General features: G+C 35.8%; 36 protein-coding genes (1 of these 36 only partly in view). 24 read left to right on the forward strand and 12 right to left on the reverse strand.

Translation table 11 applies throughout. From position 1 onward, the window contains the following. The 4 genes from PKC55_RS11190 to PKC55_RS11205 form a co-directional block, all read right to left on the reverse strand. Positions 1 to 5,314 carry the 5' portion of an SDR family NAD(P)-dependent oxidoreductase gene (locus PKC55_RS11190; RefSeq protein WP_324373052.1) on the reverse strand. The gene continues 1,784 nt to the left of window position 1, outside the view, so 5,314 of the gene's 7,098 nt are visible here — the first part of the coding sequence; its start codon is at positions 5,312 to 5,314; its stop codon lies off the left edge, out of view. Between the two features lie 47 nt (positions 5,315 to 5,361). Further along, the gene (locus PKC55_RS11195; RefSeq protein ID WP_291130774.1) at positions 5,362 to 6,726 is read right to left on the reverse strand and encodes an MATE family efflux transporter; all 1,365 of its coding nucleotides are present in this window, start codon (positions 6,724 to 6,726) and stop codon (positions 5,362 to 5,364) included. 339 nt (positions 6,727 to 7,065) lie between these two features. After that, positions 7,066 to 9,522, reverse strand: a complete 2,457-nt coding sequence (locus tag PKC55_RS11200; protein WP_324373056.1) for a DsrE/DsrF/DrsH-like family protein — start codon at positions 9,520 to 9,522, stop codon at positions 7,066 to 7,068. Between the two features lie 47 nt (positions 9,523 to 9,569). Beyond that, positions 9,570 to 9,929 (reverse strand): MarR family winged helix-turn-helix transcriptional regulator, encoded by a 360-nt coding sequence (locus tag PKC55_RS11205; RefSeq protein ID WP_135106387.1) that lies wholly within the window; start codon positions 9,927 to 9,929, stop codon positions 9,570 to 9,572. Positions 9,930 to 10,385: 456 nt separating this feature from the next. Between PKC55_RS11205 and PKC55_RS11210 the strand changes: the two genes are divergently transcribed. From PKC55_RS11210 to PKC55_RS11240, 7 genes are all read left to right on the forward strand, one after another. Further along, on the forward strand, positions 10,386 to 11,081 hold the full coding sequence (locus tag PKC55_RS11210) for an ABC transporter ATP-binding protein (protein WP_135106389.1): 696 nt from the start codon (positions 10,386 to 10,388) through the stop codon (positions 11,079 to 11,081). 13 nt (positions 11,082 to 11,094) lie between these two features. Continuing rightward, positions 11,095 to 12,348 carry an ABC transporter permease gene (locus PKC55_RS11215; RefSeq protein WP_252637332.1) on the forward strand — a complete coding sequence of 418 codons (1,254 nt, stop codon included), beginning with the start codon at positions 11,095 to 11,097 and terminating at the stop codon, positions 12,346 to 12,348. Between the two features lie 15 nt (positions 12,349 to 12,363). Continuing rightward, positions 12,364 to 13,620, forward strand: coding sequence for an ABC transporter permease (locus PKC55_RS11220; RefSeq protein WP_135106393.1), 1,257 nt, complete (start codon positions 12,364 to 12,366; stop codon positions 13,618 to 13,620). 37 nt (positions 13,621 to 13,657) lie between these two features. Next, positions 13,658 to 14,773 carry an efflux RND transporter periplasmic adaptor subunit gene (locus PKC55_RS11225; protein WP_291128977.1) on the forward strand — a complete coding sequence of 372 codons (1,116 nt, stop codon included), beginning with the start codon at positions 13,658 to 13,660 and terminating at the stop codon, positions 14,771 to 14,773. Between the two features lie 24 nt (positions 14,774 to 14,797). Continuing rightward, positions 14,798 to 16,279, forward strand: a complete 1,482-nt coding sequence (locus tag PKC55_RS11230) for a TolC family protein (protein ID WP_291128980.1) — start codon at positions 14,798 to 14,800, stop codon at positions 16,277 to 16,279. A 164-nt stretch (positions 16,280 to 16,443) separates the two neighbouring features. Further along, positions 16,444 to 17,019, forward strand: coding sequence for an NfeD family protein (locus tag PKC55_RS11235; RefSeq protein WP_135106399.1), 576 nt, complete (start codon positions 16,444 to 16,446; stop codon positions 17,017 to 17,019). Positions 17,020 to 17,072: 53 nt separating this feature from the next. Further along, positions 17,073 to 18,635, forward strand: coding sequence for a flotillin family protein (locus tag PKC55_RS11240; RefSeq protein ID WP_291128983.1), 1,563 nt, complete (start codon positions 17,073 to 17,075; stop codon positions 18,633 to 18,635). 131 nt (positions 18,636 to 18,766) lie between these two features. Here the strand turns inward: PKC55_RS11240 and PKC55_RS11245 are convergent, their stop codons facing one another. After that, positions 18,767 to 19,825, reverse strand: a complete 1,059-nt coding sequence (locus PKC55_RS11245) for a class I fructose-bisphosphate aldolase (RefSeq protein ID WP_283687317.1) — start codon at positions 19,823 to 19,825, stop codon at positions 18,767 to 18,769. 244 nt (positions 19,826 to 20,069) lie between these two features. On the opposite strand from PKC55_RS11245, the gene PKC55_RS11250 reads away from it, so the two are divergent. Both PKC55_RS11250 and PKC55_RS11255 read left to right on the forward strand, forming a co-directional pair. After that, complete coding sequence (locus tag PKC55_RS11250) at positions 20,070 to 21,803, forward strand: phosphoenolpyruvate carboxykinase (RefSeq protein WP_291128987.1); 1,734 nt, start codon at positions 20,070 to 20,072, stop codon at positions 21,801 to 21,803. An 81-nt stretch (positions 21,804 to 21,884) separates the two neighbouring features. Continuing rightward, positions 21,885 to 24,098: a glycoside hydrolase family 3 C-terminal domain-containing protein gene (locus tag PKC55_RS11255; protein ID WP_291128989.1), complete on the forward strand. Its 2,214-nt coding sequence runs from the start codon at positions 21,885 to 21,887 to the stop codon at positions 24,096 to 24,098. An 82-nt stretch (positions 24,099 to 24,180) separates the two neighbouring features. Here PKC55_RS11255 and PKC55_RS11260 read toward each other — a convergent pair whose 3' ends face one another. Further along, positions 24,181 to 25,848, reverse strand: coding sequence for a formate--tetrahydrofolate ligase (locus tag PKC55_RS11260; RefSeq protein ID WP_291128991.1), 1,668 nt, complete (start codon positions 25,846 to 25,848; stop codon positions 24,181 to 24,183). A 499-nt stretch (positions 25,849 to 26,347) separates the two neighbouring features. On the opposite strand from PKC55_RS11260, the gene rho reads away from it, so the two are divergent. Further along, positions 26,348 to 28,189, forward strand: coding sequence for a transcription termination factor Rho (gene rho / locus PKC55_RS11265; RefSeq protein WP_291128993.1), 1,842 nt, complete (start codon positions 26,348 to 26,350; stop codon positions 28,187 to 28,189). 95 nt (positions 28,190 to 28,284) lie between these two features. Continuing rightward, positions 28,285 to 29,217, forward strand: a complete 933-nt coding sequence (locus PKC55_RS11270; protein ID WP_291128996.1) for a cation diffusion facilitator family transporter — start codon at positions 28,285 to 28,287, stop codon at positions 29,215 to 29,217. 99 nt (positions 29,218 to 29,316) lie between these two features. Here PKC55_RS11270 and pfkA read toward each other — a convergent pair whose 3' ends face one another. The 3 genes from pfkA to cmk all read right to left on the reverse strand — a co-directional run bounded on the left by pfkA (position 29,317) and on the right by cmk (position 31,965). Next, positions 29,317 to 30,297 (reverse strand): 6-phosphofructokinase, encoded by a 981-nt coding sequence (gene pfkA / locus PKC55_RS11275; RefSeq protein ID WP_252637317.1) that lies wholly within the window; start codon positions 30,295 to 30,297, stop codon positions 29,317 to 29,319. A gap of 99 nt (positions 30,298 to 30,396) precedes the next feature. Further along, positions 30,397 to 31,272, reverse strand: coding sequence for a 4-hydroxy-3-methylbut-2-enyl diphosphate reductase (locus tag PKC55_RS11280; protein WP_006844467.1), 876 nt, complete (start codon positions 31,270 to 31,272; stop codon positions 30,397 to 30,399). Beyond that, the gene (gene cmk, locus PKC55_RS11285) at positions 31,273 to 31,965 is read right to left on the reverse strand and encodes a (d)CMP kinase (RefSeq protein WP_291128998.1); all 693 of its coding nucleotides are present in this window, start codon (positions 31,963 to 31,965) and stop codon (positions 31,273 to 31,275) included. It abuts the gene before it with no gap. 207 nt (positions 31,966 to 32,172) lie between these two features. On the opposite strand from cmk, the gene nusB reads away from it, so the two are divergent. The 12 genes from nusB to speA all read left to right on the forward strand — a co-directional run bounded on the left by nusB (position 32,173) and on the right by speA (position 42,953). Further along, a complete protein-coding gene (gene nusB, locus PKC55_RS11290; RefSeq protein ID WP_135106419.1) occupies positions 32,173 to 33,099 on the forward strand; it encodes a transcription antitermination factor NusB in 927 nt (308 codons plus the stop codon). Positions 33,100 to 33,218: 119 nt separating this feature from the next. Next, positions 33,219 to 33,557 (forward strand): preprotein translocase subunit YajC, encoded by a 339-nt coding sequence (gene yajC / locus PKC55_RS11295; RefSeq protein WP_006844470.1) that lies wholly within the window; start codon positions 33,219 to 33,221, stop codon positions 33,555 to 33,557. Between the two features lie 34 nt (positions 33,558 to 33,591). Then, entirely contained in the window at positions 33,592 to 34,578 is a 987-nt protein-coding gene (locus tag PKC55_RS11300) for a YbbR-like domain-containing protein (protein WP_252637313.1), read from the forward strand. Positions 34,579 to 34,589: 11 nt separating this feature from the next. After that, positions 34,590 to 35,180, forward strand: coding sequence for a dephospho-CoA kinase (gene coaE / locus PKC55_RS11305; RefSeq protein ID WP_291129001.1), 591 nt, complete (start codon positions 34,590 to 34,592; stop codon positions 35,178 to 35,180). Beyond that, complete coding sequence (locus PKC55_RS11310; protein ID WP_283687331.1) at positions 35,181 to 35,831, forward strand: carbonic anhydrase; 651 nt, start codon at positions 35,181 to 35,183, stop codon at positions 35,829 to 35,831. A 19-nt stretch (positions 35,832 to 35,850) separates the two neighbouring features. Beyond that, the gene (locus PKC55_RS11315) at positions 35,851 to 36,747 is read left to right on the forward strand and encodes a metal ABC transporter solute-binding protein, Zn/Mn family (RefSeq protein ID WP_291129003.1); all 897 of its coding nucleotides are present in this window, start codon (positions 35,851 to 35,853) and stop codon (positions 36,745 to 36,747) included. Positions 36,748 to 36,750: 3 nt separating this feature from the next. Next, on the forward strand, positions 36,751 to 37,536 hold the full coding sequence (locus PKC55_RS11320) for a metal ABC transporter ATP-binding protein (protein WP_291129005.1): 786 nt from the start codon (positions 36,751 to 36,753) through the stop codon (positions 37,534 to 37,536). Positions 37,537 to 37,644: 108 nt separating this feature from the next. Beyond that, entirely contained in the window at positions 37,645 to 37,905 is a 261-nt protein-coding gene (locus PKC55_RS11325; protein ID WP_291129007.1) for a hypothetical protein, read from the forward strand. Between the two features lie 243 nt (positions 37,906 to 38,148). After that, positions 38,149 to 39,936: a translation elongation factor 4 gene (gene lepA / locus PKC55_RS11330; RefSeq protein ID WP_283687338.1), complete on the forward strand. Its 1,788-nt coding sequence runs from the start codon at positions 38,149 to 38,151 to the stop codon at positions 39,934 to 39,936. 121 nt (positions 39,937 to 40,057) lie between these two features. Next, entirely contained in the window at positions 40,058 to 40,567 is a 510-nt protein-coding gene (locus PKC55_RS11335; RefSeq protein WP_291027540.1) for a flavin reductase, read from the forward strand. Positions 40,568 to 40,569: 2 nt separating this feature from the next. Further along, the gene (locus PKC55_RS11340; protein WP_135106436.1) at positions 40,570 to 41,037 is read left to right on the forward strand and encodes a GyrI-like domain-containing protein; all 468 of its coding nucleotides are present in this window, start codon (positions 40,570 to 40,572) and stop codon (positions 41,035 to 41,037) included. A 23-nt stretch (positions 41,038 to 41,060) separates the two neighbouring features. Then, a complete protein-coding gene (speA, locus tag PKC55_RS11345; protein ID WP_135106438.1) occupies positions 41,061 to 42,953 on the forward strand; it encodes a biosynthetic arginine decarboxylase in 1,893 nt (630 codons plus the stop codon). 75 nt (positions 42,954 to 43,028) lie between these two features. Here the strand turns inward: speA and PKC55_RS11350 are convergent, their stop codons facing one another. Further along, a complete protein-coding gene (locus PKC55_RS11350) occupies positions 43,029 to 44,291 on the reverse strand; it encodes a type IX secretion system plug protein (protein WP_291129010.1) in 1,263 nt (420 codons plus the stop codon). 156 nt (positions 44,292 to 44,447) lie between these two features. Beyond that, on the reverse strand, positions 44,448 to 45,716 hold the full coding sequence (locus PKC55_RS11355; RefSeq protein ID WP_291129011.1) for a replication-associated recombination protein A: 1,269 nt from the start codon (positions 45,714 to 45,716) through the stop codon (positions 44,448 to 44,450). Positions 45,717 to 46,118: 402 nt separating this feature from the next. Between PKC55_RS11355 and dnaK the strand changes: the two genes are divergently transcribed. Beyond that, the gene (gene dnaK / locus PKC55_RS11360) at positions 46,119 to 48,023 is read left to right on the forward strand and encodes a molecular chaperone DnaK (RefSeq protein WP_252637303.1); all 1,905 of its coding nucleotides are present in this window, start codon (positions 46,119 to 46,121) and stop codon (positions 48,021 to 48,023) included. 96 nt (positions 48,024 to 48,119) lie between these two features. Here the strand turns inward: dnaK and PKC55_RS11365 are convergent, their stop codons facing one another. Continuing rightward, on the reverse strand, positions 48,120 to 49,154 hold the full coding sequence (locus PKC55_RS11365) for a hypothetical protein (RefSeq protein ID WP_291127093.1): 1,035 nt from the start codon (positions 49,152 to 49,154) through the stop codon (positions 48,120 to 48,122). Between the last annotated feature and the right edge of the window lie 698 nt (positions 49,155 to 49,852).

Consider the following 49,852-nt stretch of genomic DNA (forward strand, 5'->3'; position numbering starts at 1 on the left):
GAATAGGAACAACAGAATCAACTACATCTGGCATAATTGCACCTTGTGTCTGATTTATACTTGAATTGGCTAATTCCTTAATCCAATCGATCAAACCATTAAGAGTTTTTACAGAGGCAAGCTTTTCTACTGTATCTTCAGCATCTTCCATGCTCCCTGATATATTAAGTTTTTCTCTCAATGATCCAATAATTTCCATTCGTTTGATAGAGTCTATACTGAGATCGGCCTCCAAATCTAGGTCGAGACCTAACATTTCGATGGGATAGCCCGTTTTTTCGCTAACGGTCTCGAGCAATAAACCTTTAATATCATCTATAGATAAGGCTTGTGTTGATATTTCAGCCGATTTAGAAGAAGAAGTATTTATGTCCACAAATTCTTGTCTCTGCTCTACCTGTTGTGAAGAAGTGTCCATCGGTAACACTTGTACTTGTTGTACAGAATTCGTTTGTATTGGAGTTGATATATTATTGGGAATATGACCTAAATAGCCCAGCATAACATCACGCTGGCTTTGCAGCATCATTCTCATACTATTCAGATACTCTAATATTACTTGATCAGAGGATGAAAGTCCTGAAGTGGAATTATTATTTAGATTATTCGTCATGTTTTTTAAGTTCATTATAGGTTGTATTATCGGATATGCTCCTGTTGAAGGCATTCGTCCATCAGTAGGTATAGCATTATGACCATTAATGTGCCAAACAATAGGACTCTTCTTATATTGTTCAGGCTTATCAATGTTTACTATAGATGTATTACGGTTTTCAAAGAGTTTTTCAACGTCAACAGATTTTCCTGTCGACAAATATTTTGCAAGAGTATGCAATATGAAAGTTACTCCATTGAAACTTTTATTTTCTGTTTCAAAAGCAGAGACTTTATCCCCTAAGATGGATTGTACAAGTCCAGTAAGAACTCTACCCGGTCCAACTTCAATAAATATACGTGCTCCTTCATTATACATATTTTCAACTTGCCGGGTAAAAAGTACAGGTTTTATAAGATGCTCCGCTAATCGATTTTTAATTTCTTGAGTTTTTTGAGGATAATACTCTGCTGTTGTATTAGACCATACAGGTATATTTAGAGTCTTAAAGTCAACCTTCTGTAACACATCGGCATACAACTCTCTTGATTTATGCAAAAGAGGACTATGAAATGCACATGCAACATTAAGTTCTTTATACGCAATATTTTTATTACTTAGTTTTCGCATAAAAGAATTGATTCCTTCGGTAGAACCGGCTAGGACTATTTGTTTCGGAGAATTGAAGTTCACAGCCCATACATCCTTTTCACCATCCAGTAGCGTAATTATCTCTGTTTCGGGAAGACTAACGGCTATCATCTTTCCTTTGTCTTCTTCTATTGCATCTAATATAGATAAAGCTCTTTTATGACTTAATGGTACTAGCACTTCTGCATCAAAAGCACCGGCAAAACATAAAGCCGCCAATTCTCCATAGCTATGACCTGCTACCATATCAGGAATAATACCTAGTGATTTAAGAAACTCAGCAAAAGCAAAATCTACAATACCCAATAATGGCTGGGCATTTCGTGTATCGGTGATAACTTCCTCTTGCTCTTTACGCGTTTCTTCATCGAAGACTGAGTATGGAAATAGTATCTTCTCATATTCTTTATGTTTAGTAAGTAAGCGACGCATTGCGGGAAAGACAACAAACATATCTCGAGCCATATTTACTCTTTGGCTACCTTGTCCGGAAAACATAAATGCAACCTTTCCTTCTTTCGCATTTTTTAAATAAATCCCATATTCTTCTTTTCCGGCAAGAGCTGCATTAATTCTATTGTGTAATTCTTTACAATCACTAGCAATTATAGACACTTGAACTTCTTTCTTGCTGTTTACTGCCAAACTGTAAGCGATATTTTTAATATTGATTGTATCATTGTAGCTTAGCAGTTCTTTTATTTTCTGTAATTGTTGTTTAGCTTCTATTAGTGAATCCCCGCGAAATACAAATAGTTCTGATGGCCATAGCGGTAAGCTACTATTATGCTCTTTAGCACCTTTATGATTCTCCATCACTACATGGAAATTGGTTCCGCCAAAACCAAAAGCACTAACTCCTGCAATTCTTTTTTCACTGTCCCAATATCCCGAGTGAGAATTAAACACAAAAGGACTGCTGTCCTTATCATAATAAGGATTTGGTTTATTCAGGTGCAATGTCGGCGGTTGAACTTTATAGTAGATAGACAGGGCTGCTTTGATAACGCCAGCAATACCTGCAGCACATTTAGCATGTCCTATTTGTGTCTTTACAGAACCTAGTAATGTTTGACCTTTAATGGCTCCTGATTCAAGAAACATATCTGTTAATGCTCGCAGTTCTGTTCGGTCTCCTACTACTGTTCCCGTGCCATGAGCCTCTATCATTTCTACCTGTGATGGTAAAATTCCTGCATTCTGATAAGCTCTTTGTAATGCCTTTATCTGTCCTTTTCTGTTTGGAGCGGTCATTCCCAGGCTTTTTCCATCACTACTACCTCCCATTCCTTTGATAACAGCGTATATCTTATTTCCATCACACTCAGCATCAGCTAACCGTTTCAGGACTAAAACGCCAATGCCTTCCCCCAAGGCAATACCATCCGAATCTGCATCGAATGAGGCAGAGTAACCTTTACGGGATAATGCATGCGTACATGAAAACATTAAGAAGTCGTTGATTCCGTTATGTAAGTCGGCGCCACCTAAAAGTACCATATCAGAGCGATTGGAGAATAACTCCTGACAGCCCAGATCCAATGCTGCAAGAGAAGAAGCGCAGGCTGCATCTACTGTATAGTTACGTCCCCCCAAATTTAAGCGATTGGCTATTCTACCTGATATTACATTTGATAATACTCCTGCAAAAGAATCTTCATTAAGGCGAGGTAGGGAATTTTTCAATACATCTGGTAATTCACCAAAAACCTGTTTTGCATAGCCTCTGAAACCATAACTTGCCGCTAGTTCTGTTGCTCCTTCTGCACCGAATATAACGGAAGTGTTTTCTAAATCAATTTCGGACAGGTTTTCATATCCTGCATCTGTTAATGCTTGCTTAGCCACCAAAAGGCTCAGTAATTGTGTCGGTTCTATAGACGCAAGTGATTGAGGTGTCATTCCAAACTCAAGAGGATCAAAGTCTATCGATGGAATAAATCCGCCCCATTTCGATACCACTTTATCTGTATCAGTAGAGTTTGAATCATAATATAGATCTTTATTCCAGCGACTATCGGGAACCTCTGTGATACAATTTTTGCCAAGAACGATATTTCTCCAATATTCTTCAATATTATGCGCATCGGGGAAAATACCCGAAATTCCTACAATAGCTACATCTAATGGTTTTGTATTTGATGTTGGCAAAGCAATATCGGGCAGTTGAGAAAGTAGCTCGTTATTATCTACAGCTACATGCTTATGCAATTCATCCAGAGTCATTTCTTTTTGATTGAGAGCTGCTATTTGTCCTATCATATAAAGACCTTTTTCTTTTTGCTCTTCCTCGTTCAATTTTACAAGATCAGTTCCTATGCGTTCAATACCTTTTGTTGCAATTCTTGAACGACCAAGATTAAGTTCCTCTAATCTGATCCAAATTTCTTTACTATCTAGGTTTTGCCGTTGTAGTTTTTCTTTTTCCTTACCGAAATATTCTGTAAATGGAGATTTTAGAGACTGTGTTTCTTGTCCGGGAGCTGCTTGCAGAATAACTGTATCATTTTCTTCAATCGCCAACTTTTGGAATTCAGGGAGGATGGCTTTTGTCTCTACGGCTTCTTTTGTATAAAGATATGAAGACCCCATTAACACCCCTATTTTAGCACCTTTAGCATTGAGTGTGGCAGACATTATAGATACGAACGCAGAAGAAAATGCATCATGTATCCCACCCGCAAAAAAAACACTAAATACAGACAGATTATCTTCTTTTAGTAATCTGTATATCTGTCTTTCCCATAAGATAAAGCTGGAAAGAGGGCCTATATGTCCCCCGCTTTCACGTCCTTCGAATACAAAGTTCTTCGCCCCTTCTTTAAGAAATATATCCAACAATGTTTGAGATGGAACATGAATAAAAGCTTTGATACCTTCTTTTTCAAATGGTTTTGCCAAAGCTGGGCTTCCTCCGGCGATAAGTACTACAGGAGGTCTGTACTCCAATATATATTTCGTTTGCTCTTCGCGTTGTTTTGTAGGAATAAAGCCTAGTAGCCCCACGCCCCAGACTTTATCGTTGAGTAACCGACTGGATTCTGCTATCAGGTTGCGGGCAGCATCTCCGGTCGTCATACCCATGGCTATAAAAGGTAATGCTCCCGCATCAGCTACACTACAAGCAAATTCAGGGACATCGCTTACTCTAGCCATTGGCCCTTGTGCTATTGGGTATTTTATATCTAAACTTTTTGCGAGTTTACTATCTGATTTGATTGTTTGCAGTCTTTTTGCTTGCTGTATATGACCGTATATAGCCTCATAGAAACTAGAAACGAAAGTGTTAAGGTTTTTATATTTTTGTACAAAGTCAATAGATAATGAAACATCTTGTCCCATAGGTAAGATATTCTTATTAACATCTAATCCTCCCAGTAATGGTATAATATCCGAATATTTAGTGTTGACAGGTAATTTAGGAGAATTTTTCCTCAACAATATTCTGAAATTGTCAATTACAGTAGTCTCACTCCCACTCAGTTTACTAAAAATATTTTTCTGATCTTTAGTTAATCCACATTCAGGAAATAAGGAAATCTGACTATCCAGAATAACCCCCTTCGCCCCTAAAGCTAAACAAGCGGCAGTAGTATGTATACCGACTCCTCCTTGTATATAAATATTTATTCCTTTTTTTAAATATTTATTCGCTATACTTTGGAAAAGGATGAATGAGGACTGCGCTGACACTTTTCCTGCTCCTTCATTTCCTTTTACGATAATATTACTGATACCGCTATCTATTACTCTTGCAGCTTCATCTAAAGAATGTACCTGACATAATTTTTCTATATTTTCGCTTACAGATATATCCATACCAGCAGGAAAAATCACTCTGCTTACATTCGGTGGAAGGTCTAATTTTAATGTGGTATTATCTACAAAACAAACCCCAAAAGATTCTGTTGTAGATTCACTCATGATATCTAAGGATTCTTGTGCTTTTTGCAGATTCCGACCAAGATGCAATACGGGATATGCACCGGTCTTGATCGTTTCTAAAGCTAAAGTAGTATTCGGTATCTCGAAAGGAGATACGATAAGTAGCTCTTTGTAATGTTGCATTATTAAATAGTTGTAGTTTGTTTTGTTTGTCTTTCTTGTTTTATTATCTAATCTATTGCATATGTGTATTTTTCTTTAAGTTTATGTATTTGCCCAATATAAATAATAACAGCGAATATTGTTGATGCAACATCAGCTAATGGTATTGAAAACCAGACCCCATCCAATTGAAAAAAAAGAGGTAAAATAAACAATAACGGTACTAGAAAAAGAAATTGCCGTGTTAGGCTTAGCATGATTGCTTTCGTGGGCATTCCTATAGATTGGAAAAAATTAGAAATGACCATTTGTAACCCACTAAGAGGTAATACAATCGTTATTATTTTTAAAACTCCGGAAGCTTTACTCGCCAATGCAGGAGTAGGGTTAAATGGACTGACTGCAATATCTGAAAAGAATAATCCACCTATCAAACCGAGAAATCCGATACCGACGCCGGCTTTTATGGACTGATTTACTGTAGATATAACTCTTTCTATCTTGTTAGCTCCATAATTGTACCCAACTATAGGTTGCATCCCCTGTGTCAAACCAACAATAATAAGTACAATAATAAGATTTAATCTATTGGCTATTGCATACGCTTCTATGGCAATGCTGTCTCCATAAGTACTTAATCTGTTATTTATAAAAAAGACAACAATGGAAGCTGCTACTTGCATAAGAAATGGAGAGACACCAATACTCATTATAGCCCATACAATTTTTTTATCTAGATTTAACTTATGCTTATGTAGTGTTAATGTGTTATTTCTTTCAAGAAAATGAATCATAAAGATAACGAAGGAGATAAACGCTGCTATTGAAGTGGCAATTGCAGCACCTCTCATACCCCATTCGAATATAAAAATGAAAATAGGTGCAAGGATAATATTTAGAATAACACCAAGCAGCATAATATACATTGCTTTTTGAGGATAACCCGAAGCACGCATAACACTGCTCAATACGAACCCTAAATTAAGAAAGATACAACACGGTAGATAATAGATTAAAAACTCGCGAGCAAAATGATAAGTGTCTTGTGTTGCTCCGATTATATGTAATAGTGGATCGATAAAGATATAGGTCAAAAGAACGAAGAATCCTGTTAATAGTATTATCAAAACCAGAGCATTACCTAGTGCTTTATCCATCTTATCTTTGCAATCTTCACCCATATAAATAGCAACACGAGTGGCAGCACCTGTACCGACGAATGCTCCTAATGCAGTAAAGAATGTCATTATAGGAAAAACGAGTCCTAGCCCACCAATGGCATGATCTCCTAAATTAGGACCATGTCCAATATAGATACTATCCACAATATTGTAGATGGCAACAACTAAGGAACCGATAATAGCCGAAATGGAATATTCTCTCAGTAGTTTTGTTGTTTGTTCTGATTCTAATCTATTTAGTATAGACCCCATTATTTTATCTGATTACTAAATGTTATCCAGGCAAAACATTAGTAATGTATGTAAAGTCAATGTTAAAGAAAAAATATATTTATAGTCTCAAGGCACAAACTTATATAAATATATCATACTAAACAAATAAAAATAATTATTGAACAAAGAATAAAGCCCCTGCAAATTATCTTAGAAGGAATCTAAATCTATGAAATTTATTATTTTAAATTTAAGGATATTATATCTACTTTCTTTTTGTATAGGTGCAAAAACATAAAAAGAACTCCTCTCTCACCAGAATAAATAGATCAGGTGAGAGAAGAGCATTTAGGGTTCTGTCTTATATATCTAAAAATATTAAATGAATAGATTTACATTCGCATTTTCTGCTCTATCGAGATAAGCGGCAACACCACCAATCGTAATATTATCGATTAATTCCTCTTTTTTTATACCCATTACATCCATCGACATGGAACATGCAATAAATTCGACACCATTATCTAAAGCCTGTTGCATAAGGCTTTCAAGGCTATCTACGTTTTTATTTTTCATGATACTACGCATCATTTTACTACCGATTCCTCCCATATTCATTTGAGATAGGCCTAGTTTTTTGCTGCTAGATGGCAACATCATGCCAAACATTTTTCCCATAAAGTCTTTTCTTACAGTAGGCTTTTTCTCCTTTTTTATTACATTCAGACCCCAGAAAGTAAAGAAGATACTTACTTTCTTTCCTGTAGCTGCAGCACCATTCGCTATCACAAATGAAGCTAAAGCTCTATCTAAATCGTCACTAAATACTATCAGCGTTTTATTATCTCTAGCGATAGCTGATTTGGTGCAAGAAGCATCTTCTTTTGCTATCTTTTCTACAATAGCAGTTATTACCCCACCCGAGTTATTCATACTTACTAGTTTTGCGCCAACCATACGGCACCAGCCATTTAAGTCTTCACCAAAAGCCTGATCTGTAACGCTGATTTCGAGACGGTCGCCTAGATTTATTTCATCGTAATTCTTCTTCAATTGCATGATCGGACCAGGACATTGTAATCCACAAGCATCTATTTTGATTGTTTTAATCATTGCACTTTCTTTATTCTCCATCTCTCCATCATCTTTAATAAGTGTATCACAGAGACCTTCACTCGTTATATTATCAGCAATAGCACAAGAGTAAGTTCGATATCCTCCCGATAGATTATAAACGTTGGTATAGCCAGATTGCATAAGAATCCGCGAGGCAATATACCCACGTAATCCAACAGCGCAATAAACTATAATCTTTTTATCTCTCGGCATTTCATTTAGACGACTTCTAATCTCATCGACTGGTATATTAATTGCACCTTCGATATGTCCAAAATCATATTCTTCTTTTGTACGTGAATCTATGATCATAGCTTCTGCTTTATCTACGTTGAGGATGTCACGCCATTGTATAATATTTACTTTCCTTTTTAAAATATTTTCTGCTACAAATCCGGCCATATTTACCGGGTCTTTGGCTGACGAGTATGGGGGAGCATAAGCGTGTTCTATCTCCTGAAGATCATAAATTGTACCTCCATTTTTTATTACCTGTGCAAATAGGTCAATACGTTTATCAACCCCATCATAACCGACCACTTGAGCTCCCAACAATCTGCCATCTTCAGGAGAAAAAATTATTTTGATAGATAATGGTAGTGCTTCTGGATAATAGCCAGCATGGGAACTTCCGTGCGTATATGATGATATATGCTCTATCTTCTCTCTGTTTAGTAATTTTGAAGAAGCTCCTGCTGCTGCGACAGTCAGATCAAAGACCTTAGCTATAGAAGTTCCTATAGTACCCTTATATATATACTTATTCCCTTCTAAAATATTATCGGCTACTATACGAGCTTGTTTATTTGCCGGTCCGGCTAGTGGAATTAAAGTATGTTTATTAATAATCGGATTAAACACTTCAGTAGCGTCACCTAGAGCATATACGCTACTATCTGACGTCTGCATATAGTCATCAACTTTGATGCCTCCCATAGAGCCAAGTTGCAAGCCTGCGTCTTTAGCCAATTTTACTTCGGGACGAACTCCGATGCTTAATATAACCATATCTGCAGTAACACTTCCTCCACTTTCCAATACGACGTTTATACCATCCTCAATTGATTCGAACTGTGCAACACCCTCCTCGAGCAAAAGAGATACATTTTTTTGAATAAGGTGCCGGTGTACAATAGAAGCCATAGAAAAATCGATTGGAGCCATTACTTGGTTACTCTTTTCAATCAACGTTATATCTAATCCTGCATCATGTAGATTTTCTACCATTTCCAAGCCTATAAAACCACCGCCTATTACCACAGCCCTTTGGGGCTTATGTTGGTTTATGTAGCTTTTTATTTTATCCATATCAGGCACATTCCTTAAGGAGAATATACGACTGTCTTCTATGCCCGGCATTGGAGGTTTGATAGGTTCTGCTCCTGTAGATATTATTAGTTTGTCATAACTTTCTGTATAATCTCTATTGGCGGCAATATCATGGACTTTTACTGTTTTATCTTTCAGGTCGAAACTTGTCACTTCGGATCTTACACGGATATCTATATTAAAACGATTGATAAAACCATCTACTGTTTGTACAAACAACCTGTCTCGTTCACTAATTGTACCGCCAATATAATAAGGAAGTCCACAGTTGGCATACGATACGTACTCTCCTCTTTCGAAGAGTATAATCTGAGCATTTTCGTCCATTCTTCTGAGTCGTGCAGCTGCTGTTGCACCACCTGCCACACCTCCAATTATAAGTATTTTCATAATTTATATTATAAATATTTGTTATTAGCAATTATGTGATTAAAAAATTATGCTGATATTTCTACCAGTTCTTTTATCAATGCAGATAAATTAATTTCATGTTTCATCATTTCTTTTATTTTCTTTCTCCCTTCCTCTGTCAAGGAAAAGATCATTTGTCTTTTATCTATTGAACCCATTTCTCGCAATATATACCCTTTTGTTTCTACAGTATTTATTATACGTGATACTCTGGAATTAGACAACCCCACAAATTCACAAATCTCATTTGCTGTTCTTGGCTTCTCATCCTTCATGCAACATAAAACCATCCCTTCGTTAATGGTTATATTATTCTTTTCGGCAAACTCTTTCTCAAAAGTATAAAGAGACTTATATATGTTTTTTAGTTTACAAATTGACTCCATTAAAATATTTGCTATTGGAAAATATTTGCAAAGAAAAATAATATTTTTCTATTGACAAAATGTATATGAATAATATTCTAGATTTTTCAAAAGATGAAAATACTCCAATTTTATCGCATACCATGCCTGCTATCTTTCTATTTAATATATGATTCTATGATTTATTTCAAATATGCTTTCTTCTGAAAAAAATTAGCAATACAAGGCTCCCTAAGCATATCAAAAACATAAATTTATAAGCAAAAGTTGTATTTTCTAAATTTAATTATTCATCTTTATATCATCTAATTACAGAATTATATATTTTTTTAATGTTAAAATATCAAAAAGGTGTAACCTTTTTTAATTTTTAACGACATATATAGTAAATGTTTCTAGATACAATGTCGTGAAACTTTATCAAAAGTTAATTCTGTGTGGCAGTAGGTTCTTCAAATATAATAAACAACAGCGAACGTGATAAGAATAAATAGTTTAAACAAAACTTATTGGGGAAAATCACCTTTACATGTATTGAAAGGGATTAATATGGATGTGGAAAGAGGTGAGTTAGTCTCTATAATGGGAGCTTCCGGTTCCGGGAAATCCACCTTGCTTAATATTCTCGGCATTCTAGACACCTATGATACCGGTGAATATTATTTAGATAATGTCCTAATCAAAAATTTGAGTGAAACCCAAGCAGCTGAGTTGAGAAATAAGAAGATTGGTTTTATATTCCAGTCCTTCAACCTGATTACATTCAAAAATGCTGTAGAAAACGTAGCGTTACCGCTATATTATCAGGGAGTTTCTCGAAAAAAACGTAATAGTATAGCTATGGAATATCTGGATAAGATGGGACTAGCGTCACATGCGAGCCATATGCCTAATGAACTCTCAGGAGGACAAAAACAGCGTGTCGCAATTGCCCGGGCTCTAATAGCCCAACCCCAGATAATACTGGCAGATGAACCTACAGGAGCCTTGGATAGTAAGACCTCAAGAGATGTAATGCAATTACTTCGACAGATCAATAACGACGACGGTATAACCATGCTTATTGTAACCCATGAGCAATCTGTGGCTGATGCTACAGATCGAGTTATCCATATAAAGGATGGAATTATAGGTTCGATAGAAGTAAATGAGAACCCAATAATAGCAATGTAAACCCGGATTACTTATGTTTGATTTTGATTCTATACGCGAAATATTTTCTACAATCGGCAAAAATAAGTTACGCACTTTTTTGACCAGTTTTGCTGTAGCATGGGGTATTTTTATGCTTATAATCTTATTGGCTGCAGGTAATGGGTTGAAAAATGGTGTTACTTCAAACTTTTCACGCAGGGCACAAAACTCTGTTACATTGTGGCCCGGATGGACTTCAATGGCTTACAAGGGCCTTCCGACGAATAGACAAATAAAATTTGATCAAAAAGATTATGATCTAATACGAAATAAGATACCGGAGGTAGAATATGTCTCGGTTCGGTTGAGCCAAAGAGTAACTCTATCTTATGAAAAAGAGTATGGTTCGTGGGATATAGACGGCGTGTCACAGGATGCTTCTATTATCAATAATCTGAAAGTTGCGAATGGAAATGGGCGATTTCTCAATAAAATGGATGTTGACAATCGCCGCAAAGTGATAGTTCTCAGCCCCGATATGAAAAAGGTATTATTTAAAGATAAAGATCCGATAGACCAATATGTGATTGCTGATAATAATATAGCTTATCAGGTGATTGGAGTTTATGATAATGAAGATATCTATGACAACAACCCTCCGGGCTATATTCCTTTCACAACAGCCCAGATGCTATATAACAAAGGTTATGGTTTTCGCAGGATTGATTTTACCGTAGTCGGATTGCCAACCAAAGAAGCAAACGAAAAATTTGTAGAAAGGCTCCGCCAACGAATGGGAACACTCCATAATTTTGACCCGGCCGACAGATCTGCATTGTATGTTCGCAATACGGCAGAAGACATGCTGGAAGCACAAAGTATATTCTTTATTATCACTGCTTTTATCATTGTCATCGGAATTGCTTCATTATTAGCGGGAATTGTTGGTGTAGGAAATATCATGCTTATAACGGTAAAAGAACGAACTAAAGAAATCGGTATTCGAAAGGCAATAGGAGCTACTCCTTTCTCTGTACTCAAACTCATTATCTTTGAATCTATACTGATCACTACCGTAGCCGGCTATATTGGTATAGTCATTGGGGTTGGAATAACAGAAGGGATTAGTACAATTATGGCAAACGCACCATCGGATGGTCCTTCAATATTCAAAGATCCTACAGTAGATTTATCCACTGTAATATGGGCAACAGTGGTTCTGATTGTTGCAGGAACAATTGCAGGTCTTATACCTGCCCTGAAAGCGACAAAAGTGAGTCCAATAGAAGCGATGAGAGCCGAATAATAAAAAAACCAGAACATGTTTGATTTAGACAATTTACAAGAAATATGGGTAACGATTACTCGAAATAAGCTTCGAAGTTTTCTTACTTGCATAGGCGTTTCGTGGGGTATTTTTATGCTTATTATCCTTATAGGTATCGGATATAGCTTTCAAGGAGGTATCATGAAAAACGTAAGCGGATTTGCATCCAACTCCTGCTTCTTTTGGACAGATGTTACCAGTGAACCGTATAAAGGATTCCGTAAAGGACGTTTCTGGTCGATGAACAGAAAAGATGTTACGCTGATCAGAGAGAAAGCCCAATCTGTGGAATATATTTCTCCTGTACTCTTTGGAAATAGCGGAGATAAAAATGTTGTACGTGGACGAAAATCAGGATCGTATGGAACAAGAGGTATATATCCCGATCATTTCAATATAGAACAACAGCACATACTCATGGGACGGGTATTCAACGAATTGGATATAGCGGGCACTCGCAAAGTATGCGTAATCGGACGAGAGGTTTATGAAACATTATTTCAACCGGGGGAAAATCCCGAAGGACAATATATTAGAGTAAATGGAATATACTTTCAAGTAATTGGAGTGATTCGTCCTAAGTCGAACATGTCGATCGGCGGAGATGTAGAATCAACGGTTTTTATTCCATTCTCTACAATGCAACAGGCCTTTAACCAAGGAGACAAAGTATATTTTATGGCATGTACGGCTAAACCGGGTTATCCAGCCTCTGTGGTAGAAGAAGAGGTTACAGCGATAATAAAAACAGCGCATGACATATCTCCTACCGATGAAAAAGCCGTAGGTAGCTTCAATATAGAAAAACAGTTTCAGATTTTCAACAACTTATTTTTAGGTATTGATTTCCTTATATGGTTTGTGGGAATAGGAGCTTTGTTATCCGGCATTATAGGTATCAGTAATATTATGCTGGTAACAGTACGTGAACGAACCCGCGAAATTGGAGTGCGACGTGCTATCGGAGCGAAGCCAATAACAATAGTGAAGCAAATTTTAAGTGAAAGCTTTGTTTTAACAACAATCGCCGGATTTGCAGGCTTCTTTGCAGGAATAGCACTCATAGAAATCATCAGCTACGTCATGAGCAAAAATATAAGTGATGACGTATTTCTCATACCACCGCTAGTTTCATTCTGGACAGCAATAGCTGCATTAGGAGTATTGATCGTATCGGGTATACTTTCGGGATTGATGCCTGCAATGAGAGCTCTACGCATAAAAGCAATCGATGCTATCAGAGAAGAATAATTTACTGTAAAGAATAAAAAATAGAAAATTAAATAATATGAAAGCTTTAAAAATTATTGGACTAGTACTTATCGGATTAATTTTCATTGGTACATTATATTTTCTTTTTAGAAAATCACAACCGAAGAAGATTGTTTATGAAATATCAACTGTAGAATCGGGAGATATAGAAAACACCACTGTAGCAACAGGTAAAGTATCTCCACGTGATGAAATTCTTATCAAACCTCAAATTTCCGGGATTGTATCGGAGGTGCTGAAAGAAGCCGGTGATTTTGTAAAAGAAGGGGAAATTATCGCTACGGTAAAAGTAATACCAGAGGTTTCTCAGTTGAATAGTGCAGAATCGAGAGTTAATGTTGCTCGCATCAATCTGAATCAGATAAAAGCGGAATACGACAGACAGAAACAACTTTTTGGTAAAGGAGTAATAGCCAAGGAGGAAATGGATAAATCGGAGGCAGACTACAAAAAAGCTGTAGAAGAGCTCGATAACTCTAAAGATAATCTGGATATTGTAAAAAATGGGATTTCTAAAAAAACAGCACAATACAGTAATACTCAGATCAGATCTACTATTACTGGTATGATACTAGATGTTCCTATTAAAGTCGGAAACTCTGTTATTCAGGCGAATACATTTAATGATGGTACTACTATAGCTAGTGTAGCCAACATGAACGATATGATCTTTATTGGAAAAGTAGACGAAACCGAAGTCGGACGTATACATACAGGTATGCCAATGAAACTATCTGTAGGTGCTATAGAAAACAAAAAATTTGATGCTGTTCTGGAATATATTGCACCAAAAGGAGTTGAAGAAAACGGAGCCATTTTGTTTGAAATAAAAGCTGCTGCTCGTATACCTGATACAGTACTTATTCGTGCCGGATACAGCGCAAATGCTGAAATCGTATTATCTAAGGCTGAGAAAGTATTATCTATACCGGAAAGTACAATAACATTCAGTAATGACTCTGCGTATGTCTATGTTCTAAAAGATTCTATAGAACAATTATTTGATAAAAAACTAATTACTACAGGATTATCTGACGGAATAAAAGTAGAAGTAAAATCCGGGTTGAAGAAGGGTGATAAAATCAGAGGAAACGAAATTTCAGATAAATCTAAAAAAACAGCTCAAAAATAGACCGATAGGATAATGTATACAATTATGAAAAAAACAATAACACTCTGTGTCCTATTAAGTTTCTGTTTTACAATACAAGCACAAACGGTAAGAAAAAGGACATATGTAGAAAAGGCTGATTCTCGTTCTGAAAAGACCTTAGATGAGACGGCAGATTCAACTAAAATATCAGAAGAACATTCGGCAGAACCTGTAGAAGTAAAAACTCCACTTTTTTCTCAAGGAACCGGGAAGTGGACATTGAAACAGTGTGTTGATTATGCAGTAGAGAATAATATTGACCTTCGACAACAATCTCTGAATGTAAAAAGTGCAGAAATAGATTTGAGCACATCAAAGAATAGTCGCCTTCCAAATTTAAACGGAAATATTGGACAAGATTTTAACTTTGGTCGTTCTATCAGAACCACAACAAATGCAGTAGGGACAGGAAATACAGGCTCTACCAGCTTTGGTATATCAACATCTGTTCCTCTATTTACAGGATTCCGTATTCCAAATCAAATCAAATCGGATGAATTGAATTTGCAAGCTGCTGTTGAAGGATTGAAAAAAGCAAAAGAAAATCTTGAACTACAAGTAGTATCATTATACCTAGATGTTCTTTTCAAAAAAGAGATTCTAAAGGCATATAAAGACCAAGTATCTTATAGTTCTCAGCAAGTAGAACGCACACAGTTGTTACTTGAAGCTGGAAAGGTTCCGTCATCACAATTGTATGATATCAAAGCGCAGTTAGCTAAAGATGAACTAAATGTGACTATGGCAAATAACGACCTTGATTTATCTCTGCTAAATCTGTCACAATCACTAAATTTGCCAACAACTAAAGATTTTGATATAGAAGAACCTAATTTAGGAGATGTTGTATATGATAATATTTCTAGTATAATACCACCCGATCAGGTTTACACTATGGCATTAGAAACAAAACCCCATGTTAAAGAGGCTCAATATAAGCTAGGAAGCTCTCAAAAATTATTAAAGGTTGCTCAGTCAGGATACTATCCTACTTTAGATATGACTATGCGCTATGGTACCGGATTTGATCGTATTTATAAAAAAGGGGTGGATCAGGAAAGCATATCTAAACAACTTAGTCAAAATCAGACTAAATATATAGGATTCTCACTGAATATCCCGATCTTCAATCGCTTCCAAACACGTAATCAAGTGCGTAGCGCGCGATTAAGCATAGAAAACCAAACTCTAGCTTTAGACAATGTAAAACTTGCTCTATACAAGGAAATACAACAAGCATATCAGAGTGCTGTCGCAGCTCAGGCTAAATACGGCTCTACAGATAAGGCATACGATGCAGCGGAAGAGTCTTTCAAGTATGCACAGGAAAGATACGAAATAGGAAAATCTACTGTTTTTGAATTTAATGAAGCGAAAACTAAATTATTGACAAGTAGATCAGAACAGATTCAAGCGAAGTATGATTTCCTTTTTAGAAGTAAAATATTAGATTTCTACCAAGGAAAACCTATAGATTTGGAATAATTGAGTTTAATGTAGAATCAAGTGTTATCAGATTCCGTGAAATTATCTTACGTTTCACGGAATTTTTATTTTAAAAACATGCCTTTAGTGTCAATTCTCTAGCGAAAAAATTATATATTTGTATAAAGCTTAAATATAATTAACACCATTAACTAAAACCTATAATGAAAGAGTTTTTTGCTAATATGGATGGCACTCAACAGTTTTATTGGTATATAGCCATCGGAGCGAGTGTAATATTTATTATACAAACAATAATGACCTTTGTTGGAGCCGATGCGGATACAGGTGTTGATGCAGATTTTGATGGAAATCTAGATGGCGGAGATTCTCCTTTTCAGCTTTTTTCTCTTCGAAATCTAATTAATTTTCTTCTAGGATTTGGATGGGCTGGAGTATCACTTTACAATGTTATAGAAAACAATATTCTTTTAGCTATTGTCGCGTTTCTGGTAGGAGTACTCTTCATTGCATTCTTTTTCTTTATTATGCGAGCGTTACTAAAGCTATCAGAAGATAATAGCTTTAAAATAGAAGATACAATAGGAAAAACCGCAGATGTTTATCTTTCTATTCCTGCTGCAAAAACAGGTAAAGGTAAGGTCTTTATTAGTGTTAGGGGGTCTACTCATGAACTTTCAGCTATCACCAACAGCGTTGATGAAATCAAAAACGGCTCATTAGTGAAGGTTGTAGGTATAGAAGGAGATATATTAATTGTTACTCCTTTAACACTCTAACAACTATTCTTTGATTGAACAAATACAATAAATTTTAAAATAAAACTCTTATTATGGAAGGATTATTTGAAGGAACAGGAGTTCTTTTTGTAGTGGCTATAATTGTAATATTTGTCCTCATTATGACAATGGTATCTAGGTACAAGCGTTGTCCATCGGACAAAATATTAGTTGTATATGGCAAAACAGGAGGAGCTTCAGCCAAATGTATACACGGTGGAGGTGCTTTTATCTGGCCGGTAGTACAAGATTTTGCTTATTTAGATTTGAAACCGATATCTATCGAGGCCAATCTGACTAGTGCATTGAGTAAACAGAACATTAGAGTCGATGTACCATGTCGATTTACTATTGCGATTTCTACAGAGAAGGAGAATATGAATAATGCGGCAGAGAGATTATTAGGCTTGACCACTTCGCAGATACAAGAATTGGCGAAAGATATATTATTCGGTCAGCTTCGTTTGGTTATTGCCACAATGATGATTGAAGAAATCAATTCGGATCGTGATAAATTTCTGGATAATATTTCTAAAAATGTAGATACCGAATTACGTAAAATTGGTCTTAAGTTAATCAACGTAAACGTAACTGATATCAATGATGAATCAGGGTATATAGAAGCTCTAGGGAAAGAAGCTGCTGCTAAAGCCATCAATGAGGCGAAAGTGAGTGTAGCTGAACAAGAAAAAATGGGTGAAACAGGAAAGGCTGTAGCCGATAGACTTCGTGATGTACAAATAGCCGAAACACATCGGGATAGAGATGTGCAGATAGCTATAGCTCAGAAGGACAAAGAGGTTAGCATTGCCGGAGCATTCAGAGATGAGTCGATTGGTAAAGCTGAAGCAACGAGAGATACTCGTGTAAAAACGGCTGAAGCAAATGCTGTAGCAGTAAAAGGAGAGAATATTGCAAAAATAGAAATTGCAGGCTCTGATGCTCTTCGTCGTGAAAAGGAAGCAGAAGCCTTGAGACTTGCTGTTTCGTCGGAGAAAGTACAAGAAGCAAAAGCTTTGGAAGAAGCATATCAGGCAGAACAAAGAGCTGAGTTGGCTCGTTCTGAAAGAGAACGTTCTACTCAAATAGCTAACGTTGTAATTCCTGCTGAGATAGAGAAACAAAAAATCATTATTGAAGCTCAAGCAAAAGCTGAACAGTTGAGAGAACAAGCTCGAGGTGAGGCAGATGCTATATTTGCCAAAATGGATGCAGAAGCTCGAGGATTGTATGAAATACTATCTAAACAAGCGGAAGGTTATAAAGGTGTTGTAAATGCAGCCGGAGGTGATCCTGTAGCAGCATATCAGTTGCTGCTGATAGAAAAGCTTCCTGAACTGGTGAAAACTCAGGTTGAAGCTATTAAGAATCTTAAAATTGACAAGATTACTGTTTGGGATTCGTCAGGTAACAATAGCAATGGTCAAACAACTACAGCTAATTTTGTTTCAGGTCTTATGAAGTCTGTTCCTCCACTCAATGATTTATTCAAGATGGCCGGAATGAATCTTCCTTCGTATCTGAAAGGCGATGCAGAGAAAGCCGGAATTACCATCCCTCTTGCGCATCCTATAGAAGATGAAGACAAGAACGAAAAGGAAGATACGAAGAAATAAAAATAAATAAAGACCATTCTATGTTTTAAGAATGGTCTTTATTTTTAATCTATTCTTCTAAAAAAGAAGCCCTGTGCTTTATATACACAAGGGCTGCTTAGCAACTATAATAAAAAACACTAGATTTTAGCTCACGCTAAAGTTATTTCTTTATCCAAGTATACATCTTGTATTGTATTTATCAATTCAATACCTTCTTTCATTGGACGCTGAAAAGCTTTACGACCACAAATTAAGCCCATACCCCCTGCTCGCTTATTAACTACTGCTGTATAGACTGCATCTTTAAGGTCTGACGCTCCATGCGATTCACCACCGGAGTTAATTAGACCAACGCGTCCCATGTAGCCATTTATAACTTGATAACGGCATAAATCGATAGGATGATCGCTAGACAATTCGGTATACATACGTTCGTCCCACTTCGCAAAGTTAATAGCTTTGAATCCACCGTTATTCGTTGGTAGTTTTTGCTTAACTATATCTGCTTTTATCGTAACTCCTATATGGTTAGCCTGAGAAGATAAATCTGCAGCACTGTGATAATCGACTCCATCTTTCTTGAAAGAGTTATTTCTAAGATAGCACCAAAGGATGGTTGCCATACCCAATTCGTGTGCATACTCAAAGGCTTTGGAAATATCTACTATTTGTCTGCGGCTTTCTTCCGAACCAAAGTATATTGTCGCGCCTACAGCTGTAGCTCCCATATTCCATGCTTCTTTTATAGTACCAAAAAGCACTTGGTCGTATGTATTGGGGTATGTTAGCAGTTCATTATGATTAATTTTTACCACAAACGGTATCTTATGCGCATATTTTCGGGCTACTGACCCTAATACCCCATAGGTAGAAGCCACAGCACTACATCCCGATTCTATAGCAAGTTTTACTATATTCTCTGAATCAAAATAAATAGGATTTGGAGCAAATGAAGCCCCTGCCGTATGTTCAATATCCTGATCTACCGGCAAAATAGACAAATAACCGGTATTAGCAAGCCTCCCATGACTAAATAGTCTTTGCAAACTGTTTAATGTAGGGATGTTACGATCCGAATCTATCCAAACATTATCTATCGCATTTGGACTTGGCGCATGTATAAGAGATTTGTCAACTGTCTTGCTTACATGCCCAAGAAGAAACTCACTTTGATCGCCTAAAATGTTTCTAATTTTTGAATTAGCCATAATATATAAGTTTTGTATTTAGATTATGAATAATCAATCATGTTACTTTATATAGAACAACCCGATTGAGATTATGTTTAAAAATGCGACACAGATGTATACCGTATCAAAAGATTATTTAACATACATAAACCATATCTACCTTATCATATTAACTAAAAACTTAAATTTAATCTTTATCTTTGTTTGTTTCGTATCAAGAAACACTCTCTTTTTGTATTAATTTAACCATATATAAAACATTATGCTACATGAATTTACGCTTTCCAGAGGAAGAGCAATGATCAATTTTACATTAAAATATTGCGACACAAAGCAAAAACTTCTTAATAGCTATGGTTTTCGACGAGTAGTTGATTCTTTTATAAAACAATTTCTTAAGAAAGAAGAGGTTGTGATTTTCGATTATTATATTGAACATTTTGGCTCAGAAGACAATCTTGTAGATGCTTTTATCGAAGTATTTAAACTGCTTACTGTATTTGAAATTGAAGAAGTTGTAGCTGTAGATAACAAGTATTCAAAATTCTTTGAAGATAAAGACTTATTTATAGAAGTTACAGAATTGCTTTTTGAATATTGGAAAAGACTTGAGAGATATACAATCGTAAGAAATAACAGGTTGGGTGAAGGCCTGCAAAATGTTCGTTTTATTCAGGCCAATGATATGTTTAACGATCTCATATTATCAACAGGTCGTAGAATACAAACAACAGTGGTAGGAAGGGAATCCCGTATTTTTCGTCAATCTATAGCCGGAGCTAATGCCGGTCTGACATTAAACGATGTAAACTGGAATTGTCCGATCGAATATAAAGGGTTAACATCAATACCTTTTATTAGTACAGTAGTATTCCATCCTCCATATATTTCTTATACTAAGAGAAATACACGTGATGGCATTTTCCAAGAGCATCAACAAAATCCGATTGAAAATCTTGTGTTAAACGAAGACGACTGGTTCGTATTTCCGGCTAAAGTGGGTAACATGCTAACCTTCGTTTATTTCCATAAAGATTTTATGGTACATGGTGTAGGGCTCTCTAATCTTTTTGAAATAGCGACAGAAAATGAATATATAGGAAAAAAACCAGATATGATCTACATATTCGGTTATCCTGATGGTCATGAAGAGAAACGTACCTTCTATTACAAAGATAAAAAGAATGATATATTGATTGGATATGCAAACTATTGCGACGATATAGATTATTTCGGATATATGAAGAAAATGCTTCTTACATTGCATAATGTGAAGCAAATTGAGAATGAAAGACTACCTATACACGGCGCTATGGTGAACATTGTTCTTCGTAATGGAAAAGAATCCAATATAATCATCATGGGTGATAGTGGTGCGGGTAAATCTGAAAGTCTTGAGGCTTTCAGAACTTTAAATGAAAACTATATCCGTCATATGCGTGTCATTTTTGATGATATGGGTTATCTTAAGAAAGAAGAAGATGGTACTATCAAAGCATATGGAACCGAGATTGGAGCCTTTGTAAGGGTAGATGATCTCGATCCGGCTTATGCCTTCGCTCAATTGGATAGAGGTGTTTATACCAATATGGATAGAGTAAATGCTCGTGTTACAATTCCGATATCGACATATGAAATTATATCCAGAGGATATCCGATAGATTATTTCCTATATGCCAATAATTACAATGAGGCCGAAAAGAAAATCCTCTTGTATAACGATTTGGATAAAGCTATTCCAATATTTGAAGATGGAGCACGTAAAGCAAAAGGAACGACAACAGAAAAAGGACTTGTAAAATCTTATTTTGCAAATCCATTTGGACCGGTTCAAGAACGAAAAGCGACCGAAAAGCTTGTACGCTCATATTTTAGTGATATGAAAAAAGCCGGAGTTAAAATCGGTGAAATACACACGTCTCTGGCAATTGAAGGTAAAGCAAAAGATGGCCCGCGTGAGGCAGCCGAAGAGCTTTTCTCTTTGATTAATGAATAATAAATTATATATTTACAAAGCCTCTCGACTCATTATCAGAGGCTTTGTGTATATTTTATAATTCAGAATCAAAAAGAAATCATGAAAAAACTGAAGTTAACGCTGATCCTTTCTATCTATGTTTTATCCTGTTTTTCACTGCTTGGACAAAATTACCCTTTCCAAAACACCAACCTCTCTATTGATGAACGAGTCAACGACTTAGTGTCAAAATTAACATTAGAAGAGAAGGTTGCCCAGATGTTAAATAATACACCTGCAATAGAGCGGCTCAATATTCCGGCATACAATTGGTGGAACGAATGTCTGCATGGAATAGGCAGAACAGATTATAAAGTAACAGTTTTTCCGCAGGCTATAGGTATGGCCGCAGCTTGGAATAAAGAGTTGATGAAAGAGGTTGCTTCTGCTATATCAGACGAAGGACGTGCAATATATAACGATGCCACATCAAAAGGCAATAGAGAAATATATTACGGATTAACATATTGGACTCCTAATATTAACATATTCAGAGATCCTCGTTGGGGACGTGGACAAGAGACTTATGGCGAAGACCCCTTCTTAACCGGAGTATTAGGAAAATCCTTTGTTGCCGGATTGCAAGGAGACGATACCAAATATCTAAAAGCTGCTGCTTGTGCCAAACATTATGCTGTACATAGCGGCCCCGAAAATACGCGTCATACATTCAATACATTTGTTACTGACTATGATTTATGGGATACTTACCTTCCTGCATTTCGGAATTTAGTAGTGGATGCAAAAGTTGCAGGAGTAATGTGTGCATACAATGCATATAATGGAGAACCTTGCTGTGGCAATAATTTTCTGATGCAAGAGATACTACGCGAGAAATGGAACTTCACGGGCTATGTAACATCGGATTGTGGTGCAATTGACGATTTCTATCAACATCACAAAACGCACCCTGATGCCAAATATGCAGCAGCTGATGCTGTATACAACGGAACGGATATAGATTGTGGTAACGAAGCTTATAAGGCTCTTGTAGATGCTGTAAAGACCGGTATAATTACAGAAAAGCAAATAGATATATCTCTTAAACGCTTGTTTACGATAAGATTCAGGCTAGGCATGTTTGATCCTGCCGAAAATGTTAAATACTCTCAGATATCGACATCTGTTCTTGAATCTCAGAAACATAAAGATTTAGCATTGAAAATAACAAGGGAATCTATTATACTTCTAAAAAATGAGAACAATACATTACCTCTAAGTAAAAAGCTAAAGAAAGTCGCAGTTGTAGGCCCTAACGCAAATAATGAAGTTTCTGTTTTGGGTAATTATAATGGTTTCCCAACGGAGATAGTAACGCCATACGAAGCTATAAAACAAAAATTGAAAGGGGCAGAAGTTATTTATGAAAAAGGAATAGACTTTGTTACTCCTTCAGCAAACAGTCAAGAAGAAGTTTCTGCATTATTAAAACGTCTTAAAGGTATAGATATAGTTATTTTTGTAGGTGGAATCACTCCCGAGTTAGAAGGAGAAGAAATGCCTGTTAAAATTGAAGGCTTTACCGGGGGTGACAGAACTTCTATCAAGCTACCTAAAATACAAACAGATTTTATGAAAGCTCTTGTTGCTGAAAAAATTCCTACAGTGTTTGTAATGATGACAGGTAGTGCAATTGCAACAGAATGGGAATCACAAAACATTCCAGCCATTATCAACGCATGGTATGGTGGCCAGGATGCAGGCACAGCTATTGCAGATGTACTATTTGGAGACTATAATCCTTCAGGAAAGCTTCCTGTTACATTCTATGCAAAAGATAGTGATTTGCCTGCCTTCAATTCATATGAAATGAAAAACAGGACATATAGATATTTCAACGGAGAAGTTTTGTATCCGTTTGGATATGGTTTGAGTTATACTAAATTTGAATATTCACCGATTCAAGTACCATCAACAATAGATACCGGAAACAATGCTAAAGTATCTGTCAGCATTAAGAACACAGGAAAAGTAGAAGGAGAAGAGGTCGTACAGCTCTATATATCTTACCCTGATACGAAAGGACAGAAACCTTTATATGCTTTAAAAGGCTTCAATAGGGTATCACTCAAAGCTGGAGAATCTAAAACTGTAGAATTCAACCTATCGCCAAGAGAGCTCGGTTTAGTAGATGATGCTGGCATATTAAAAGTTAGTGCGGGAAAAAGAAAGATATTCATTGGAGGAAGCTCTCCTACCCCAACCCATTCAGAAAAACTTCCACTCGTTGAGAAAGATTTTGATATAAAAGGAAGTGATTTTATTGTAGAATAAGTTTGATTAGATTGATTATAAAAAAAGCCTCTGAAGAAATATTCAGAGGCTTTTTTGTTTATTTTAAATCATGAAATACCTATCAACTAAGTCCTTCAATCATACCATTTACAATATCAATATGCTTTGCTTGCGGCTCTGCGGGTAACCCCGGCATGCGCATAATATCTCCGGCTATAGCGACAATAAATTCAGCACCATTGTTAATCACAATATCATTTATTGTAAATTCAAAATCTTTGGGAGTGCCGTATAGGCTGGCATCGTCAGAAAAAGAATATTGCGTTTTTGCGATACAAATCGGATAATGACTTATACCCATTTTCTTAATCGTATCGAGTTTTCTTTTAGCTTTATTACTAAATACGACAGAAGCTGCACCATATATTTTCTTTGCAACTTTATCTATCTTAGTGTCAATTGCATCTCCATCATCGTATGTAAAAGTTAAACTTCTGGAAGGATTTAAATCAATTTGCTCGACAACTTTCTTCGCTAATGCTATAGCACCTTCGCCACCTTTTACATAAGAATCATTCAAGGCAAATCCAACTCCCATTTTATCACAACATTTCTCTATCAATGAGATTTCTTCATCAGAGTCGAAACCATATCTATTCAAAGATACAAGAACGGTCTGTCCGAAAGATTTCATATTTTCGATATGCTTGTTCAAATTTTCAAAACCTTTCAGCAGCCCATCTATATTTTTCTTCTTAATATCTTCCAAAGCTACTCCCCCATGCATTTTCAATGCCTGAGTAGTGATCACTATTATTGTAAGCTTAGGTGTTATACCTGCCTTACGACATTTAATATTAAAGAACTTTTCAGCACCCAGATCTGCACCAAATCCGGCTTCAGTTATTACATAATCAGCATGAGACATTGCCATTTTGGTGGCAATTACAGAGTTGCAACCATGAGCTATATTTGCAAAAGGGCCACCGTGTATAATTGCCGCAGAATGTTCTGTAGTTTGTACCAAATTCGGATTTATCGCATTTTTCAATAAAACAGCAATAGCACCTGAAACACCAAGATCATTAACTGTAAAAGCATTATTTTCCACAGTATATCCCAGAATGATGTTTCCTATTCTTCGCTTTAAATCGTCAATATCTTTCGATAAACATAGAATAGCCATTATTTCTGAAGCCGGAGTAATTTCAAATCCGGACTCAGTGGGGATACCATTTGTTGTTCCATTCAATCCAGTGACGATATATCTTAAGCTCCTATCATTTACATCCAGTACCCTCTTCCATGTTATTTCCTTCAAAAAACCTTTTGTGCCCTTACTTCTATACAAATAGTTATCAAGTAAAGCGGTTATCATATTATGTGCAGATGTTATTGCATGAAAATCGCCTGTAAAATGCAGATTAATATCTTCCATAGGCAAAACCTGAGCATGACCTCCTCCGGTAGCACCTCCTTTCATTCCAAAGCAAGGTCCTAATGATGGCTCTCTTAATGCAACAACTGTTTTTTTACCTATTTTGTTTAAACCCAAAGCTAATCCAATAGAAGTTGTTGTTTTCCCTATTCCTGCTTTAGTGGGGGTTATAGCTGTAACTAATATGAGGTTACTATTAGCCACCTTCTGATCATTGATTAGAGATACAGGTATTTTGGCTATATATTTACCATAATTATATAGTTGATCTTGAGATATTCCCAGCTTCTTGGCTATAATATTTATATTTTCTAACTCTATATTTCTTGCAATCTCAATATCTGTAATCATGTTATTATTGGGTTTAATGATATTAATAATTTTACGGGGAGCAAAGATAAATCTTTAAATTAAAGAATCAATAAAGATTTTTCAACACTGTAGTCCCTAATTAACACCCGTCCTCACATATATGTTCATATTCCACTATTTAGAACCAGTTTATATGTCTTTATTATGAAGGAAATAGAAAAAACAATAACAGAATAGATGTTGTAAAATAGATTTCTTTTATTATCTTTGCACAGGTTTATTGCAAATCTATCTTTGTCTAGCAAAAAAAAAATAAAATAATTATTTTCTCTTGTAAACAAAAAAGATTAGGGGTTGAATATCATCCCGACAGATAGCCAGCCAACAAACTAACTATTTAAATCTTAGATAATAACCTTAAATTATTATCTCCCTAAAGTTAAGTTCCATTAAAGTTATTATTATAAAGTTTTACAGAAAAGGCTTTACTCTAATTTATTAAAAATTCTCAAAAATCAATATTTTAATATAGATATACATGCGTATATACAACATTCTTGAGCTTAACGAGAAGCTCACTATCGAACTTAGAACCATCGCAAAAGAGCTTGGGATACGACGTCCTGATGCTTATAAGAAAGATGAGTTAATCTATAAAATTCTTGATGAACAAGCTATCTTAGAAGCAAAAAACAAAAACTCTGAGAGCTATCAAAGCGAAGATCGGATAGAACAACAACAAAGAAAATCCCAGTCTGCAGCTAAGAACAAACAAGAAAGACCCAAGAACCAACCGCAAGCGAAAAAAACAGAAAAACAAGACTCTAAACCTGCTGATGCCTCCCCTAAAAAAGAAGAGCCAAAACCTCAGGTAAAAGTAACACCTAAAGAGGCTCCTGTTGTGGAAAAGAAAAATGAACCGAAAGTAGTCATTGAAGAAAAAGAAAAGGCCCCACAAAAAGAGGTGGTAAAGAAAGTGGAAGAAAAAGAGAAGGAAGCTAAGCCTGTCAGCAATGTAAAACAACAGCCAACAGCTGTAAAGCCGACTCAACTGGTTTTTCGCTCTAACAAAGTAAGAGAAGCTCAACCAGAAGAACCTGTTCCGGGATTACCACTTCTATCTCCATTAGAAGTTGATGCAGAGGTTCCGGCTGTAGAAATTATTACTGAAGTACCAGCTAAAACAAATAAACCGGCACAGCAACAAAACAATCAACAAAATCAAAAACAAAATAATCAGAATCAGGAAAAATCTTTTGATTTTGAAGGAATATTATCAGCTACAGGTGTTTTAGAGATTATGTCGGAAGGCTACGGATTCCTTCGTTCATCCGATTATAATTATATGTCGTCTCCTGATGATATATATATATCCCAATCTCAAATACGCCTATTCGGCTTAAAAACCGGGGATATTGTGGAAGGACCAATACGTCCACCGAAAGAGTCTGAAAAATTCTTCCCTTTAGTTAAGGTAGATAGAATCAATGGACGCACACCGGATGAAGTACGTGACCGCGTTCCGTTTGATCATTTGAAGCCGCTATTTCCAGATGAGAAATTTAAACTAACAAAAGGACGTAATGACAATCTATCATGCCGTGTTGTAGATCTATTCTCTCCGATTGGTAAAGGACAGCGTGGTTTGATTGTTGCTCAACCGAAGACCGGTAAAACAACATTGCTAAAAGATATAGCAAATGCGATTGCAGATAACCATCCTGAGGTGTACATGATCGTTCTTCTGATCGATGAACGCCCTGAGGAGGTTACCGATATGGAACGTAGTGTAAATGCTGAAGTTATAGCATCTACATTTGACGAACCGGCAGATCGCCATGTGAAGATTGCCGAAATAGTATTGAATAAAGCAAAACGTATGGTAGAGTGCGGACACGACGTAGTTATCCTATTGGATTCCATCACTCGTCTAGCTCGTGCATACAATACTGTACAACCGGCTTCAGGAAAAGTATTAACCGGAGGGGTTGACGCAAATGCATTACATAAACCAAAACGCTTCTTCGGAGCAGCGCGTAATATCGAAAATGGAGGATCTCTAACAATCATTGCAACAGCATTGACTGAGACCGGCTCTAAAATGGATGATGTTATCTTTGAAGAGTTTAAAGGTACAGGTAATATGGAGCTTCAGCTCGATCGTAAATTGTCGAACAAGCGTATATTCCCTGCAGTGGATATTATTGCGTCAAGTACTCGTAGAGATGACTTGTTACTCAGCAACGATACACTAAGCAGAATGTGGGTTCTTCGTAACTTCTTATCTGACATGAACTCTGTAGAAGCAATGCAGTTCCTTGACGGAAGATTAAGAAAAACAATAAATAATGAAGAATTCCTTATCTCAATGAATGACTAGGTAAGAAGAATTATAATTCTAGATAACAGAAGCAAGGGAAAAAAAAGTAACTTTACCCTTGCTTTTTTATTTTAAATAATTCTAAATAAGAACGTATGAAACACGATCATAATCATAACAACCACGAACATTCACATAGCGGGCATAGCCATGCACACAATGCCAATAAGAAGGCTTTAACGATTAGCTTCTTCCTGATAGCCGGATTTATGTTTGTTGAATTCATCGGAGGGTATTTAACGAATAGCTTAGCTTTAATATCTGATGCTGGGCATATGTTAAGTGATGCTGTTGCACTAGGATTAAGTTTAAGTGCTCTTATTTTCGGCTCCAGAGCAGCAACCCCATCCAAAACGTATGGATATAAACGCTTTGAAATCCTAGCTGCGTTATTAAATGGCATTGTACTTGTCCTGATTTCTGTTTTTATATTCAAAGAAGCGATACATCGTCTTTCAGAGCCTCCTCATGTGATAGGCCCAGGTATGATGGTCATATCAGTCATTGGGCTTATTATTAATATTATTGTCGCATATATTCTGCATTCACAAGGCTCGACCAAAGAAAACTTAAATATAAGAAGTGCTTTTCTGCACGTTATAGGCGATTTGTTAGGTTCTGTTGGGGCTATAGCTGCAGCAATACTCATCATGTTGTTTGGCTGGTATATAGCCGACCCAATAGCAAGTATGATTGTTTCACTCCTAGTTCTTTATAGTGGATGGCACGTCCTTAAAGAATCTGTTAACATATTGATGGAAGCTAAACCATCAGAGATAGACTCTGATGAAGTTGTAAATGCGTTGAAGTCAATAGAAGGCATAGAAGATATACATGACTTACATATATGGATGATAACGTCCGAATTTTCGGTATTAACAGTTCACCTAATAGTAAAACCAAATGTTGATCGTGACCTAATCCTAGAGAAGGCTAAGCGCTCTATTCATGAAAAATTTGGAATTAAGCATGCCACAATTCAGCTAGAAGGAAAGAATATTTGTTTGTCTGAAGACTCTTGTAATTAAAGTTTTTTTCAAAGGGAAATAATCAAACAAAAAAAAACGATAAAATCATTATCCGATTTCGTCGTTTTTTATTTAGTATCTATATATTTTATTCTATTCTTAAATTGAAAGAACCTTCAATGTTTCTACTAAATCCGGCTGAATTGGTTTATTCTTTTTGATTGCTTTGGAAAATGGAACATATACAATCACATCATTCTGAATACCAATCATTACATTACGTTGACCATCAAGCAGAGCATCAATTGCGGAAGCACCCATTCGGCTAGCAAGTATACGGTCGTTTGCAGTAGGAGAACCTCCACGTTGTACATGCCCAAGAATAGTTACTCGTACATCGTACTGAGGAAATTCTTTTTTTACACGCTCGGCCATTGCCATTGCACCACCGGTGATATCACCCTCTGTTACAAGAACAAGGCTACTATTTTTACTTTTACGAAATCCATTAGATATCAAATCCGCCAATTGGTCTTGTTGCATTGATCTCTCAGGGATAATAGCAGCTTCTGCTCCGGAGGCAATCGCTCCATTAAGTGCAAGAATACCGCATTCACGCCCCATCACTTCAATAAAAAATAAACGTTCGTGAGAGCTGGCTGTATCGCGAATTTTATCTACAGCTTGCATGATTGTATTCAACGCTGTATCATAACCAATCGTTAAATCTGTTCCTTGCAAGTCATTATCGATAGTTCCCGGTAGACCAACTATAGGAAAATTATATTCTTGTGCAAAAATACGGGCTCCGGTAAGTGAACCATCTCCACCTATAACAACCAAAGCATCAATATTCTCACGTTGAAGTGTTTCGTATGCTGTCTGACGACCTTCTGTCGTTTCAAACTCTTTACAACGAGCTGTTTTAAGAATTGTACCTCCTTGCTGTATAATATTACTTACACTATTTGTTTTGAATGGTATAATTTCATCAAATACCAATCCCTTATAACCACGCATAACACCTTTAACTTCTATTCCGTTATAGATAGCTGAACGAGTTACTGCACGAATAGCTGCATTCATACCCGGAGCATCGCCTCCGGAAGTAAGGATACCAATACACTTAATGTTAGCCATAATGTTATTTATATTTATTCTTAAAGTCCCTTTTTCAAAATGAATTACAAAAATAAGAATAAATTTACTGATAAGGCTAATCTCAATATGTCAATTTGGTTAAATTAACACCGATCTTATTTCCTCTATTTTTGCTTCTACTTCTTCCATTTGCCATTTCGGAGTAGAAGTTGCACCACAAATACCTATTGAGGCTGTTTTGCTTACTAAATCAGGGTTTATATCTGATGGTGTAGTGATAAAATACGAGTTGGGATTATATTTTTTACACTCAGCAAATAAGACTTTTCCATTCGAACTCTTCTCTCCTGCCACAAAGAATATGATGTCATTATTCAGAGCAAATTCTTTGATGTTAGGAATACGGTTTGATACTTGACGACAAATAGTATCAAAAAATTCAAATTTAGCATCTCCCGTCATTCTGCCTTGAATAATATCAATTATCTCTTGAAATCCATCCAGCGGTTTTGTTGTCTGAGAGAATAAACAAATATTTTTAGAAAAATCGAGTTTTTCGAGATCTTCTTTCTTCTCAATAACAATAGCACTCGATTCAGTTTGTCCGAGTAGCCCATTCACTTCGGCATGACCGTTTTTACCATAAATAACAATTTGTGTATTGTTATCTCTTTCACTGTCATATTTGTCGTGTATCTTTTTCTGAAGACGTAAAACAACAGGACATGAGGCATCTATGATCTCGATATTGTTTTCTTTCGCCGTTTGATAGGTTGAAGGTGGCTCGCCATGAGCCCTAAGTAAAACTCTTGCATTTTTCAGTTTTGCAAACTCTTCATGATTTATAGTCTTCATTCCAAGTTTTTCCAACCTGTCTACTTCTAGGTTATTGTGCACGATATCACCTAAACAATAAAGCATGCCTCCTTTGGCCAATTCTTCTTCTGCTTTCTTTATGGCATTAACTACCCCAAAGCAAAAACCTGACTTAGCATCTATTTCTATATTACTCATTTAATTTGTAGTTATTTGTTTGAACTTTTGTACCAACCATTGCATCTGATCGTCAATGGTCATATATGAATTATCCAGAAGAATGGCGTCATCCGCTTGGATTAAAGGGCTTTCTGCCCGCGTCTGATCCATATGATCTCTGGTTCTTAAATTTTCCAGCACTTCTTCGTATGTCGTTTTCGTATCACCCTTCGACTGCAATTCATCAAAGCGTCTCTGTGCTCTAATTTCAGCTTTTGCAGTCACAAAAACTTTCATCTCGGCATCAGGAAAAACAACAGTTCCTATATCTCTCCCATCCATTACAATTCCTTTCGCCTTACCCATTTCTTGTTGGAGAGCCACCATTGCATGGCGTACAAAAGGAATTGCACTAACAATACTCACTTTAGACGATACTTCCATACTGCGTATCAGACCTTCAACATTCTGTCCATTCAGATATGTCTCAGGAGTTCCTGTATCTTTATTTAAGTGAAACTGTATCTTTATATTTTCTATTTCGTTACGCAATTTTTCTTCATCCAGCGTTTCGCCATTAAAGAGGTTATGTTCTATGCAATATAGCGTTACAGCCCTATACATGGCTCCACTATCTATATAGATATACCCTATCTCCCTTGCCAAACTTTTGGCCATAGTACTCTTACCATTCGATGAAAACCCATCTATTGCGATAACTATTTTTTTCATTACTTACTTCTATTAAACATCTAAGCGATATAAATGTTTATGTTGATTGGTTATAAATTATATTCCTAATAAAGACAGGGCAAAGATAATTCTAATTTTTCATTATAAATCCTCCTTCGTTTTATAACGAGAAAGATGTTGGCGAAAAAAACTATTGTATTACAAAAAAATGTGTACTTTTGCAGCCTGAAACATTTTTATATATAAATGATAAATCGCGTTCTTATTCGTATCAGGGTTGTTCAAATACTGTTCTCATGCAGTCATAGTGAAACCACAGATTTGAGAAAGGCAGAAAGTGAGTTAATGCTTAGCCTACAAAAATCATATGATTTGTACTTTTATCTGTTATCGTTGATGGTAGAGTTGACTAATACTTATGCTCAGAGAGTAGATAGTCGCAAATCGAAGCTATTGCCCACTAAAGAGGATATGAGTCCAAACACAAAGTTGTTGAATAATAAATTCATATCTCAACTCAGTCAAAACACAGAACTGATAAAATACCTGAACGATAGGCCTTTCTCATGGGCAGAACATGATGCTTTTATCCGCAACCTATTGGATAATATCTTAAACTCTGACATATATAAAGAATATACAGAAAATCAATCTCAAGAATATACTGACGATCGTGAGTTTTGGCGTAAAGTTTTCAAGCAAATTATATGCACGACTGAAGATTTGTATTCTATCCTTGAGGATGAAAGTCTTTACTGGAACGACGATATCGAAATTATCCAATCTTTTGTTTTAAAAACAATTAAACGCTTTGAAGAAAACAAAGGAACAGAACAAGAGTTGCTTCCTATGTTTAAAGATGAAACGGATAAAGAGTTTGCAGTAAAATTATTGAGAGAGTCCTTATTCAACGGAAAAGAATATAAAGAGCTGATTGATAAATACACTAAGAATTGGGAGTCGGAACGTATTGCTCTTATGGATATGGTTATAATGCAGATTGCAATAGCCGAAATCATCGAATTCTCATCTATCCCGATTAGTGTTTCTTTAAATGAATATATCGATATAGCGAAGTCATATAGTACTATAAAAAGTGCTTCTTTTATAAATGGAATTTTGGATGCAATTGTAAAAGAGCTGAAAGAAGAAAAAAAGATAATTAAGAAATAATAGCATTTATCATATTTTCGCATAAAGCCTATTTCAAAATATTCACTTATATTTGTAAAAACTTATTCAAAAAAAGTAACTGAAGTAAGAATAATATAAATCAATATTAAAGAACAATTATGACTTTATTAAATGTATTGTTACAAGCTGCAGATGGTGGAGCTTCTCCTGCTGGAGGTTTATTAGGCGGAAGTACCGGCATGATTATAATGATGGTACTGCTCTTCGGAATTATGTACTTCTTTATGATCAGACCACAGCAGAAGAAACAAAAAGCTCTACAAGAAGCAAGAAACGCCATTAAGGTAGGTGACAAAGTGGTTACAGCCGGAGGTGTTCACGGAAAAGTGAAAGAAGTGGGTGATACATATTTTATTCTTGAAATAGCAGAGGGAGTAAAAATTAAGATTGAAAAATCTTCTGTATATGTTTCAGCCGAAGATACTAAGAAACAATAATTTTTTTATTACGGTAAATATCCGGGTATAGCTTATGAGCGATACTTACGATAAGGAAATATTTGCACAAAAGGTCAAAGCTTTTTTCAAGACAATTCGATGGAAAAAGATTTTGACCTTCATGTTTTTTGTGCTTTTATCTTTTATTTTCTGGATGATGCAAGTGTATCGCCAAAAATACGAGGCCACCCTTGCTATACCTGTTAAATACATAAATGAGCCGGATAGTATAGTTTTTGAGAATGAACTGCCAACTACGGTTTATGCCCGAATCAAAGATGATGGTGCTACCCTATTCCGATATTACCTGACTAGACGCAAAGACTCACTAGTGGTTGATGTCAGAGAGGTTATAAAGAATTCACCGGACAAGGTTATCCAAGGACGTAATTTTGAGCAATTAATCCGTTCAAAGCTTTTTGTCACATCCGAACTAATTAGCTACTCCCCTACTCGGGTATCATATTCATACGCATTATTACGAAGCAAGAAGTTACCTGTTATTTTTAACGGAAGCGTAAGTCTCGATGCCGGTTATATGCTCGACGGAGACTTGATAACCCAACCGGACTCTGTTATGGTATACGGCAGTAAAGCTTCATTAGATACCATTTTCTTTGCTTATACGGAATCGGATACATTAAGGAATATCAAATCGGCAAAGAAGGTAAAAATAAAGATGAAGCCTATACTAGGAGTCAAATATGTTCCGAGTGAAGTAGAATTGAATATTCCAATCGATGAGTTTATAAAAAAGGAAGTTGAAGTACCTATTACCTGTATCAATTTACCAAGCAACTTAGAAATAAAACTATTTCCGTCTGCTGTCAAAATTGAATTTTTTGTAGGCAAGAGAAGACCTGATAATATAACCAGTAGTAACTTCGAAGTTACTATAGACTACAACGATATAAAAGAGCTGAAAGATGCAACTATACCTGTACGTATAACCGATAGTCCTGATTATATACGCACAATGACACCTGTACCTTCAGAGGTAGAGTTTGTACTCGAACAATAATAACAATTATTATGATCAAACTAGGTATAACCGGTGGTATAGGCAGTGGAAAATCAACTGTCTCTCAGATATTTTCACTTAGTGGTGTGCCTGTCTACATTGCTGATATAGAAAGTAAAAGGTTAGTTGCCACATCTCCTACAATTCGAAAAAAACTAATCAATCTATTTGGTGAAGAACTATATAGTGGTGGAGTACTAAATAAACCATTGCTTGCTTCTCATATTTTTAATGATAAGAAAAAACTGGAAACAGTAAATGCAATTATTCATCCCGAAGTAGAACGTGATTTTATTGAATGGGTTAAAAATCATGCACAATGTGACATTGTAGCGCATGAAGCTGCTATACTCTTTGAATCTGGATTTAACAGAATGATGGATAAGGTGTTAATGGTATATACACCTTTAGACATAAGAATCGAGCGAACAATACTAAGAGACAACCTCCCTAAAGAAAAGGTGATGGAACGCATACAAAATCAGATGTCGGATGAAGAAAAAGCTAAACTTTCTGACTTTGTAATTGTTAATGATAACACAAAATCATTGATCGAACAGGTAACGAATATAATAAAAGAACTTAAAACCTCAGAAAACTAGATGCAAATACAAGAATCATATCAGAAAATTTTTGCAGAAAACAAAAAGTGGGTTGAGAATAAGAACAAAGAAAATCCGGATTTCTTTACCCATCTTGTAAAAGAGCAAAACCCTGACTATTTATATATAGGATGTTCGGATAGTCGTGTACATGCAAATGAAATAATGGGATTGCAACCGGGAGAAGTATTCGTTCATCGCAATATAGCCAATATGGTTGTAAACAATGATCTGAATGTATTGTCTGTTATTAACTATGCTGTAGAATATTTGAATGTAAAGTATATAATTGTTTGCGGCCACTATAATTGCGGCGGAATAAAAGCAGCTATGCAACCGAGAGATTTAGGTATTCTGAATCCATGGTTGAGAAATGTGCGAGATGTATATCGTTTACACGAAAAAGAGCTAGATGCTATTCCTGATATGAAAGACCGCTACAATCGCTTGGTGGAACTTAATGTCTACGAACAGTGTCTGAATGTTATAAAAACAGCAGAAGTGCAAAAATCATATCTGGAATCGGGGTATCCTCGTGTAGCGGGTTGGGTGTATGATCTTAACGATGGTACTTTGATAGACCTGAACATTGACTTCAAGAAAGAACTTGATCATATTCGTAAAATATACGACCTAACGAAGGAAAAGTAAAATAAGACTATATTAAATAATGAAACATAGACATACATATATAGCTTTATGTTTGGGAATACTTACACTTGCTTTATTACAAGGTTGTAAACCTTCAACAAAAGCTGAAGACTCTAAAATGCTGATGGTAACGATAGAACCGCAGAAGTATTTTTTAGAGGCTCTTGTCGGCAATCACTTTAAAGTAGAATGCATTATTTCTCCCGGAATGAATCCGGAAAGTGCAGACTTTACTCCTTCACAGATGATGAATCTTGACAAAAGTACAGCTTATTTCAAGGTGGGTTATCTTGGTATAGAGAACTCTCTGATAAATAAATTTGCGGCAAGTAATCCTACGTTTAAAGTAATTGATTGTTCGGATGGCATAGAATCAACATGTGAAGACCACAATCATCACGAAGGGCATGATCATAGTCATCATGGACATGTAGGAGGAGATCCACATACATGGAGTTCTGTCGTTTCTGCTAAAATCATTGCAGAAAACATGTACAAAGGGCTTATTGAAATAGACAGAGTAAATGAAGCTGATTACAAAGCAAATTACGATAAACTTCTCTCTGAAATAGACAAGACCGATAGTATAATAAAATCGTATCTAGAAAAAGCACCAAGCAAAGCTTTTATCATTTACCACCCAGCGCTTAGCTATTTTGCTCAAGAATATGAGCTGACACAGTATTCCATTGAGCATGAAGGAAAGAACCCTTCTCCGGCTCAATTGAAAGAACTGATAGACAAAGCAAAAGCTGAAGGTATAAAAGTTATCTTTATTCAAAAAGAATTTGACACAAAGAATGCTGAAACAGTAGCCGAAGCTATTGGCGGAAAAGCTATACCTATCAATCTGCTGTCTTATAATTGGAGTGAAGAAATGATTAAAATAGCTAGAGCTATGGCTTTAGAAGACTAATTGATGAGTAAAATTCTTGAGATAAAAGATCTTTCTGTAGGATACGACGGCAATCCTTATGTATTGAATAATGTCAATCTGGACGTTACCAAGAATGATTTTCTTGGTATTATCGGCCCAAACGGAGGGGGTAAAACAACTCTTCTGAAAACACTCATGGGGTTGGTCAAACCGACTTCGGGTAAAATATCTTTTTACAGGAATAATATAAAGGTTGATAAAATAAACATCGGTTATTTACCTCAGATAAATCAGATTGATAAAAAATTTCCAATATCTGTATATGATGTTATCTTGTCTGGATTAACCGTAAAAAAAGGGCTTTTCTCTTCTTATACAAAGGAACAAAAAGAAAAGGTGAGCGTAATTGCCGAAAAAATGGGGTTGGAACAGCTTATACACCGTTCAATAGGTGCGTTATCAGGTGGACAGTTGCAGCGTACATTACTAGGAAGGGCAATTATCGATGACCCCGATTTGTTAGTTCTTGATGAGCCGAATTCCTATGTGGATAAACGTTTTGAAAGTAATTTCTACAAATTGCTCGAAGAGATAAATCTGGATACGGCTATCATACTGGTATCTCATGATGTTGGAACCGTTATTTCACTCGTGAAGAATATAGCATGCGTAAACGAAGGACTACATTATCATTCAGGTACGAACATTTCGACCGACTGGCTTGAAAAATCATACAACTCGTGCCCTATTGAAATAATTGGACATGGAGATTTTCCTCACAGAGTTTTAGAGAAACATGAGGGTTGTGACTGTTGCAAAGAAGATTAGCAATTCATTATCTCTTTTTTTTCAAAATGACTATAAATTGATATTACTCTATATCTGAGAACTAAACACATGCTTAGAACGTTAAATAGGTTATAAAACAATTATATTATGAAAAAGATATTTTTTGCATGCCTTGTTGCATTTACACTTGCAGCTTGCGGACCAGTTTACAATACACAATTAAAACAAGTAGAACTGGGGATGACACAACGAGAGATCGTCTCACTTATGGGTGATAAATATTCAGTTGTCGACCAAAGAAATAATGGAGACCAGACTTTAGAATATGTAGATAAATTTAAAAACCACTGGTACTTTGTTTTTGTTAATGGACAACTAAATAAATGGTATAAGGAAACAGAGAAATAAAATTATATCAGAATAAAGAAATAGGATGTATCAATGGTGCATCCTATTTTTATTATATATGGACATAGTTTATATAAAGAATGATAATGCATTTATTTCTCATGATCCAATCTTTCTTTAAAGTCACTGAATTCTGTTTCTCGAATAGCCCTGTATTTTATATCTTTTTTGTATATTTGCAGCCTAATTTGGGGTAGTATATTTACTTCAAATCGATACACCAAAAAGAAGATTTATTATAGAATGGATAAAATACGAAATTTTTGCATTATAGCACATATTGATCATGGTAAAAGTACCCTTGCTGACAGGCTTTTAGAATATACAAAGACTGTTGAAGGCAAAGACTTGCAAGCTCAGGTACTTGACAACATGGATCTGGAACGTGAGCGTGGCATCACGATCAAAAGCCATGCTATCCAGATGGAATATGTATATAAAGGCGAAAAATATATTCTTAATCTGATAGATACTCCTGGACACGTTGACTTTTCGTATGAAGTTTCGCGCTCTATAGCAGCATGTGAAGGCGCCTTGTTGATCGTAGACGCGGCACAAGGGATACAGGCACAAACAATATCAAACCTGTATATGGCAATCGAGCATGATCTTGAGATTATTCCTATTCTGAACAAAATAGACCTGCCAAGTGCTATGCCTGATGAAGTTGAAGATCAGATTATAGAACTGTTAGGTGTAAAAAAAGAAGATATAATACGAGCCAGTGGTAAAACAGGAGAAGGCGTTTATACCATACTGGATTCGATTATAGAACGAATACCGGAACCACAAGGAGACCCCGAAGCTCCATTGCAAGCACTTATTTTCGATTCAGTTTTTAACTCTTTCCGTGGTATCATTGCCTATTATAAAGTAGTGAATGGAACAATTAAGAAAGGTGATCTCGTAAAATTCTTTGCAACAGGTAAAGAATATGACGCTGATGAAGTAGGTGTGCTAAAACTGGATATGTCTCCACGCAATGAAGTCAGATGTGGCGACGTTGGTTATATAATTTCAGGGATTAAAACTTCGAAAGAAGTAAAAGTTGGTGATACTATCACACATGTAAAAGGAGCGTGCGACAAGGCTATTGATGGCTTCGAAGAAGTAAAGCCAATGGTTTTTGCCGGAGTATATCCTATCGATAGCGAAGACTTTGAAGACCTACGCTCATCGTTAGAGAAACTTCAGTTGAATGATGCCTCTCTTACATTTCAGCCGGAATCATCTGTTGCCTTAGGATTTGGTTTCCGTTGCGGATTCTTAGGTCTTTTACATATGGAGATTATACAGGAACGCCTCGACCGGGAATTCAACATGGATGTGATCACAACTGTTCCAAACGTATCTTATATAGTTCACGACAAGAAAGGAAACACGAAAGAGGTTCACAATCCGGCAGGACTCCCCGACCCTACCCTGATAGATTATATAGAAGAACCTTATATACGTGCTTCGGTAATCACCAATACCACCTATATAGGAGCTATTATGACTTTATGTCTCGGCAAACGAGGTATCCTTATCAAACAAGAATATATCTCAGGAGATCGTGTTGAGATTATATATGATATACCATTAGGAGAAATTGTTATCGACTTTTACGATAAGCTGAAAAGTATTTCGAAAGGATACGCTTCTTTCGATTATCATATGCATGACTATCGTGAATCGAAGCTTGTAAAACTTGACATACTATTAAATGGTGAATCTGTAGATGCCCTCTCTACACTTACCCATGTTGACAATGCCGTAAACTTCGGACGTCGCATGTGTGAAAAATTGAGAGAACTTATTCCCCGTCAACAATTTGATATAGCAATACAAGCTGCCATTGGTGCTAAAATTATCGCCCGTGAGACGATCAAGGCCGTACGTAAAGATGTTACGGCGAAATGTTATGGTGGTGATATCTCTCGTAAGCGTAAACTTCTCGAAAAACAAAAAGAAGGTAAAAAACGTATGAAGCAGGTAGGAAACGTAGAAGTTCCTCAAAAAGCCTTCTTAGCTGTATTGAAACTCGATTAAATTATCTTTATACAGACCATTAGAATTAGTTTAGATATAAAAAAGTGACATCTAGAAACAGTACAAAAACTGTTACTTTTGTTACTTTTTAATTGAAAACGATATTGACAATTGCTAAATCATGACATCCTTTGAAAAAATAGATATAAAAGATTTTACTCCCGATTCATTTGGGTTAAAAAACAAATGGATGCTCGTTACTGCATCTAAGCCCGATGGAACAGTGAATACAATGACTGCAAGTTGGGGTGGGTACGGTGTGATGTGGAACAAAGAAGTAGTATTTGTTGTTATACGTCCTCAAAGATACACAAGGGAGTTTGTAGAAAGTACTGAATCTTTCTCTCTTACTTTCTTTGATAAAAAATACTTAAAGGACTTAAGTTATTTAGGTAAAGTATCGGGGCGTGATGAAGATAAAATCTCAAAAGCCGGACTAAATATTGCTTTCGATAAGAATATACCATATTTTATGGAAGCGGAAACAGCTATTTTTGTCAAAAAGCTCTTTGTCCAGCGCATTCAAGAAGATGCTTTTTTAGAGAAAGACATCATCGAAAGATGGTATCCCGAAAAGGATTTTCATTACTTGTATATTGCAGAAGTAACAAATATCTTAAAGAGGAAATAAGGATGAATCGTGAAGAAGTCACTCTGACTAAGTTTGTGGTTGTTGGAATATCTGTCCGTACTACGAATCAAAATCATCAATCGCAAGAGGATATTGCAAAACTATGGGAAGTTTTTTTCCGTAATGCTTACATTCAGCAACTGATGCCGAATAAGGTATCTAATGATATCTATTGCATTTATACTGATTATGAGAGTGACTATACAGGAGAATACACGACTGTATTAGGTTATAAAGTTTCCAGTGTTGAAGGGATACCTACAAATTTGGGATTGACTTTCAAAGAAATACCGGAATCAAAATATTATAAGTACCTTTCGGAAGGTGAACTGCCTTATGCCATAGGTAAAACTTGGGCACATATTTGGCAGTCTAATATAAAAAGACGTTATTTAGCAGATTTCGACATCTATGGTGAGGAATCGAAAGACCCTAAAAATGCTAAAATAACAACATATTTATCTATTTAAATAAATTTCACTTTACACAAAGAATGAGAAAATGGCGCATCGAAGACTCAGCTGAGTTGTATAACATCGCAGGCTGGGGTATTAATTACTTTTCTGTTAATGAGAAAGGTAACGTTGTTGTAACTCCGAGAAAAGACGGGGTGGCTGTTGATTTAAAAGAACTGATGGACGAATTGCAGCTTCGCGATGTGTCAGCTCCTGTTTTGATTCGTTTTCCGGATATCCTGGATAATCGTATCGAGAAAATTTCCACGTGCTTTAAACAGGCTGCCGAAGAATATGAATACAAAGGGCAAAACCATATAATATACCCTATCAAGGTAAATCAAATGCGCCCGGTGGTAGAAGAACTTATCAGCCATGGAAAAAAATTCAATATCGGACTGGAAGCCGGTTCTAAGCCGGAACTTCATGCTGTTATAGCAATCAACACCGATTCTGATTCGCTTATAATCTGTAATGGATATAAGGACGAAAGCTATATTGAGTTAGCCTTATTGGCTCAAAAAATGGGTAAGCATATATTCATTGTAGTTGAGAAACTGAATGAGATACCGCTAATTGCCAAAATAGCTAAAAGACTAAAAATAACACCTAATATTGGTATCCGTATCAAGCTAGCTAGCTCCGGTAGTGGTAAATGGGAAGAATCTGGTGGTGATGGAAGCAAATTCGGATTGAATTCGAGTGAGCTGTTAGAAGCTTTAGCATATCTTGAAAAAGCAAATATGCAGGATTCTTTACGTCTTATTCACTTCCATATCGGAAGCCAGATTACCAAAATTCGCCGCATAAAAACAGCTTTACGTGAAGCCGCTCAATTCTATGTACAGCTACATGCAATGGGCTTTAAGGTGGAGTTTGTCGATATTGGCGGAGGACTGGGCGTTGACTACGATGGCACACGTTCTTCTTATAACGAAAGTAGTGTAAACTACTCCATACAAGAGTATGTGAATGACTCTATCGCTACAATGGTAGATGCAGCTGATAAGAATGGCATTCCACACCCTAATATTATAACAGAATCGGGTAGATCGCTTACGGCACATCACTCTATTCTGGTATTTGAAGTATTGGAAACAGCTACTTTGCCTGAGTGGGATGAAGATAAAGAGTTGTCAGAAGATGACCATGAACTCGTTAAAGAGCTTTATCAAATATGGGACGATCTTAGCCAATCGCGTATGTTAGAAGCTTGGCATGATGCACAACAGATTCGTGAAGAGGCTCTTGACTTATTTAGCTTAGGAATGCTAACATTGAAAACGAGAGCGCAGGTAGAGCGTCTCTACTTCTCTATTGCCCGCGAAATATTCCAAATTGCAGGCAGAGCAAAACATGCTCCTGAAGAGTTGAAACAATTATCAAAATTATTACCGGACAAATATTTCTGTAATTTCTCTCTATTTCAGTCGTTGCCGGACTCTTGGGCTATTGACCAGATTTTCCCGATTATACCAATTCATAGATTGGACGAAAAGCCGGATAGAACAGCAACACTACAGGATGTAACTTGTGACTCTGACGGAAAGATAGATAACTTTATCTCTAACGGTAATCAGTCATCATACTTGCCGGTACATAGCATGAAGAAGAACGAATCATATTATCTCGGAGTATTCCTAGTGGGTGCTTATCAGGAGATATTGGGCGACCTTCATAACCTGTTTGGAGATACAAATGCGGTTCATATATCAGTTGATAAAGACGGATACAAGATAGAGCAAATGATAGACGGCGAAACCGTAGCAGAAGTATTAGACTATGCCCAATACAACGCAAAGAAGCTTGTTCGCACTGTTGAAACATGGGTTACTTCGAGTGTTAAACAAGGGACAATAACAGTAGAAGAAGGAAAAGAATTCCTATCAAACTATCGTTCAGGTCTTTATGGATACACTTACCTTGAATAATTAAAGTATAAGCATATATATTAAAATCCTCTTTACGCATTGCATAAAGAGGATTTTTTATTTAGGTTAATCACCTTATTTACTTCTTGATTGAATATTTTGTACGCCTATGAGGCTGTCGTAACGTTGTCCGGAAGGGCGATAGTAGACAAATATCTGATATTCATTTTCTGTTTCAAAATAATTACCTTCTATTGTTGCTGTTGAGTAACTGGCTCCCGGCTTAGTCAGATATTGATAATTATACAAACCTTGCTTTAAAAGCAGATCTATATAATATTGTCTGTGCTCTTCATCATATTTCATTCTGTATTTGTCGGTAAAGTTATTATCAGTAAAATTTCCATTAATAAAAATATCCTCACCTATCGGGTTGTCCATTGGTAGAGTAAATACCGTATTAAAGTAATCAGACTCTATCTCACTATCATTCGCATCGTTACTTCTAATATAAAATCTTCCATTTTGATCTTGATCATAACTATATGATCTCCCAGCTCTGATTTTATCTGGAACGATGTACATTGTATAATTAGGCCGATTATATTCAATGTGCTCTACATTCAAACCATTATATCTATAACTTGACGTTTCAAATCGACGGTATTCATTTCCAGCCTCAAATATCAGATTTCGATTGTGCTCATATATTAGTCTATCGGAGCTAACATAAGTAGGTTTTATTTGATGCCTTTCAGTGTCGAGGCGGTTGTTTTGCCAAGCAAAGATTTTCAATTCAGTAAAAGGATCTCTTATATTAAGATTCTGATGCAATATACTAAAAGACAACTGCTGATGACCTTTATTTGTATCAATATCCGTATTAGATGTTATACTTGAAGCGATACTTACTTGTGAATCTACGACAGAGAAACAAGCAGTAAGTAAAACTTCGTCAGGAGTACCATCTTCGTAAACTTCAACAACATAATTTCCTGATAATTTGACATTCACATCATTATTAGGCATATTAATAGCAAAGTAGGTATATTCTACGGTTGTATTTAAAGAAGAGGCATAATCATCTATCGGGTTATCATTGAATCCACTTAGATAATCTATCTCGGATATTCCACTGCTTCTTTTCCAGTATGCATCGCAATGGATTATCCGATAACGTAAACGATTCATTGAGTCTTCAGAAATACGATCGAAACTAATATGTACATAATCATTGCCATTCAATGCGATGATGGGATATGAATTCCAATCGTTATTTTTATTTACCTGTACGGTATATATATCATCAGATATTGCCTGTGTATGATACGCTTGCGAAAAAGTATATATACTCGTTAGGTAGAAGATTATAGATAGCAATAGTTTATTATTATTCATTATTCTAGACTTAATTATTGCATAGTCTTTTTTCAAAAAGTGACAAAAGTAACAGGTAATTGTCTATTTTTTCATGTCACTTTTGAGCTATAAAAGTAAACTACAATTCTATTATTAGATAATTTAAATTCTTAAAAATAATACTTGAGCAAGCGCTTAATACCGATCTTTCCAGAGTTTTTTGAGCCATTCCACTATTTTACTTTCAGCTGTATTCTGCTGGGGTCTCCAAAATTGTCTACCCTTTATCTCTTTAGGTACATAATCTTGTTGTACAAAATTATTTTCAAAGCTATGTGCATATTTGTATTCCTTTCCGTAATTCAATTCCTTCATCAACTTTGTAGGCGCATTACGCAAATGTAATGGTACAGGTAGATTTCCTGTTTCGTTGACTAAAGCTATGGCTTCATCTATCGACATGTATGCCGAATTACTCTTAGGAGATGTTGCCAAATATATAGTAGTTTCAGCCAGTACAATACGTCCTTCCGGCCAACCTATTTTATGTAACGTCTCGAAACAAGCATTAGCTAATAATAAAGCATTCGGATTTGCCAATCCAATATCTTCTGCAGCAGAAATAACAAGACGCCGTGCTATAAATTTCGGATCTTCACCTCCGGCCACCATCCGTGCCAACCAATAAATAGCAGCATCGGGATCGCTCCCTCGTATCGACTTTATAAAAGCAGAAATAATGTCATAATGCATTTCTCCTCCTTTATCGTATGCTGCCGGATTTTCTTGCAAACGTTCTGTTACCAGTTTATCGGTTATTGTGATCTTATCGCTTACTTCGGAAGAGATTACTAAATCAAGTATATTCAATAGTTTACGGGCATCACCTCCTGAAAAACGCAATATCGCATCCGTTTCTTTAAGTTCGATATCCCGATCTCTAAGTATTATATCCTGTGTTAAAGCTCTATGAGCCAGCTCTTCCAAATCCTCTTTACCTAACGATTGCAAGACATAAACCTGACAACGTGACAACAACGGGCGAATAACCTCGAACGAAGGGTTTTCTGTAGTAGCACCGATCAATGTTATTACTCCTGTTTCTACAGCACCGAGCAAAGAGTCTTGCTGTGATTTAGAAAAGCGATGGATTTCATCAATAAATAAGATTGGGCTTTTGGTATTAAAAAACTGATTCTTTTTAGCCAATTCAATAACTTCACGCACATCTTTTACACCGGAGTTTATGGCACTAAGAGTATAAAAAGGCGTATCAAGTGTATTCGCTATTATCTGAGCCAATGTAGTTTTGCCCACTCCGGGAGGACCCCATAGTAAAAATGAAGGGACTCTGCCCGATTCTATCATCTTTCGAAGAATAGCACCCTCTCCTACTAAATGTTTTTGTCCTATATACTCCTCGAGATTACGCGGACGTAAACGCTCTGCTAAAGGTTGGCTCATTGATATATTTGTTTAAGCTCTAAATATCCTCAAATCTACAAAAAGTTTGATTTAATAACAAGCCGGATTGCTATCCAACGGAACAGAAATGTATTAAAGCTTGATTAAGTTATTATTAAATATTTTCTTATTTGTGTCTTGTGTTATTATACTTATATGTAGTTTATAGTAGTCACTAAAATATATATAAAACAGAAAAAAGACAAATAAACACCTATAAATAAAAACATTAAATACATATAATAGAATCACCATCAATTCTGACAAATCGTCATATTTTATTTTTTTTATTGTCATCCTATATTTTGGCATAGCTTTTGAACAAAGGCTAATGTCATTGAAATATGAATTGAAAGAAATAATAATAGAAATTAATTAGAAACAATATAATAATATAATAAGATGGGAAAAATAATAGGAATTGACTTAGGTACCACAAACTCTTGTGTTGCCGTGTTGGAAGGTAACGAACCTATCGTTATCACAAACAACGAAGGAAAAAGAACAACACCTTCTGTTGTTGCTTTTATTGAGGGAAATGAACGTAAAATTGGTGATCCTGCAAAACGTCAGGCTATCACAAATCCGGAAAAAACAATATACTCCATAAAAAGATTTATGGGAGAAACATGGGATCAAGTTCAAACCGAAGTAACCCGTGTACCTTATAAAGTAGTGAAAGGAGATAACAATACACCACGTATAGACATTGACGGACGTCTTTATACTCCTCAGGAAATTTCGGCGATGATCCTTCAAAAGATGAAAAAGACAGCTGAAGACTATCTTGGACAAGAAGTAACAGACGCAGTTATTACTGTACCTGCATACTTTAGCGACTCGCAACGTCAGGCAACAAAAGAAGCCGGAGAAATTGCAGGTCTTAAAGTTCAACGTATCGTTAATGAGCCTACAGCTGCTGCACTTGCTTATGGTCTTGACAAGGCTCATAAGGACATGAAAATTGCAGTATTCGACCTTGGTGGTGGTACATTTGATATCTCTATCCTAGAATTAGGAGACGGTGTATTTGAAGTTAAGTCAACCAATGGGGATACTCACCTTGGTGGTGATGATTTCGACCAGGTAATTATCAATTGGCTGGCTGAAGAATTCATGAATGAAGAAGGCTTAGATCTACGTAAAGATCCAATGGCTTTACAGCGTTTGAAAGAAGCTGCTGAAAAAGCGAAAATAGAGCTATCAAGCACAACTTCTACTGAAATTAACTTACCATACATTATGCCGGTTAATGGTATTCCAAAACACTTGGTAAAAAATCTAACTCGTGCTAAATTTGAGCAATTGGCAGACTCACTTATCCGTAAGTGTATCGAACCATGTCGTCAATCGTTGAAAGATGCAGGATATTCTCCATCCGATATAGATGAAGTGATCTTAGTCGGAGGTTCTACACGTATACCTGCTGTACAAGCAGAAGTTGAGAAGTTCTTCGGAAAGACACCATCGAAAGGTGTAAACCCTGATGAAGTTGTTGCTGTAGGTGCTGCTATACAAGGTGCTGTATTAACAGGAGAAGTAAAAGATGTATTGTTGCTTGATGTTACTCCGCTTTCTCTTGGTATAGAAACAATGGGAAATGTGATGACTAAGCTAATTGAGGCTAATACAACTATTCCTACGAAAAAGAGCGAAACATTCTCTACCGCTGCCGACAATCAACCGTCTGTACAGATTGTTGTACTTCAAGGAGAACGTCCAATGGCGAGGGATAATAAACAAATAGGAGTCTTCAACTTAGACGGTATATTACCTGCACGTCGTGGTGAGCCTCAAATTGAAGTTACATTTGATATTGATGCCAATGGTATTCTTAGTGTATCGGCAAAAGATAAAAAGACCGGCAAAGAACAATCTATTCGTATAGAGGCTTCATCGGGTCTTACTGACGCAGAAATCCAACGAATGAAGGATGAAGCAGCAGCTAATGCAGAAGCAGATAAGAAAGAAAAAGAAAAGATAGACAAGTTGAATCAGGCAGATTCAGTTATTTTCCAAACAGAAAATCAATTGAAAGATCTTGGAGATAAAATTCCAGCCGATCAGAAAGCTTCTATCGAAGGTGCTTTAAATAAACTAAGAGATGCTCACAAAGCTCAAGATATTCCGGCTGTTGATTCTGCTATGGATGAATTAACTAAATTAATGCAGGAGTTGAGCCAAAATATATACAATCAGCAACAAGCAGGTGCTAATCCGGGACAAGAAGCCGGAGGTAATACTGGTAGCCAATCTAATGGAGGCGACAATAATGTAACTGATGTAGATTTTGAAGAAGTGAAATAAGCAAATAGAAACAGATAGTATATTTATTAAAAAGCTCATTATCCTATATTAGGTATAATGAGCTTTTTTGTATTGTATATAGAGTCCCTTTATTCATTAAATTTTGCTCCACAACTCAGAAAATAAAGCTAAAGATGATTCTATTCGAGCCATTGCGCTTCTTATATTTTGATGGTCGTATTCGCATTCTTCCAAATTGGAAAGAAGCTCTAAAAACATATTAGGTTGAATACCGCCCCATTCATGAAAAAAATTTAACAATTCTTCTTTTTTTTCTGAAGATATAGAATCAATGAAAACAATGCACACACGAGCAAAAGTAGAAAATATATTGGCTATCTCTATAGGTTGATAAAAACGCCCTCTATTAGTATAGTTAAAACGAATCTCTGCAATATAAATGAGTATCTTTTCGGATAGAAATATCATATTATTTGTTAGATCAGAATCACTGTCTTTATCTTGTATTTTTTGAATAATACTTTGAGATGAAATTTCGATCTCATTAAGGTGTTTTCCAAATAGTTCATAATATTTTTCGAGATCAGGATGGCTGCTCATCATTACGCTTGGAGGAATATAGTTCGAATCTATATCGTAATTATTATCTTCTTTAATAATCCGTCCTAAAATAAGATTATATATACCGAATTCTTCTTCCGGAATTTGTCCTATTGGTTGTATAGACAAATGATAGGTTTGTTTATAATTAGATGATGTTTCTTGAGTGTTTACAATACCTTGACACTTATTATAAAATGGTTCTACAACTAAAACAATATTCCAATGTTTATTATCTTCAATCTCTTGACTAAAATCATATTCTAGTCGCACAAAGTCAGAATGATTAATAGGCTTTATATCTATACGCCCACCTCTAGAGATAATAGCATTACATTGTTTCAACTCTATTTCTATTTTATCTCTATTTTTTTCTTTGATTTCCAGATCACATGATGATTTTTCACCTTTGCAAGGAGGCAATAAACCATAGCTGAAATTAGTAAATCTCACACTATTAAAATCACGAATCGCATCTGCATAATTACCCTCTGTTTGTTGCAAATGAGTTATTGATATCTTATTACCACCTACCAAATTTCCCATTCTCTTCTTTATAGGATTAAGCATATTGTTACCCTTTATTGTTGTTTGTTTATGATCAAATATAAGTATAGTTCTCCTGTACTTTTCTAATTCGTTTGTATCGGTCTTATTATAATCTTGTAAAAGTCTCTGAAATCATATACAATATATTATACTTCTTTGCTTGATTTTCTGCCTGCTTTATTCAATGATATATCCTAATATATTCAGAAATAGCAAAATATATAATATTTTTATTTTATGTCTCAATTATAATTAGGTGGTATATCCTCCTAAAAAGATAATTAATACATTATCTGTTCAATAAAATGATCAATAAATCCTCTTTTCTGAACAATTTTTTCAATATCAAACATATGCATAAAATTCATTGGAGCTTAATATAGCTTCATTAGTTTGCGTTATAAAACTTTTAATAGTTTGATTATTGCATATTTATGATAATGCAGAGCGTGCAAAGTTAGAAAAAAATATGAGAATTTATCTTTTAATTATTTGAAACTATATTAAGGTTTCTAAAAAAGGTAAAATAGAGGATGTAACATAAGAATAATTTAAAGATGAATATATTAGTATTTATTTCCATCATCTAAATAAAGAATCTCATTGGTATTATGAGATCCTTCTACTTTGTATGTATTTGTATCTTTCTATTATCCTTTGTATGCTTGGATTGTATAAATAGCAAAAGTCCGCATACAATTAGATGTATACGGACTTTG

Source organism: Dysgonomonas sp., assembly GCF_035323175.1.
Classification (GTDB): Bacteria; Bacteroidota; Bacteroidia; order Bacteroidales; family Dysgonomonadaceae; genus Dysgonomonas.

Coding starts and splice junctions, on each gene's coding strand:
- PKC55_RS11195 (WP_291130774.1), bottom strand. CDS start 6,726: ATGGGGTCTATACTAAATAGATTAGAATCAGAACAAACAACAAAACTA.
- PKC55_RS11200 (WP_324373056.1), bottom strand. CDS start 9,522: ATGAAAATACTTATAATTGGAGGTGTGGCAGGTGGTGCAACAGCAGCT.
- PKC55_RS11205 (WP_135106387.1), bottom strand. CDS start 9,929: ATGGAGTCAATTTGTAAACTAAAAAACATATATAAGTCTCTTTATACT.
- PKC55_RS11215 (WP_252637332.1), top strand. CDS start 11,095: ATGTTTGATTTTGATTCTATACGCGAAATATTTTCTACAATCGGCAAA.
- PKC55_RS11220 (WP_135106393.1), top strand. CDS start 12,364: ATGTTTGATTTAGACAATTTACAAGAAATATGGGTAACGATTACTCGA.
- PKC55_RS11225 (WP_291128977.1), top strand. CDS start 13,658: ATGAAAGCTTTAAAAATTATTGGACTAGTACTTATCGGATTAATTTTC.
- PKC55_RS11230 (WP_291128980.1), top strand. CDS start 14,798: ATGAAAAAAACAATAACACTCTGTGTCCTATTAAGTTTCTGTTTTACA.
- PKC55_RS11235 (WP_135106399.1), top strand. CDS start 16,444: ATGAAAGAGTTTTTTGCTAATATGGATGGCACTCAACAGTTTTATTGG.
- PKC55_RS11240 (WP_291128983.1), top strand. CDS start 17,073: ATGGAAGGATTATTTGAAGGAACAGGAGTTCTTTTTGTAGTGGCTATA.
- PKC55_RS11245 (WP_283687317.1), bottom strand. CDS start 19,825: ATGGCTAATTCAAAAATTAGAAACATTTTAGGCGATCAAAGTGAGTTT.
- PKC55_RS11250 (WP_291128987.1), top strand. CDS start 20,070: ATGCTACATGAATTTACGCTTTCCAGAGGAAGAGCAATGATCAATTTT.
- PKC55_RS11255 (WP_291128989.1), top strand. CDS start 21,885: ATGAAAAAACTGAAGTTAACGCTGATCCTTTCTATCTATGTTTTATCC.
- PKC55_RS11260 (WP_291128991.1), bottom strand. CDS start 25,848: ATGATTACAGATATTGAGATTGCAAGAAATATAGAGTTAGAAAATATA.
- rho (WP_291128993.1), top strand. CDS start 26,348: ATGCGTATATACAACATTCTTGAGCTTAACGAGAAGCTCACTATCGAA.
- PKC55_RS11270 (WP_291128996.1), top strand. CDS start 28,285: ATGAAACACGATCATAATCATAACAACCACGAACATTCACATAGCGGG.
- pfkA (WP_252637317.1), bottom strand. CDS start 30,297: ATGGCTAACATTAAGTGTATTGGTATCCTTACTTCCGGAGGCGATGCT.
- PKC55_RS11280 (WP_006844467.1), bottom strand. CDS start 31,272: ATGAGTAATATAGAAATAGATGCTAAGTCAGGTTTTTGCTTTGGGGTA.
- cmk (WP_291128998.1), bottom strand. CDS start 31,965: ATGAAAAAAATAGTTATCGCAATAGATGGGTTTTCATCGAATGGTAAG.
- nusB (WP_135106419.1), top strand. CDS start 32,173: ATGATAAATCGCGTTCTTATTCGTATCAGGGTTGTTCAAATACTGTTC.
- yajC (WP_006844470.1), top strand. CDS start 33,219: ATGACTTTATTAAATGTATTGTTACAAGCTGCAGATGGTGGAGCTTCT.
- PKC55_RS11300 (WP_252637313.1), top strand. CDS start 33,592: ATGAGCGATACTTACGATAAGGAAATATTTGCACAAAAGGTCAAAGCT.
- coaE (WP_291129001.1), top strand. CDS start 34,590: ATGATCAAACTAGGTATAACCGGTGGTATAGGCAGTGGAAAATCAACT.
- PKC55_RS11310 (WP_283687331.1), top strand. CDS start 35,181: ATGCAAATACAAGAATCATATCAGAAAATTTTTGCAGAAAACAAAAAG.
- PKC55_RS11315 (WP_291129003.1), top strand. CDS start 35,851: ATGAAACATAGACATACATATATAGCTTTATGTTTGGGAATACTTACA.
- PKC55_RS11320 (WP_291129005.1), top strand. CDS start 36,751: ATGAGTAAAATTCTTGAGATAAAAGATCTTTCTGTAGGATACGACGGC.
- PKC55_RS11325 (WP_291129007.1), top strand. CDS start 37,645: ATGAAAAAGATATTTTTTGCATGCCTTGTTGCATTTACACTTGCAGCT.
- lepA (WP_283687338.1), top strand. CDS start 38,149: ATGGATAAAATACGAAATTTTTGCATTATAGCACATATTGATCATGGT.
- PKC55_RS11335 (WP_291027540.1), top strand. CDS start 40,058: ATGACATCCTTTGAAAAAATAGATATAAAAGATTTTACTCCCGATTCA.
- PKC55_RS11340 (WP_135106436.1), top strand. CDS start 40,570: ATGAATCGTGAAGAAGTCACTCTGACTAAGTTTGTGGTTGTTGGAATA.
- speA (WP_135106438.1), top strand. CDS start 41,061: ATGAGAAAATGGCGCATCGAAGACTCAGCTGAGTTGTATAACATCGCA.
- PKC55_RS11350 (WP_291129010.1), bottom strand. CDS start 44,291: ATGAATAATAATAAACTATTGCTATCTATAATCTTCTACCTAACGAGT.
- PKC55_RS11355 (WP_291129011.1), bottom strand. CDS start 45,716: ATGAGCCAACCTTTAGCAGAGCGTTTACGTCCGCGTAATCTCGAGGAG.
- dnaK (WP_252637303.1), top strand. CDS start 46,119: ATGGGAAAAATAATAGGAATTGACTTAGGTACCACAAACTCTTGTGTT.
- PKC55_RS11365 (WP_291127093.1), bottom strand. CDS start 49,154: ATGCTTAATCCTATAAAGAAGAGAATGGGAAATTTGGTAGGTGGTAAT.